A 57,671-nucleotide genomic window follows, 5' to 3' on the forward strand; every position below is an offset into this window, starting at 1 on the left:
ATTTATGATATTAGTCATACTAATAATTTTTTCTTTAAACTAAAGACGAGTAATAACAGAAAATTTTAGTATGCAAATGTACACAGAATTCGTTACAATATATACACAAATAGCAAAATATAATGCTTTTTTGTATATTTATTAAACTAAATATACATTATTTGTACTTTTAAAGTATATTAATTGTACTATAAGATTACAGAAAGATAAAAAGTAAATTACGACTGCAAATGAATATAATAAACAATTATTTGCTTTTATATATTATTTTTATACTACGAAATTTATGACATCTGGAGATTTACCATGCAATTTAATAAATTTGCTAAAACCGCGACCTTATTTCTATTCGGTAGCGTAGCTGCTGTTACTAGTGCGAATGCTGCTCCCAACCCTGCAACCAGTAGCTTTGACGTTAATATGGAGGTTGAGTCTATATGTACTATAAGTGCAGCACCTCTAGCTGTGAAGCTTAGTAATATTCAAGCAGGCCAAGCGACTGCAGCAGTAACGCAATCTACTGATTTAACTGTAAATTGCTCCAAAGGTGACTCTGCTACTATTAGCTTAATACCTTTATCAACTAATAGCGTCAATGGTACTGGTAACTTAGGGAATTCAGAATTTGCAGGAGAACTAATTGCTTATAAGTTGACTTCTGGATCATCTGAAGGCGCTGTTTGGGGAGGTACTGGTAATACACTTACCACTGCTACAGCAACTGACTACAAGACTGGTATTACTAACACTATATATCTAACAGTAACTGATGACGCTGACGTGATACCTGCTGTTTATAGTGACACTATTAACGTATCAGTAGCCTATTAATACCATGTTAGCTCTTCGGTTATGTCGTATAGTACGCCCAACTCTGTTTGCAGGAGCCATACTTTATTCTGGTATGGCAATGGCAGCTGGTCTTCAAGTCTCTCCTATCTCTTTAAGCTTACAAGCTCGAGAGAATGCTAGTGGTTTGACACTAAGTAACTCTAGTAATCATGTGATAAACGCACAAGTGCGGATACATCAATGGATGCAAGATGATACAGGTGATCAACTCGTTCCTTCGCGAGAGTTATTAGCAAGTCCACCTATGACAGAGCTAAAACCAGGTGAGCAGCAGTTGGTGCGTATTATCCGTGCTAAAGCACCGCCACAAGGTACAGATGCTGTAGAAGGTTCTTACCGGATTTTGATCAATGAGATACCAGTCAAATTACCAGAGCAAACGAGTGGCCTACAGTTCGCTTTAAGCTACTCACTACCAGTGTTTGTACAGCCCTTGGGAATTAACAAGACGAGTCCGCAGTTGCAATGGAGCATGCATCCGCAGCCGGATAACGAGCAGATTAAAATACGTGTTAGTAATCTTGGTAATGGGCATGCAAAACTGTCTGGTCTGAGTTTTGTTGATACAGCTGGCAATAGCCTTGATCTCCATCAAGGTTTGCTAGGGTATGTGTTACCCGGTGCAACTATGTATTGGACACTGAAAATATCACCCTCTGTTCTAACCTCAGAGGGTACATTCAAGGTTATACTGAATGGTAAAAAGACGACACCCGACGTCACATTGGATAATACTGCTCGCTAAAATCCTTTTTTTACAGAGTAATGCAGTTTCTACTATTCACGCTGCAATTCCAACTGAAGGTATCTCTACTAGCAGTGTTGTTAAAGACACTGCTTTTTCACCTAAACCTTCTATAGACACCCCAAATTTCAATACCAACGATTTACATAGTAACGATAATAAACTGGTACAGCCTGACTCGAAACACTATAACCCTGACGATAGTTCTGGATTGGATTTGTATTTGGACGTTACGCTAAATGGTGCAAGTAAAGGTCTGATTCACTTTGTCTACCATGACGATCGCCTTTGGGCAACTACTGCTATCCTACAACAACTTGGCTTTATCTTACCACAAGATGTTGACGATACTATTCCACTTAATAGTTTGCCTGACCTCAAGATTGATTATGACATGCGTCAGCAATCGCTTGAGCTTATCGCACCTCTTAATTTGCTTAATTTAGATACTACTATTCGTAGTACGCGGACTAACAAGCGTCCGATACCAACCGTATCACCTGGTCTTCTATTGAACTATAATATTCATGCCACTCAAAACCATCACAATGCCAAAAATCTAAGCGCTTATACTGAATTGCGCGCGTTTAATGCCCACGGTGTAGTTAGTTCTACTGCTTTAACTACTGGCAATCGTTCTGCTGATAGTGTCAGTCTTGACGGTGAATGGAAAGGTCAAACGGTAAGGTTGGATACGAGCTGGAGTCAGTCGTTCCCTGACAAGTTACTGACAGTTCGTGCAGGTGATATTCTCACAGGTGCACTGTCTTGGACGCGTTCTACACGTTTGGGAGGTCTGCAGATTGGTACCAACTTTGATCTACAACCCTATCGATCAACCACACCTTTGCCGTCATTTTTTGGGTCAGCTACCTTACCTTCCAAGGTGGAATTGTATGTCAATGGCCTTGAACACTATAGCGGCCAAGTACCCGCAGGTCCTTTTGAGCTAAAATCTGCACCTAGCATTAGTGGTGCCGGTACTGCTCAACTAGTGGTGACAGATGCACTAGGTCAGAGCACGACTCTTAATTATTCTTTATATGATACTCATCGTTTGCTACAACCAGAATTACTTGACTGGTCACTAGAGCTTGGAGCAGTTCGTGAAAGTTATGGGATTGACTCTTTTGATTATGATGACAATATTGCTGCCAGTGGTACATTGCGTTATGGAATAAACAATAATTTTACCGCAGAAGCCCATGCCGAGGTAGTTCATGGACTTAGTAATGCAGGTATTGGTGGGACTTGGCTACTAGGACGCGCAGGTGGTATTTTGTTTGCTTCGATAGCTGGTAGCGAGAGTCAGGGAGAGAACGGTATACAATATAGTACTAACTATTCCTGGAATAACAATAGATTTAGTATGGGTTTTAACGCATTGGGTACTCATGGTGTATACCGTGATGTGGGCTCACAGTATGGCGCTGCACCTGTAAGACGTAGTGAGCAAATCTCAACTGGCTATAGTTCACAATCCTTAGGAAGTTTTGGGCTAAGTTATAATCAGACTGCTCAAGCTGAGATGGAGTCTACAAAATTAGTTAGTGCCTATTGGTCTAAAGCCTTTGGTCAGAGCTTGAGCCTAAACATGAATTACAATCATGATCTTAATCATTCTGCTAATAGCAATATTTCCATTGGGGCCTCTTTATCTCTGGATCGCAATATGTCGATAAGTAGTAGTATGCAACACACAGACGAGCATAACGTCTTGATTGCTGATATTTCAAAATCAGTCGAAAGATCAGGCGGTATTGACTGGCGTGCGCAGGTAAGGCGTAGCGCAGCTACCAACTCTGCTACACTTTTAGATAAAAACATAGAAAATTATAATAGTGTTAGTGCATTGGCTGAGCTAAGTTATCTTGGACGATACGGACGAGTACAAGGTGGAATCAGCAGTATTGATAATCAGTATGCTACTTATGCCAGTGGTATAGGATCATTAGTAATGATGGGTGGCGGTATATTTCCTGCTCGCCAAATAGATAATGGTTTTGCCGTAGTATCTACAGGAGATATCGCTAATGTGCCCGTTCTGTTACAAAATAATCCCGTCGGTACTACCAATAAACAGGGACTCTTACTAGTAACGTCACTTAATGCCTATCAAAACAATAAAATTGGTATTGACCCTATGCAGTTGCCTGCTGATACGCGTATCAATAAAGTGAGTATTGAAGCAACGCCGATGGATCGCACAGGAGTGATGGTAGCCTTTGATATTGCACCGGTCCGCTCCGCAACTATCATCTTAACAGACAGCGCGTATCAGCCGATTGCGCTTGGTAGTCAAGTGAAAATACTGTCTAATGATGAGGCTCAGACGTCAGTGATAGGTTTTGATGGAGAAGTATATCTAGACACTTTAGATGAGGAAAATATATTGGAGATTACTACGCCTTCTAATGGTATTTGCACAGTAAAATTTCGTTATACCAAGCAAGGTGGCGAGATTCCGCTCATAGGTCCTCTTGTCTGCCATAAGGTACAGTAATGTTACGACTGCAATGGTATTACATACTTCTTATGGTATTGGTTATATTTTTCCTAGCTAAGCCTGCAACTACATTCGCTGATATTGGCTCTGGACCCGTTAGTTGTACCCAGTCAGGTAGTGTAAACAACATCAACAGTTTAAATTTTGGTGTCGTTGATCCTTTATCCAGTTCGGCTACGACTTCGACAACTCTTAATTATGAATGCAAAGGGAGTGAGGGACGTGATTCAACTGCTCGAATTTGCTACACTTTTGGACCTTTAAATTCCAACCGTCATTATGAACTGCTCGGACCAAGTAATTCATTATTAGCTTTCAGTTTATTCTCTGACCCAAACTTCACTAAGCCAATTACAGATGATGAACCGCTACAATTGATATTGACGAGCAGTAACAACACGACTATTACTGGTAGTATTACGGTATATGCTCAGGTTGTTGCTGGACAAACCAAGCTTATTGCAGGTAATTACGCGCTTCAGAACCAAGTGGTTATGACCGTCAATTCAATAGAGGGAAGGAGAGCTCCAGCCAATTGTATTGCCGTAGACAACTCAACTTCAACCTATGAGTTTCCGTATGACAGTAAGGCTTCTGTTAATGCATACTGTGCTGTTACTACAACGGGAGCTTTAAATCTTGGTAGAGTTGCTGCGACCACTACACCTATATCAGGAACAGCATCTAATCTTATCAATGTCAACTGCACTAATGAGACATCCTACAACATTGGTTTAGCGCCTGCTGCGTATAAGGGAGTAGTCAATAATAATGGTGTTGGAGCCATGAGGGGAACCAGAGGTGATATTGATGTGGTACATTATCAACTTCAATCGAATGAGAGTGGTACGGTATGGGGCAATAATGGTAACACTTATGCTACTTTAACCAATGGCGTCGCAGGTCAAGGCAATGGCACATCCCAAACACATACTGTATACGTGACTGTACCAAATACCGATGTAAAACCTGATGTTTATTCTGACATAGTAACCATTAACGTAAATTATTAACCATTACTTAAGGTTTAATGTACATGAACATATTATCAATATATCGTTATCTAGAAGCTTATAAGCAGTATAGGTAACATTCTATCATTTAAGAGCGGTTACTTGACCTACCTTTACATAGTAGAGGTCGCTATCTCGAATCTAGTTACGACTACCAGATTTTAAAGCCCCAATCTTAAAGATTGAGGCTTTTTTTGTCTGTAAAATATGGGTTGTAGCAAAAGTAGAAGCAAACATGACCGCAATACAGATTGATATTTTTATAGAAATAATATAAGATTCATTTTAAATGAACTTTTAAGAAATAGGCGAATTATACTTTGAGTAATCGTTCTAACAAGATTTAATTAATACTCAAAACTTTAGGCACTGTTACCGGTGTCAGTACCTCAACTTATCAATATAATGAAACACCAAGGAAAATATCATGGCGTCACCAAAAACGATAGAAATTGTAAAAGCAACCGTACCTGTGCTTGAAGAGCATGGCACTGCGATTACCACCGTGTTTTATCAAAATATGTTTGAAGAGCATCCTGAGCTGTTAGACATTTTTAACGAGACCAATCAAAAGCTAGGTCGCCAGCAGACTGCCCTTGCGACCACAGTTTTGGCCGCTGCCAAACACCTTGAAAACTTGGCTATTTTGCTACCGCAAGTAACCCAAATCAGTCATAAGCACCGCGCTTTACAGATCTTGCCAGAGCATTATCCGATCGTGGGTAAGCATCTACTTGGCGCGATAAAGGAAGTGTTAGGGGAGGCGGCCAATGACGACATCATCGACGCTTGGACTGAAGCTTATGATGAGATTGCTGGCGTCTTTATTCAGCTCGAAAAGAGCATGTATGAGCAAGAAATGTGGGAAGGTTTTGCGCCCTTTAAGGTCGTTGAAAAGGTGGCTGCAGCCACCGATATCGCCGCCTTTACCGTCGTTCCTGTCAATGATAATGCAGAGGACAGTCAAGACATTGACCTAAGTAAGCTCAACCTTACTGCTGGTCAATATATCACGGTAAAAACAGATCCAAAAGACAGTGATCATGTTGCACTACGTCATTACTCTTTATATTCTGCCAACACTGATACAGGCATTCAGTTTGCCGTCAGACGCGACAATCGCAATGAGCATTATGGTTTGGTCTCCAACCATTTACATGATGAGGTAGAGGTCGGCGATACCATTTTATTATCTGCCCCTGCTGGTGACTTTGAGCTCAACCAAGATATGGTGCAGCAAAACGATGTGCCATTAGTACTGATTAGTGCTGGCGTTGGTGTTACGCCCATCTTATCGATGTTAGAGGCGCAAGTAACTGCGAACTCACAGCGACCTATCATTTGGGTATATGCTTGCCAAAATAAACATCATCACGCCTTTGATATTGAGGTTGATAAGCTTTTAGAGTCAGCAGCAAACGTTGAAAAAAATATTTTCTATTTTGACGCGGGACAAATACTTGATGAACGTTATCTTGCTACTCTACCAAAGCCTGCTGATATTTATGTGTGCGGGTCGATGCCATTTATGGAAAATATGATTGATGGGCTGATGAAACTCGAGCATGGAGTAGACAATGTTCGTTATGAGCCATTCGGTCCTAAGATGAGCTTAGAGCTGGCTTAGTTTTGTAGATAAAATATAACTAATTACATTACTATATAAAATAATAGAGTGATATTTAAACGGTTTATTGGATGGTATTAAAGTCATCCACGTTTAGGTATGACTCTATTTTTTGTTTAACTCGCGTAATATTTGAGAAGCGTATTTTTCTCTGCTCATTTTAAATGTACGTCGTTATCTGCTATATAAATGACAAATGATAAAAACTTACCCTTCACATTACTAAAATATTTGTATAAAATACCGTCTGTATGGTTTCTTTAAAATGTATTGATACATTTTATTATTGGCCCTTTTACGCTCAATCGAGAGAATATGCTTGATTTAAAACAGGTAATTTAATTATGAGTCCTACCACTATTGCTTACGGTTATCTCGCGATTGCTATCATTTGTGAAGTGGTTGGCACGACGTTTTTAGTCAAGTCAGAGCAATTTACGCGTTTGGTGCCAACCCTGATTATGGGTGTGCTTTATGCCATCTCGTTTTATTTATTGACCCAAACCCTCAAGACCATTCCACTTGGCATCGCTTATGCGCTGTGGGGTGGACTGGGTATCGTGCTGACCTCGCTCGTTGGTATCGTATTTTTTAAGCAAAGCCTTGATACAGCAGCAGTGGTAGGCATTGCGATGATTGTTGGTGGTGTGGTGGTGATGAACTTACTGTCTAATTCTGTGGTGCACTGACAGGTAGGGGAAAATGAACATGGAAATAAAAATGGAAATACAGAACGCGCATAAACGTAAAAAACAGCCAGAACTCGTACGGCGGGCGCTGCTTGATGAGGCAGCACGTATCACGCTAGAGCAGGGTTTATCTAAAGTGACCTTTCAAGCGGTGGCGGATGCTGTCGGCGTGACCAAAGGCGGAGTGATGCATCATTTTGCTACCAAAGATGCGCTTATCTTGGAGGTGTTTTATGACGCGATGGCCAAGTTTGAGGCAGAAGTTAATCAAGCCATGGCAAAGGACCCTGTCCGCTATGGCTCTTTTACCCGCGCTTATATCGATGCCACGATTAGCTTGGGCGAAAAAGGCCAAGCCGAGTTTAATAGCCAAGCCACGCTGTATGTGCTGATGCTAGGAGATCGGATGCTGCGTGAACGTTGGGCTGAGTGGTCAAATGAGCAGCTAAAAAAGCACGCTGATACCGACAATACTGAAACGCTATGTATGGTGCGTCTGGTTGCCGATGGTATTTGGCTCTCGGACTTTTCAGGTATCGATATCTCGGACAAAATCTCATTGCGTAAGCGCCTGATAAATATGACGCAGCAAGACTTTGATAAACAGCCTTGATAACTGATTTTGACAAACAGCTTTGATCAATAACACGCACGCAGAAAATTTAACCTTTAACCCATGACGGCATGATTTACTTAACGCTTTTTTATAAAGCTTCAGTCGCCCTAAGGAAAACTTATGACAACTACTCAGACAAACGTAAATAATTTACAAGACATTATTGATTTAACACAAACGCAGACCGCTTATATTAACGGTCGTTATCTGGCTGTCGACGACTCGTTAACTACCTTTGACGATATTAATCCAGCGACTGGTGAGGTGCTGGCGACCATTCAGCAAACGACTGCTGAGCAGATTAATGAAGCGGTAAAAGCGGCGCAACAAGGCCAAAAACTATGGGCAGCGATGACAGCAGTTGAGCGCGGCCGTATTTTGTCAAAGGCAGTTGAGATATTGCGCGAGCGTAATGATGTTCTGGCGTTACTTGAGACCAAAGACACGGGTAAAGCTTACTCTGAGACCAAGTATGTCGATATCGTAACCGGTGCTGATGTCGTTGAATATTATGCAGGGCTTGCACCAATGATTGAAGGTCGTCAGATTCCGCTGCGTGATAGCAGCTTTGTTTATACGCGTCAGGAGCCACTCGGCGTCGTCGCCGGTATTGGTGCGTGGAACTATCCTATTCAAATCGCCATGTGGAAAGCTGCACCTGCATTGGCCGCAGGTAATGCGATGATTTTTAAACCATCAGAAGTCACGCCATTAACTGCTTTAAAACTAGCAGAAATATTTACCGAAGCGGGTTTGCCAGATGGCGTTTTTAACGTCGTGCAAGGTAATTACGAAGTGGGCGAAGCATTAACCCAGCATCCTGATATCGCCAAAGTATCGTTTACGGGCGGTGTGCCGACTGGTAAAAAAGTCATGTCGAGCGCAGCATCATCGTCGCTTAAAGACGTGACCTTAGAGCTTGGTGGTAAGTCACCATTAATCATATTTGAAGACGCTGACATCGATACCGCTGCTGACATCGCAATGATGGCGAACTTTTATAGCAGTGGTCAGGTCTGTACCAATGGCACGCGCGTGTTTATCCCTAAAGCGCTACAAGCCAAGTTTGAGCAAGCTATCTTAACGCGTGTTGAGCGTATTAAGCTCGGCGATCCAATGGACGAGAACATCAATATGGGTCCAATGGTCAGCTTTACGCACATGGAGAGAGTGCTTGGCTATATCGAGCAAGGTAAAGAGGGCGGCGCGCGTGTATTGACTGGCGGCGAACGTATCACCTCAGGCGAACTTGCCAATGGCGCGTTTGTCGCACCAACTGTGTTCACCGATTGCAGCGATGATATGACTATTGTACGCGAGGAAATCTTTGGCCCAGTGATGTCGATATTGACTTATGAGACCGAAGAAGAAGTCATTCGCCGTGCCAATGATACCGAGTACGGCTTGGCAGCAGGGGTCGTGACCGCTGATTTGACTCGCGCACATCGAGTAATCGGTCAGATTGAAGCGGGTATTTGCTGGCTAAATACGTGGGGTGAATCACCTGCGCAAATGCCAGTGGGTGGTTATAAGCATTCGGGTATTGGCCGTGAGAATGGTATTGAAGCCCTTGAGCACTATACACAGACCAAATCTATCCAAGTAGAGTTGGGTGCGTTTGAATCGGTATTTTAATAAACTGTATTGAGAAAATTCTTAATCAGTAAGATTGATTCATTTGGGCTAATTTGTCCTTTTGATTCAATTTTACTGATATTAAATGATTTATTTTTCAATATTATGGAGCATTTTATGACAACAACCACACCTGAATATGACTACATCATTGTCGGTGCAGGCTCAGCCGGAAATGTGCTGGCCACGCGCTTGACCGAAGATGCCAACATTAAGGTGTTGCTGTTAGAAGCGGGTCGTCCAGACCATCGCCTAGACTTTCGCACCCAGATGCCAGCAGCGCTCGCGATGCCGTTACAAGGCACCACTTATAACTGGGGATACAAAACCGATCCCGAGCCGAATATGAATAATCGCGTGATGGACTGCGGTCGCGGTAAAGGGCTTGGTGGCTCATCACTCATCAATGGCATGTGCTATATCCGTGGCAATGCGCTCGATTTTGACGATTGGGCGAAAATCAAAGGCTTAGAAGATTGGACTTATTCAGACTGTCTGCCTTACTTTAAAAAGCTAGAAAACTGCGACGCTGGCGAGAATGATTATCATGGCGTCGGTGGTCCGGTTGAGATGACCACTTCAAAGCCAGGAGTCAATCCGCTGTTTGAAGCGATGATTGAAGCGGGCGTGCAAGCTGGGTATCCAAGCACAGATGATCTAAACGGTTATCAGCAAGAAGGCTTTGGGCCAATGGATCGTTTTGTGACGCCCAATGGTCGCCGCGCATCAACGGCTCGCGGTTATCTTGACCGTGCCAAACCGCGTAGCAATATCACCATTTTAACTGGTGCATTGACCGATGTGATTTTGTTCGATGGCAAGCGTGCCGTAGGCGTTAAAGTAGAACACCAAGGTCAAACCAAAAACTTTTACGCATCTCGTGAAGTGATTGTCTCTTCTGGCGCGATTGCTTCACCGCAACTGTTGCAGCGTTCAGGTATTGGTCCTGGTCAATGGCTTAAAGATGTAGGCGTGACTGAGATTTTAGATTTACCGGGTGTCGGTAATAATTTACAAGACCATCTAGAGCTGTATATGCAGTACGAATGTAAGTTGCCGGTCTCGATCGCACCTGCCAATAAATGGTGGAATAAGCCAGCGATTGGTGCTGAATGGTTGTTTATGGGGACGGGACTTGGCGCCTCCAATCAGTTTGAAGGTGGCGGCTTTATCCGTACTGATGAGAAGTTTACCCATCCTAATATCCAGTATCATTTCTTGCCGTTAGCGGTGCGTTACGATGGCCGCAGTGCGGTGAACTCTCATAGTTTTCAAGCACACGTAGGTTCATTGCGCTCGCCAAGTCGTGGCCGCGTCAAGTTGACCTCAAAAGATCCAAGCGCTCATCCGAGTATCTTATTTAACTATATGTCTCATGAGCAAGACTGGCAGGAGTTCCGCGCTGCGATGCGTATCACTCGTGAGATTATGCATCAGCCAGCACTCGATCCTTATCGCGGACGTGCTATTGCGCCGACCGATGATTTGGTGACCGATGCGCAGTTGGATGAGTACGTTCGTAACCACAGTGAGACGGCGTATCACCCATCTTGTACTTGTCCGATGGGCGAAGGCAATGATTCGGTAGTCAATGGAGAAGGGCTGGTGCATGGTATTAGTGGCTTACGAGTCGTTGATGCTTCTATCATGCCAAATATAATTAGTGGTAACCTTAACGCGACCACCATTATGCTGGCAGAAAAAATCGTTGATAAGATGCGCGGCAAGCAATTACCGCGCTCGACGGCAGATTATTATGTCGCCAATGGCGCTCCGCTAAGAGCCGAGCCGATGCGTGATTACAGCTCTGTTATTTAAACGATTTTATAAGCTATTGAACACTATTAGATAATTTCAACAAGAAGGCCTTTCGAAGTAAAGGTCTTTTTTATCAGCGCTATAGTCGTTCCATTAGAAAAGTATTACTGCGTTAACCTCACTTGAAGTATTAAGTATACATCTACATTCGGTTGCCTTGTACTACTTTTAAATTGACTCGACTATTAGATGAAAAAAACGAATACCTTTATGGTTGAATTTTAAATCATTTACTCTGTTATTTAAGTAGTAAATTTTAAATAGCAGTTTTTGTTTATTGGTACTGCTTTGTGCGTCATGCGGTTATACGTATTTTATTTGACTATCAGTCATAAAGTTATGACGGACCAAGCAATATCAGACCCTGTTTCATTTACCTATTGAGGTCTTTTATGTACAGCTCGCCATCAGAAGATGCGACGAAATCCCTGACTCTAAATAAGACGGTTTTTTTAGGTTCAGCTATTATTTCTATTTTATTGATAATCTGGACGATCATGTTTCCAGATTATAGCGAGACATTATTGAGCGCTGGCATGGCATGGGTATCAGAGAGTTTTGGCTGGTACTACATGCTGGTGGTAGCCGCTTATAGTATTTTTGCTTTGTTTGTTGGCTTCTCTAAATATGGCGACATCAAGCTCGGTCAAGACCACGAAAAAGCCCAGTTCCCCTTTTTAGCATGGGCGGCAATGCTGTTCTCTGCCGGTATCGGAATTGATTTATTGTTCTTTGGTGCGTCTGAGCCGTTGATGCATTATTTGACGCCGCATACGGGGCTTGAGCCTGGCAGTGAGGCGGCCATGCGTGAAGCATTGTCGCAGACCTTTTTACATTGGGGTCTACATGGCTGGGGTATTTATGCCTTAATCGGTATGGCATTGGCATACTTTGCTTATCGTAAAAATATGCCATTGGCACTACGCTCACCACTGACACCTATCTTTGGCGAGCGCCTAATCAAGGGCTGGCTTGGTGATGGTATTGATACCTTTGGTGTCGTCTGTACGCTGATGGGTATTGCGACTAGCCTAGGCATTGGGGTATTGCAGGCCAATGCGGGTTTAACTCATGTTTTCGGTATCGAGTCTAGCAAAATGGTGCAGAGCCTGATTATCTTGGGCGTGGTCGCTGCTGCGGCTATCTCTGCGATGACAGGCGTAGAAAGAGGCGTACGCCGTCTATCTGAATTCAATATGCTGGCATCAATTTTGCTATTGATTGCCATATTGGTGCTGGGTAATACGATTTATTTGCTCAACACCTTTACCCAAAGTATCGGTCAGTATTTCCAAACCATCGTTTTCAAAACATTCGACGTTTATGCCTATGACGGTACTGCTGGTGCCGATTGGAAATCAGGCTGGACGATATTTTTCTGGGCATGGTGGGTTGCTTGGGCGCCATTTGTAGGCTTATTTATTGCGCGTATCAGCCGTGGTCGTACTTTGCGCGAGTTTGTATTTGGCGTGATGTTTATCCCGCTAGGTTTCATCTTTGCATGGTTCTCTATCTTTGGTAATTCAGCCATAGACCTAGTCGCCAATGGTGCAACTGAGCTTGGCGAAATTGCAGTCAATGATGCAGCGATGGGCATGTTTGCCTTGTTTGAGTACTTTCCTTACAGTGATATTTTATCATTTGCTGGCGTGGTCATTGGACTTATATTCTTTGTGACTTCAGCTGACTCAGGCGCTTTGGTACTCGCGAACCTAAGCTCGAGAGGCATGACCAATGATACTGACGCGCCTGTATGGCTGCGTTTGTTTTGGGCGGCGGCAACGGGTTTGATTACCCTAGGCTTACTGTTCGCAGGTGGCTTTGCATCATTACAGTCCGTTTCTGTGATTGCCGGTTTGCCGTTCTCGCTTATTTTAGTTCTTTACATGATGTCGATGTGGACCTCATTAAAAGAAGAAGGTAATAAACGTAAAGCCAGCACCCTTGGCACTGCAAACGTGCTAGATAGCGGTAAGAGCTGGAAAGCACGTCTGCAACGTATTGTCAGCTTCCCAGGGCACGCACAAGTTGAAAGATTTTTGCAAAATACTGTCATGCCAGCGATGACCGAGGTTGAAAAAGAGCTGAAAGCAGGCGGTCTTAACACTTCTCTAGATATTCGTAATCTTGATAATATCAGTGAAAGTATAGATGCTGGTAAGGGTCAAGATGAAGGTCAGATAGATGGCGTAAAACTGCGTGTCGGTCATGGCGATGAAGATGACTTTGTGTATGAAGTTAATCTCATCAAAGCTGAGCGTCCTAACTTTACGCTGAATACTTCGACCAAGCATGCAGAATTTTACTACCGTGCTGAAGTGTTCTTGAGTGATGGTTCGCAAGAGTATGACTTGGTTGGCTACACCAAGGAGCAAGTGCTGGTCGATATTCTACATCAGTACGAGTGCCATCTACAGTATCTACATTTAGAGCGTTAATTGGCTAGATGTTAACTGGCTATATGTAGTGACGAGATTGTCTTTTATATGACCCCATAAGTTGAATGCAGCTTATGGGGTTTATTTATGAACTGGCTATAGGTAAATAGGTGTTATAAAGTAAAATATATAGAGACAAGTTTTAAAGTATAGTCAGTGAGAAGTGATATCTATACATCATATACCAGCAGTACCGTAGCGTTTTCAAGGTATTTTCAAGGTGTTTTAACTAGGACATACCCTGTATCAGCAAAGGATAAATTTGTGACCACACTCAAATACATCGCTCATTATTCTGAGCATATCCAAAGCCAAGCGGCACTGCTCATCAGTGAGGGCAGGCTAGGAGAGTACCTAGAAAATAAATACCCTGATCAGCACCAAGTGCAAAGCGATAAGGCGCTGTATCAATATATAAACGACATAAAAAACCAATCTATGCGCAAAATTGGCCCATTATCGAATGTCAGTTATAGCAGTAAGTTAAAAGTTCTTAAGCATGCGCTGGGTATTCATACTACCCAGTCTCGCGTACAAGGCAGTAAGCTAAAATCGCATAACAGTATTACGGTAGCGAGCTTATTTAAAGAAGCGCCACCTGAGTTTTTACGCATGATAGTCGTTCATGAATTGGCGCATTTTAAAGAGCATGAGCACAACAAGGCTTTTTATCAATTATGCTGCCACATGGAGCCAGATTATCATCAGTTTGAGTTGGACACACGCTTGTGGTTGCACTGGCGTGAGTTGTGATTTGATTAATTGTACCGATTTAACTCATTGATATGACTTAGATTCAACCATAGTTTACTCTTCGCTATATTCCCAGTATTATCTTGACAAGCCTATACGAATGGCCTATAAGAGTTATAGAGTATAGGCTATTTCATAAGCGTTTTTTACGCATAGAATAATCAACGCCAAAACATACTAAAGGATATATCTAATATTTTGATGTTTGATCTGACGATTATTACTTTACAGTTTTGAGGCAATCAATGCCTATACTTTGACATTCATTAATGGCTGTTAAGCCAGTGTTGTCAACCTTACCTGCGCACGTGAACGATTTTGATCATTTTGCTTAAGTTCATTACCTGCCTATCAGGACGATTAGGTGACGATTCAGCGATATATGTCGCGCTGGGTTTATAAAAAGGGAATTGATGGAATGATGACATTATCCGATAGTTCTACAATACAACAAACCGCTACAGACTCAGGACACCACTTCGATGCCAACCGTCATTGGGCAGCATTTTTGACGTTGGGGTTTGGGGCTCATGCTGATGGTGATACCCATATCACTCGTATGAATATAGCGCGCCATTATGGTCCCTTACGTGTCCAAAGACCATTCTACCCTGAAGGTCGCGATGGTTGCTGTCATGTCTATCTGCTACATCCACCAGGTGGTATCGCTAGCGGTGATACGCTCAACATCGATGTCACTGTAGCGTCAAACGCGCATACTTTGCTAACGACAACTGCTGCCAATAAGCTTTATAAAGCTGATAGCAATGGCGTTGCTTGGAATCAGCATACCTATCTAAAAATTGCTAATGACGCTACTTTAGAATGGCTACCACAAGAAACGTTGGCTTTTGACGGTTCTCGCGGCGAGCAGACCATCATCATTGATTTAGAAGACAATGCTAAATGCTTGGGGTGGGAGATTCTCGGTCTTGGCCGTCCTGCCAGTAAGCTACCTTTCGTCAGTGGCCGTCTCGAACAGCGCTTTCATCTCACTCGTAATGGGCGTCCGTTATGGATAGAGCGCCAATGCATAGACCCCGATCATCCCAGATTCGCTGGCATGTGGGGTCAGGGCGGTGCCACCGTCCATGCGACGCTATGGGCAGTTGGACTGGACGATCCGCTAGAGGCCATCACTGCACTACGTGAGCATATACCCGCTGCCAATCATTGGGCAGTTACCTATCGTCGCGGCGTATTGCTGCTACGCTATTTAGGCGTTGAGCGTAACGAAGCTTGGGAGTTATTCCAGCAAGCACGAGAAGTGCTACGTCCGCGATTGACCGGACACAACGCTATCACACCACGAATTTGGTTGACTTAACGATTGGTGCCCAAGCATTTGCTTGGGGGCTGCCAAACGCTTTTATCTGTCTATTTATTAATAATTAATAACATAAGCCTTCTAATGACATAGGCTTTCCAAAAAACAATAACGATAACCATAATATAAGAAGGAGTCAGCGATGGAATTAACGCCAAGAGACAAAGATAAATTGCTATTGTTTACTGCAGGGCTACTTGCTGAGCGCCGCAAAGCTAAAGGCCTCAAACTGAATTATCCTGAAGCAATAGCGCTGATCAGTTGCGCCATTATGGAAGGTGCGCGTGAAGGCCGTACTGTGGCGGAAATGATGAGTGCCGGGCGCGAAATCCTTACTCGAGATGACGTTATGGATGGCATCGCTGAGATGATCGAAAGCCTGCAAGTTGAGGCAACTTTTCCCGACGGCACAAAGCTTGTGACCGTTCATAACCCTATTGTCTGAGGAGACTTGCTATGATTCCTGGTGAATATCAGCTAAAGAGCGATGACATTGAGTTATGTGTCGATCGTGAACCTATCACTATCAACGTCGCAAACACGGGTGACCGTCCTATCCAAGTCGGCTCTCACTATCACTTTGCCGAGACCAACGCAGCTCTAGATTTCGACCGTAAAAAAGCGTATGGACACCGCTTGGCAATTGCGGCAGGTATGGCGATACGTTTTGAGCCGGGTCAACACCGTGATGTACCCTTAATTCCTTTTTCAGGCTTACGCCATATTTATGGTTTCCGTGGTGAGGTAATGGGTCCCTTAGATCAGGATCAGGGTCAGAACCAAAACTCAGACTCAGGAGCGAACTTATGAAAATTACTCGCCAAGCTTATGCAGATATGTATGGTCCAACGACTGGCGATAGAATTCGTTTAGGCGATACTGAGCTGTGGATTGAGATCGAAAAAGACTACACGCATTATGGTGAAGAGGTTATGTTCGGTGGTGGCAAAGTGATTCGTGATGGTATGGGGCAAAGTCAGCGCTGCGACGATGCCGTGATGGATACCGTCATTACCAATGCTATCATTATCGACTGGTGGGGTATCGTGAAAGCCGATGTGGGTCTAAAAAATGGCCACATCGCTGCTATAGGAAAAGCCGGCAACCCTGATACCCAACCTGATGTCGATATCGTCATTGGCCCTGGTACCGAAATTATAGCCGGTGAAGGTCAGATTTTGACGGCAGGTGCTGTCGATACTCATGTGCATTATATTTGTCCGCAGCAGGTGGACGAAGCATTAATGAGTGGCCTAACGACTATGATTGGCGGCGGTACGGGACCAGCGACTGGCTCAATCGCGACCACTCATACCCCAGGTCCCTGGCATCTAGGCAAAATGATGCAAGCCGTGGATGACCTGCCCATTAATATTGGTTTTCTTGGTAAAGGTAGTGCTAGCACGCCAGAAGCGCTGGTGCAACAAGTAGAAGCGGGCGCAATGAGTCTAAAAATCCATGAAGATTGGGGCGCGACGCCAGCCTCTATTAGCAATGCCTTAGATGTGGCCGATCGCTATGATATACAGATTGCTATTCATGCCGATAGCTTAAATGAGTCAGGCTTTGTAGAAGATACAGTAGCGGCGTTTAAAGATCGCTGTATTCATACCTACCATTCTGAAGGTGCTGGTGGTGGTCATGCGCCCGATATTATCGTCGCTTGTAGCCTGCCCAACGTCTTACCATCATCTACCAATCCGACACGCCCTTATACGATTAATACCGTTGATGAGCATCTCGATATGTTGATGGAGTGCCATAATCTAGACCCAAGTATCCCAGAGGACGTCGCCTTTGCCGATTCGCGTATCCGCCGCGAGACTATTGCTGCCGAAGACATCCTCCATGATATGGGGGTGATTTCGATGATTTCATCTGACTCACAAGCGATGGGCCGTATTGGCGAAGTAGTGTGCCGCACTTGGCAAACTGCGCACAAAATGCGCCTACAACGTGGTCTGTTACCAGAAGATGAGGAACGCGGGACGGATAACTTCCGTGTGAAGCGCTACATTGCTAAATACACTATAAATCCAGCCATCACTCATGGCGTTGGTCATGAAGTTGGTTCTATCGAAGTGGATAAGCTGGCAGATTTGGTATTGTGGAAGCCGGGCTTTTTTGGCGTTAAGCCATCAATTATCCTCAAAGGCGGCATGATAGCGGGCGCTGCAATGGGTGATCCCAATGCGGCTATTTCTACGCCGCAACCAGTGCATTATCGCCGTATGTTTGGTGCACTTGGTCGTGCTGCCGCTGCCACTCGAATCACTTTTGTCAGTCAAGCGGCAATGAATACAGGCCTAGAAGAAAAGCTTGGTCTAAAGAGCAGGCTGGTTGCGTGTAAAAACGTCCGTCAAATGCGTAAGAGCGATATGAAGCTCAATGACGCCTGCCCAGAGCTGACAGTAGATCCACAAACTTATGAAGTTCGCGCAGATGGCGTGTTATTAACTTGTGAGCCACTGTCTGAATTACCATTAGCCCAACGTTATCATTTGTTTTAAAGCGCTTGTAAGGATATCAATATGCTTGAATTAATAAAAAGAATCGACGGCAACACTCAGGCCGATGTAAACGACACCCTGACGCTACCTTATGAGCTACGCATACGTGGCCGCTTAAAAGCGGTGACTGATAGCGGCCTCGATGTTGGTTTGTTCCTTGATCGAGGTCCGGTACTGCGTCATGGTGATTTACTACAAGCGAGCAGTGGCGAGATCGTCCAAGTGTTTGCCGCTGATGAACCAGTTACTACCGCTTATGTTGAGAGCGGTTTGGCATTGGGACGACTTGGCTATCACTTAGGTAATCGTCATGTATCGCTCGCCCTTGGTAGCGACGAAGATGGACGTTATTGGGTGCGGTTCCCACCAGATCATGTGTTAGAAGAATTGGCAGTTCTGCTGGGAGCTACCTTGAGCCATCACCAGGCGCCATTTGATCCAGAGTCTGGTGCTTATGCGCAAGCTGGCCGTGAACATTCTCATGCCCATGAACATGCACACGCCCATTCTCATTCACACGAACACACGGATGACCACTCTCACGAACACCATCATGCCCATGGACATTCCCATAATGACGACCATAACCATGCACACTGATGTACAGCCAGAAGCAACCAGCGATCTGGCGCTGCTGGGACTGATGCAACTGATTAGCCCTGCATTGCCAATCGGTGCATTCGCTTGGTCGCAGGGCCTAGAGAGTGCATTTGAGCTTGGCTGGGTATGTAATGAGACTGAGCTTGGCGAGTGGTTAGAGGGCGTACTTGACGATGGCTTGTCTCGCTGCGAATTACCAGTACTGGCACGCTTGCAAACCTGCTGGGAGAATGGTGACAGTGAAGGTCTGGCCTTTTGGAATGACTGGATACATGCCAACCGTGAGACCGCTGAGCTGAGCGACGAAGACATACGTTTGGGACAAGCACTGATGCGCTTGCTCAACAGTTTAGAGTTGCAGCCGCAGACAGCCTTAGGTCATGCGAAGTTACCAGAAGATCCCGGTTACGTGACCGTTTTTGCTTGGACTGCCCATCAGCGACAAGTACCGATACGCCAGAGTTTACTCGGCTTTGCTTGGGGCTGGCTGGAAAACCAACTGGCGGTTGCCTGTAAAGCGATGCCATTAGGTCATACTGCCGCACAGCGTTTAAACGAGCAACTACGCCCGCAACTGGTCGCTGCCGTTGATACCGCGCTGGCTTTAACCGATGAGCAGTTAGGTCCGATTTTACCGGGCTTAGCGCTCGGTAGTGCCCAGCACGAAACCCAATATTCAAGATTATTTAGAAGCTAATCGTTTTTTATTTACGATCGCTTTAATGCTATAACCTCTTCGATTTTATAACCGCTTTGACTCATACATTTTGACTAATATATAAGGAAAAATAGCCATGAAACATTGTTTAAGAGTAGGTGTCGGTGGACCAGTTGGTTCTGGCAAAACGGCCTTATTACGCCAGTTATGTAGCGCCTTAAAAGATCACTACGACATTGCCGTGGTTACCAACGATATCTACACCCGTGAAGATGCTGACTTTTTACTTAAGCACGACGCCTTGCCTGCTGATCGTATTCTTGGTGTGGAAACAGGCGGCTGTCCGCATACGGCCATCCGCGAAGACGCTTCTATGAATCTGGCCGCAATCGATGATTTGCAAACGCGTCATCCTAATCTAGAGCTAGTGTTAGTAGAGTCTGGCGGCGATAACTTAGCCGCGACCTTTAGCCCAGAGCTTTCTGATTTAACTCTATACGTCATCGATGTCGCTGCTGGTGACAAAATCCCTCGTAAAGGCGGCCCCGGTATTACCAAATCAGATTTGCTAATTATCAATAAAATTGATATCGCTGAATATGTACACGCCTCCCTAGATGTGATGGAACGTGACTCGAAAAAAATGCGCGGCGAGCGTCCATTTATATTCACCAACTTGTATGACGGTGTAGGCGTAGAAGAAATCATTAGCTTTATTTTAAAGCAGGGCATGTTACCTGAGCGTCGTCCTGGAAAGCTAAGCGCTGATGCTTAAGAATAAGTGCTTAATTATTAATACTTAACTGCCAGTGCTTAACTATCAGTGCTTAAACGCCTTTATAGTACAAGCAAGATATAAAAAGTAGTTATATACCAGTTAACAATAAACAAAAAGAACAGAGGGAGAATACCATGAATAAAATGACTAAGTTGCCAGTGGCGAAACTATTAATGACCATCGGGCTGATGCTGACGGCCACTTTAGCCGTTGCCCATCCTGGCCATGGCGAGCATGTGAGCAATGGTTTTCTTAGTGGTTTATTGCATCCATTAATGGGTCTTGACCACTTATTGGCCATGGGTGCGATTGGTTTTTGGAGTATTCGCCAAAACACTACGATGAAACGTGGCACGCCTTTATTTGTCGTCGGTGGCATGATAGCGGGCGCAGGCCTCGCATGGGCTGGTGTTAGTTTGGCTGGGATAGAGACAGGCATTGCCATGTCAGTCTTGCTAGTCGGTGTACTAATCGCGACGCTTGCAAAACTGCCGACTGCTGTTGGTGGCACTTTGGTTGCGCTGTTTATGGTCGCCCACGGTTATGCTCACGGAACTGAGATGACCCAAGGTTCAAGCTTACTGCTTTATATGGCTGGCTTCGTAGTCGCAACCTTAGCCATTACCTTTGTCGGTCGCGGTCTCGGCACCATGATGCTCAAAGCCGATAACCGTATTACTCGTGCATTAGGCGGCGTGGTTGCTATCATTGGTGGGGTATTGGCTGCTGGCTAATCGCTACTAGCTGATCTTCACTAGCTAGTCTCTACTAGTGCTGCAACCCAGTTATCATGATAAATCTAAAAAGCCGCACAGATTTCTTGCGGCTTTTTGAGTTTAATTTTCTCGTCTTGTTCCATAGCTAGCTTTTTATAGAAAACGATAAAACTGTATCAAACTGAGATTTATATAAAAACACATATCAAATAGGGAATACCGATATGAATGACACTACTAATCACGCTATTAATGACACTATCATAAAAGTATCAAGAAACACGGACATTGCTCCGCAAAATTTACTGTCTACGCAAACTGTTGCTTTTTCGCATTACAACTATATCTCAGCGCAATTACCTGTCAATATTACTACCGGTGATTTGGTTGCGAACGATATAAAAGTCCAAGCCGCGCAGTGCTTAAAAAATATCAAAACCATTGTAGCAAGCATCGATCATGACATGAATGATGTGATCAAAATTAATATATTTTTAAAAAACATCGAAGACATTAAATACATCGATACGATTTACCCCGCATTTTTTCAAGGCTATCTGCCGACACGGACGGTCATAGCAGTAGCAGCACTACCCATGGATGATGCTTTGGTACAAATGGACGCTGTTATCTCAAACGGTGAAGGTACGTATCCGCAAGCACCCGTTGAGCTGGTAAAAGTACCAAAAAACAATGAACAAGTACCAAAAGATTCAGTATCGCCGCATACGATCGCTTTTTCCCATTACAATAATATCTCAGCGCAACTGCCTGTCGATATTGAAACTGGTAAGCTGGTCGCTGGTGGTGTCAAAGAGCAGACGCAGCAATGCCTACAAAACATTGAAGCGATTTTAGAAAGTATCGACGTTCCTCTTCAAGAAATTGTCAAAGTAAATATCTTTTTAAAGAGTCTTGCCGATGTGGACGTGGTAAATGACGTTTATAAAGAATTCTTTCCAGAGTCAACCAGTGATGGAAGCGCGGCCTATTTACCGGCACTGACGATGGTGATAGCGTCAGATTTACAGCTAGATGCTTTGGTACAGATTGATGCTATCGTGTCTCATGGAAATGGCACACCGCCACAAGCCACTGAAGATAAACATAGCATCACTATTAAGGCTAACAATACCGATAAAGCGCCGAAGAACCCGTTATCGACACAAACGGTGGCGTTCTCTCATTACAACCATCTCTCAGGTCAATTACCTATAAATCCTGAAACAGGCAAACTAATCGATGGTGATATAAAAGCGCAGACCAAACAGTGCTTAGAAAATATCAAAGCCATTGTAGAAAGTATCGATCATGTTATGGACGATGTGGTAAAAATGACCATCCAACTTACAGACATCACGGATATCGATGCGGTAAATGATATTTATAAGACCTTCTTCAATAACGACTTGCCAGCCAGAACAGTGATTGGTGTTGCCGCTATTCCTATGGATGCTTTGATACAGATTGACACTGTCATATCTAATGCCGAAGGTACGCCACCAGCTTGAGAATAGTAATTGTTGATAACAGGACTTTTTAAGAAAAAAGTGCCAGTCATTTCAACGACGGGCACTTTTTTTAGATCTTCCTAGTAATATGAAGAGGGTTTATTTAGAAAAAATGTTATTTAAAAAGGCGAGCTGTTTGAAAAGAGAACGGTTTAAAAAATAATATGATGGCTTTTATAGTCGGCAAGTAACGCTGTATTTACGATCGTTTACTGAGCGGATACTCAGGACGCCAACATTGGCTTTAGTCTGCCATTCGTAGCTGGCTTTAGAGCTTGACTCCTTAACATAACGAGCACCAGAACCTGATACTGCTCGTTTAAGATTAACTCTTTTATTGCGTAAGCCAAGCTTAGGAAGGGTCAAGCTTAAGTTAGCGAATTTGCCATTCGCTGAATAAATAGCAGTCACCTTACTATTATCTTCACAGCTAAAAGCATAAGATTTTTGTATTTGAGGCTTATGCCCACTATGGCCATTATTTATTGGTGCATTAGTCGCACATGCTGCTAATAATAAAATAGTAGGGGTTACAACCAGTAATTTTTTCATGATATTTCTCGATAGCACTACGGGCTGATAAGGGTAGCAATGCGAGACGTATCTTACAATAAGTTGTGTCTATTTTATTGGCTTCTATTATCATTTGTTGTGCCGATATCTGCCACTGGCACGTCGTTAGTTCGGCGCGCCGCCATCCGATCATTGGCTTCTTGCACCGCTTTTTCGACCAGCGCATAGTCCGAATGGCGTACATCTTGTCCGCTGATATAGTTGATAACCAGCTCAGCGATGTTTTGCGCATGATCACCAATACGCTCAAGCGCGCGCAACACCCACACGATATTGATGACCTTGGAGACGTGGCGCGCGTCCTCCATGATATAAGTCATCAAGGCACGAATCGCTGACTGATATTCCTCATTGACCACATCATCATTGCGCATCACTTCAAATGCCTGCTCAGCATTCGACTGACTAAAGGCTTCTAGCGCATTATGTAGCATGATACGAACCTGATTGCTGAGATGTTGAACCTCAGCGTAACCGTATGATGATTTGCCTTGTGCTGCAAGTTTATTGGCCATTTTGGCGATTTTGACCGCTTCATCGCCGATGCGCTCCAGATCTACCACGCCTTTACTGATGGACATTACCAAGCGCAAATCACTGGCCGCTGGCTGACGCTTGGCGACCAATAACAAGATATGCTCATCAAGCTCGACCTCCTGCCGATTGATTTCAAAATCCATCTCGATGACTTCTTGCGCCAGTGTGTCATCCTTGTCGATAAGGGCGTGAATGGCTTTGGCAACTTGGCTAGCTGCATGGTCGCCCATCACTAAAAACAGACGAATCGCCTCATCCAAATCTTGATCAAAACTTTTGGAGATGTGCTTGTCACTTTGCATAAGAGGTATTTCCTAAATATCTGTATTTTAGTGTAGTCAGTTCAACCTAAAAGAAGGGCACTGTTAATGGCGTGCTGCTGGGATAAATTTTCCTCGCTTGCTGTGCGCAGGCCAGACAGATGCTTCGCAAAATTCACCCCAGCAGTACATATATCTTTTTAAAATGAAACGACTATAACGAGATATGTTTTTTAATTTGTGTAAATAGCTTTAGTCTGCTGTACTTTTAATTTGCACAGCGTTAACCATAACGACCAGTAATGTAGTCTTCCGTCGCTTTTTGCGTAGGCGTGGTAAATACTTGGTCCGTCTCGCCCATCTCAATCATATCGCCCAAATACATATAGACTGTATAGTCTGACACTCGCGCAGCCTGTTGCATGTTATGAGTAACGATGGCAATGGTGTAGTCGTTTTTTAGGTCTTCAATCAAATCCTCAATGGCGCCTGTCGAGAGTGGGTCAAGTGCAGAGGTTGGCTCATCAAGTAACAGCACTTCAGGCTTGGTAGCGACACTACGAGCGATACACAGTCGTTGCTGCTGTCCGCCTGATAAAGACAAGCCTGAAGCTTTGAGCTTGTCTTTTACTTCTGGCCATAATGCCGATTTTTTTAGTGCCCATTCCACGCGATTATCGAGCTCAGCTTTGCTTAATTTTTCATAGAGACGCACACCAAAGGCGACATTGTCATAGATGGACATCGGGAACGGGGTTGGCTTTTGAAACACCATGCCCACTTGCGCGCGTAGTAGGTTGACATCGACGTCTTTACCTAAGATGTTTTTGCCATCAAGATTGATATTGCCTTCTGCACGCATGCCGGGATATAAGTCATACATACGATTAAAAGTACGTAGCAGAGTCGATTTTCCGCAACCTGACGGGCCGATAAAGGCAGTGACCTTTTTATCAGGAATGTCGATATTGATGTTTTTTAGTGCCTGAAAATCACCATAATAAAAGCTTAAATCACGAATCTGCATTTTTGCTGCAGGCATGTTTTTGGGAATATCATGCAGTGTTTGCTTAGTTAGGTTTGCCGCATCTGGCTGCTGCATTTGCGCTGCCGTCGACATTGGCCTATTTAGTAGATTGCCTGTCGGCGTCTTGAAGTTATTCGTATTAGTTGTTGTACGGACTTTGCTTATGACGTCATTCATAATGTTATCCAACCTAGCTTAATGAATATAAATTTAAGTAAATGGTGTAGTTGATCTACTTTAAAAACGACCCAGTGTTGTTGGAATATATTTCGCGCGGCCTCTGTCGGCGTAGGCACAGCACGCAAGTGAAATTTATTCCAGCAACACATGTCAAAAACGCATCATTTTTATTTAGTAACTGCTTTTATTTGGTTTGTCTGCTATTTGCTGGAGCTGCGACCACCGATGAATCTTGCCAAGACATTTAGGACCAATACCGAAGCGGTAATGAGCAGTGCAGCGGCCCATGCAAGTGCATGCCAATTGTCATAAGGGCTCATCGCAAACTGATAAATGGTATTAGGCAAGTTAGCAATTGGCTGACTCATATCGGTACTAAAGTATTGGTTGTTTAATGCCGTAAATAGTAATGGCGCTGTCTCACCCGTGATTCTGGCAAAGGCCAACAGCACACCAGTGGTCAGCCCTGCTCGAGCCGCTTTAATAGTGACTTGCGTTACCATTTTCCATTTAGGCGTACCCAGTGCATAGGCCGCTTCACGAATACTGTTGGGCACTAAGTTAAGCATGTTCTCAGTCGTACGCACGACAACAGGAATGACAATGAGTGCCAATGCCAGTGCGCCGGCCCAACCAGAAAAGCTTTGGCCTTTTACCATCAACGCATAAATAAAGAGACCAATGACAATCGAAGGTGCAGAGAGCAAAATATCGTTTAAGAAGCGCGTCACCTTGCCAAGCATGCTGCCATGAGAGAACTCAGACAAATAAATCCCTGTCATCAAGCCAATAGGCGCGCCGATAAACAATCCCGAAAATGCCAACATCACGGAACCGACAATGGCGTTACGTAAACCACCTGCGCTCATTGGCGGCGGAGTGTCGGCGGTAAAGATAGGCATTTGCACCATGCCTTGAAAGCCTTCTACAAAAAGCGTTACCAATATCCAAAACAGCCAAATCAAGCCAAAAACCATCGCTGACATGGCAAAACCCAAACCGAGCTTGTTGGCCCAGCGCCGCTTGTTATAAAGGCGCTTGTTATAACGATCTTCAAAGCTTGTCTTAACAGGTAACGCTGAATTCATAGCATTAGTAGGCATAACACTCATTTCCCATATTCTTATCAGTACCAATAACCATTAAAATCTATCAAAAATCCAGCTACTATCGATTACCTGCTTTATGATCCATGCGCATCAGCATGAGCTTAGCCAAAGACAGCACAATGAAAGTGATGACAAATAGAATTAAGCCTAAATGTAATAACGACGCCAGATGTAGCTCACTAGAGGCTTCGGCGAATTCATTGGCAAGGGCAGAGGTAATGGTGACCCCAGAAGTAAATAGACTTGGACTGATATTAAAGGCGTTGCCGATGAGGAAGGTCACGGCCATCGTTTCACCCAATGCACGACCCAATCCCAAAATGACACCGCCTACGACGCCCGCTTTGGTATAGGGCAAGATAATCTTAAACATAACTTCCCAAGTCGTCGCACCCATGCCGTAAGCCGATTCTTTTAATAAATCCGGCACCACGGAAAAGACATCACGCATGGTGGCCGCGATAAAAGGAATAATCATAATGGCAAGTACCAGTGAAGCGGTAAACATACCGAGTCCCATTGGTGCACCCACAAATAGCTTACCGATGATAGGCAGTGGACCGACGTGTTCGATAAACCACGGCTGAATGTGATCGCCAAAAAATGGCGCAAATACAAACAATCCCCACATACCGTAAATGATAGAGGGAATACCTGCCAGTAGTTCAATGGCGATACCAAGTGGCTTTTTTAAGAAATTCGGGCACATCTCGGTCAGAAATATCGCAATACCAAAGCTGACTGGCACGGCGATTAAAATCGCGATAAACGAAGTGACAAGCGTGCCATAAATAGGCGCTAGCGCACCGTACTCATTGGCAACCGTATCCCAGTTATTACTGGTATAAAAGCCGAGACCAAATGCTTGAATACTTGGCCAAGCCCCGATGATTAATGAGACCAAAATGCCGCCCAAGGATAAGAGAACGAGGATGGCAAAAGCCTTAGTTGCATTAACGAATAGCGCGTCGTAACGTTTTTGTTTAGCCAGTTGGGACCTTAGGTCATTCATAAGTGTCTCAGCATCAAATAGGGTTAAATCAAAAGATTCAAAAGATTAATCAGGTCTTATCACAGCAAACTAAATTTTAATCAGTAGCGCTACTAACGGTAATTAATAACGCTACTTTTAAATTTGTTGTGATAAAACCTTTCAAACAACTACCGGAGAATAGCTGTTTGAAAGGGTGACTCGAGAATCATTACTGGTTTTTAAATACTATTGAGCTGGTTTGTAGACGGGTTGACCATCGCTGCCTTTGACTTCATTCCACTGCGCTTTAAAGAGCGCAACAGCGGTATCAGAAAACGGCACATAATCAAGGGCTAAGGCATCTTCATCGCCTTGAGCGTAAGCCCAGTCGAAGAAGTTTAAGACGCCAGCCACTTGCTGCGGATTTTCTGGCTGCTTATGTACCAAGATAAAGGTCGCCGCTGCGATTGGCCATGCTTGCTCAGTCTCAGAGTTGGTGATGACTTTATAAAAGCCTGCTTGCTGTGACCAGTCGATATCACCTGCCGCTGCAAAGGTCTCAGCAGATGGCTGCACGAAGTTGCCAGCCGCATTTTTTAGTGCAGTATGTGACATGTTATTTTGCTTGGCGTAAGCGTACTCGACGTAGCCGATAGAATTTTTCATACGATTGACGTAACTTGAAACCCCTTCGTTACCTTTACCACCTGCACCAGTCGCAGAGGTCGGCCATTTGACGGTTTTATCGACACCAACGCTGTCTTTCCAGTCAGTTGAAACCTTGGCCAGATAATCGGTAAAGTTAAAGGTCGTACCTGAACCATCTGAGCGGAATACGGTGGTAATAGCAGCATCAGGCAGGGTTAAGTCTGGGTTTAGGTTAGTAATAGCAGGGTCGTTCCAGTTGCTAATCTTACCCAAGTAGATGTCCGCTAACGTTGCGCCGTCCAATTTCAGCTGACCTGGCTCTATGCCATTGATGTTGACAATCGGTACGACGCCACCGATGACGGTCGGAAACTGAATAAGTCCTGCTGCGTCCAACTCTTCAGGGGTCATCGGTGCATCGGAAGCGCCAAAGTCTACAGTTTTTGCTTCGATTTGTTTGATACCACCAGAGGAGCCAATTGATTGGTAGTTCACCTGACCGCCAGTCGCGGCATTATAGTCATAAGACCATTTGGCATAGATAGGTTGCGGGAACGAAGCGCCTGCACCGGTGATGTTCATGGCGATGTTTTCAGCAGATTTAAAATCAGTTGCTGTAGTAGACGCTGTATTAGTGGTGGTTTCAGCCGCTGTTACAGCGCTACTGCTATCAGTAGCCGACTCTGTAGTATCAGTCGATTTATTACAAGCGGTGAGTAATAAGGTACAACTAACGGCGACTGCTAATAACGAATAACGCATGTAAGACTCCTAAAGTTTGACAACAAAGCAAATTTGATAAAAAGCAAAAATAACTGTTTGGAAGATGTGTCGTAGTTTGCCAAGCTTTCATGACAGTTTGATGACAATGGGAAATTTATCTTATTAGCAGTGAAATTTTAGATTGGTCGTTATAAATTAATGACTATATAAAATGGTTATATAAGAGGTTGAATTAAACCAGTTGTAAGTTGGAGTTTTAATTCTGTATGCGCAAATGAGAAATAGGCAGATTTGCCTGAGCGTTAACACTTTTTGCCTATCTACTACAAAAAAACAATATCGTAAGTTTCGCTGAGCATATTAATGTATAGATTGTTTCGATTGTATTTTTCTATATTAATGATGACATTAGCGCATATTAAAGGCATAAAAACGGTCTGTAGTAGCGTCAAAGCTAAATGTCCAATACGTCTTAATATTAAATAATCAATACTAAATAACTAGATGGATGGATAAAAAATCATCCGCAAATTCTTATCATCTGCCAGCGAGAAGCCAGCATGTCTACTTTGACGTTAACGATTAATAAGCAGGATTATCAGCTTGATAATCTCGATCCGCGCACGACATTGCTCGATGTCTGCCGCCAACATTTACAAATCACTGGACCCAAAAAAGGCTGTGACCACGGTCAATGCGGTGCTTGTACGATGCTCATCAATGGTGAGCGTATTAATTCCTGTTTGACCTTAGCCGTGATGCACGACGGTGATGAAATCACGACAATCGAAGGCATTGGTATGCCCGAATCGTTATCAGCCTTGCAACAAGCATTTAAAGATCACGATGCTTTTCAGTGTGGGTATTGTACCCCGGGGCAAATTTGTTCAGCGACTGCCTTAATAGAAGAGGTCAAGCAAAATTGGCCAAGCTATGTGACGACAGATCTCAAAAACCCTAATGGGCTATTAGTCCAAGAGATCGCTGAGCGCATGAGTGGCAATATTTGTCGCTGTTCTGCTTATCCCAACATCGTTGATGCCATCTCACAAGTGCTTGAAAGCGAAGTGTCAGGTAAGCGGGCTTCTTCTAGTGAAAAGACGAATACAAGTTCGCTGCAAGACTCGGCCGTAACAGGTATTTGGTCACCGCCGCCCAGTCAGTCCCAACTTGGTAACCAATCAGTAAACCATAATAAAACTGCCAGTAGCACAGCAGGAGGCCGCTCATGAAACGCTTTGAATATATCCGTGCCCTCGAACCGCAGCAAGCGGTAATGTTTGCTACTCCTAAAGAGGCCTCATTTATCGCAGGCGGTACCAATTTGCTCGATCTGATGAAGTTTGAGATTGAAACGCCAACCAAACTGGTTGATGTGACACGCTTAGAGCTTGAACAGATTGAAGACACTGCTGATGGCGGTCTACGTATTGGGACTTTAGTGAGCAATAGTGATTTGGCCGCGCATCCTAGTGTGATTGCCAATTATCCAGTATTGTCTCGCGCCATATTAGCTGGTGCAACTGGTCAGCTGCGCAATAAAGCGACGACTGGCGGTAACTTCCTGCAGCGTACGCGCTGCTACTACTTTTATCATACCGATAGCCCTTGTAATAAGCGTGAACCGGGCACTGGCTGTCCTGCAATTGATGGTGAGAACCGCTCTTTGGCTATTTTGGGTACCAGCGAATCTTGTATTGCTCAGCACCCATCCGATATGGCGGTCGCTATGCGTCTGCTTGATGCAACGATTGAGACTGCCAAAACCGATGGCTCGACTCGGCAGATTCCGGTAAAAGACTTTTATTGTCTGCCAAAAGATACCCCCCATATCGAAAACGTTTTAGAGTCCGGTGAGCTTATTACGCATGTTGTGCTGCCAGCACCTATTAAAGGTATGCACACTTATGACAAAGTGCGTGACCGCGCCTCTTACGCTTTTGCGCTTGTATCCTGTGCAGCTGTGATAGACGCTGATGATAATGGTAATTTGGCGACAGTACGCTTAGCATTTGGCGGAATTGGTACTCAGCCATGGCGCAATGAGGACGTGGAAGATCTATTGACGGATACGCAGGGCGACGATGACACTATCAATCAGGCAGCAGATCTGTTGTTAAAAGATGCCAAAGGTAGCGGTCAAAACGATTTTAAAATACCACTAACACGCCGTTTGCTAAAACAAGTCATTAAGCGTGCACTAGCGGGCGAGGGAGCATAATCATGTCATTATTAGATTCAGTATTACCGTCAGAGCCTACCAATAAAGAAAAAATGAATGAGCCTGTTGAAACGTTATTTGACAAAACAGCAAGTAATTTGGTGGGTAAACCGATTAACCGCGTCGAGGGCTCGTTAAAGGTTAGCGGTCAAGCTCATTATTCGGCAGAGATTCAACTAGACAATAAAGTGTATGGTGTCTTGGTGGGCTCAACCGTTGCTAAAGGAAAAGTCGAAAAGATCGATAACGACTCGATTGCACATATTCCAGGTATTATTAAAGTCGTTACTGATCCTAAGCGCTTCTTACGTAATGCACAGCAAGGCGGTGAGACCGAAGCACCGACTCAGGGCGTAAGCGAGGTTTTTTATCATGGTGAGCCCATCGCTGTTGTTGTCGCTGAAACTTTTGAAGCGGCGACCGAAGGCGCCAAGGCCCTTAAAGTCACTTATAAAGACGAAACCGATCAAGCGGCTTTGGATTTTACTAAAGAGCTACCTAACGCCCACGAGGTAAATGAGAAAAAAGGCTCGGATAAGAATGCCAAGCACGGAGATCCAGAGCAAGGCCTTGCGGATTCGGCGGTAACCCTCGATAGTATGTACCATACCCCAAGTCAAAATAGCGCTGCAATGGAACCGCACGTTACTTTGGCACATTGGGAAGATGACAAGCTTGTCTTATATACTTCAAACCAGATGATCGCCTCTTGTAAGCAGCAAGTAATGGACGCATTAGATTTGAATAAAGATCAAGTCGAGCTGATCTCCTATTATGTGGGCGGCGGTTTTGGCAGTAAGCTTGGTATTGCACCAGAATCTATTGCTGCCGCTATTGCTTCTAAAGAAGTCGGTCGTCCAGTACTGATTACTATGACGCGCCCGCAAGTGATGGAAGCGACGGTAAGACGCTCAAATACCCGTCAGCGTATCGCTATCGGTTGTAATGAAGAGGGTATTATTAATACCTTTATTCACGATACCACGACCAGCAATTTGCCAGGCGAGGCGTTCTTTGAACCAACAGCGTTATCCACTCACTTTTTGTATCGCGGAGAGAATCGCCGCGTCAGCTATCAGATGGTAGATATGAATCACGTATTATCAGGCTCTATGCGTGCTCCTGGTGAAGCGGTAGGTATGATCGCTGTTGAATGTGCGATGGATGAGCTGGCGAACAAGCTTGAGATCGACCCTATTGAGCTGCGCCGCCGTAACGAACCTGAAGAAGACCCTAGTGAAGAGATTCCGTTCTCCACGCGTCAGCTGGTCGCCTGTATGGAAAAAGGCGCTGAAGCATTTGGTTGGGACGAGCATAACCCCAAACCTGCCAGCCGACTAGAAGGCGACTGGTGGATAGGTACCGGTATGTCTGGCACTTCTCGTGGCAACACGTTACAACCTTCTGAAGCGCGGGCGATACTACAAGTCGATGACTCAAAAGAGCTTGGCGTCAAAGCCATTATCGAAACGGATATGACAGATATTGGGACAGGCTCTTACACCGTATTTACTCAAGTCGCAGCCGACTTATTAGGTCTGCCTATCGATCATATTGAGATGAAGCTTGGCGATAGCGCACTACCACCAGCGTCGGGTTCGGGTGGCAGCTTCGGTGCCGCTAGCGCCGGTAGTGGTGTCTATTTAGCTTGTGAGCAGCTACGCACCATGTTAGCCAAAAAGGTAGGTCTACATGCCGATACGATTCGTATAGATAACGGTCAAATCAAAAAATCAGGTGAGCACGAGCCTAGTAAAGTAGAAGTAGCCATTGATGCAGGTAAAGAAAAAGTCACAGAGCTGGTTGATGAAAAATTGGCTAATAAAGTCTCAGGCTTGATGGATAAAGCCGTAGATTTGATGGATATAGCGTCAGAGAAAACGGGTATACCGCTGCCAGAATCGGCATCAAATCTGAAAACAGCAACCGAGCAATATGATTTTGATGATAATCAGTCTTATGCACTAGCCGATATCATCGCTGAGTTTGACGAGCAAGAAATCAGCGCCAAAGGCCAGATCAAGCCGGGCAAAAATGGCAAAAATCTTCGCCAAGCCTCGTTTGGGGCCAACTTCGCTGAAGTCGCGGTACATAAAGTCACCGGTGAGATTCGCGTCAAGCGTATGACTGGCGTGTATGCAGCGGGCCGTATTCTCAACCATAAGCTTGCAACTTCACAGTGTTACGGCGGTATGATATTTGGCATTGGTTCCGCTTTGATGGAGGAGGTCATTCATGACAAGCACGATGGCCGCTTATGTAACCATGACCTTGCCGAGTACCATGTGCCGGTCAACGCGGACGTACCGCAGTTGGATGTGATTTTGTTAGAAGAAGATGACCCTTATACCAACCCTATGCATATTAAAGGGATTGGAGAAACCTCCATTTCAGGATCGGCGGCAGCTATTGCGAATGCTATCTATAATGCGGTCGGTGTGCGTGTTTATGATTTTCCAATTACGCTTGATAAGCTGCTTGCTGAAATGCCAGAGTAAGGGCTGTTGATAGATTTTTATCAAAACCTATCATTTTCACCTCAAGAACCCGCTTTAGATATTGGCTAAAGCGGGTTATTCTTTCTTCAAAATGATTATTTCTTTAATATAAGAAGCATATTATGAATCAAATTGCTGACATTCTTAGACTGGCAGACGAGGCTCAACAGCAAAAAATCGATGCCGTACTCGCAACGGTCGTCCGTACTGAAGGCTCAGCATATCGCCGGGCTGGCGCCATGATGCTCATCCTTGAAGATGGGCGTTCAGTGGGGATGATCAGTGGCGGCTGCCTTGAGCCGCATATTATCAAGCGCGGGTTTTGGCTCACTCGTCACGGCGCATGCGTGCAAGCTTACCAAACCGGCGACGATATTGGCTATACTGAGGATGGCAGGGCTAAACCTGACATTGAGCTGACGCAAAACGATGTGAGCGACGATCCACATGACGATTTATATCATGAGATGGACGAATTAAATTTTGGTCTAGGTTGTAATGGGCGCATACACATACTGTTTGAGCGACTAACGTCGGCTACGGCTTTATTAGATATCGTTCGGCAAGTGCGTGCAACTCAGCAGCCAAAAAAAATTGCAACCCTCATTCGTTTTGCTAATCATCAAGATTCAAGCTCTAAACTTAAAATCAGTATGCGTCTTGATTTGGATAATTATACCGAGTCGGGACAAATCACGACTATTGGCACTGATAACAGCGGTATCAATAGCGAGTCAAATCAAGCTGGCGCTAACACCTCAAATACGATTGCGGATACGGTTGAAAAATTAGCACAACATGCACTTATCGATAAAAATGCCGAGTATATTGTTGTAAAAGATGATGAACATGATAACAATGATGAAAATGACGACAACGCTAACTTAGTAACCGAGTGGCTCGTACAAAGTATACAGCCACAAATCCGCTTGCTGATTTGCGGGGCAGGTGACGATGTGTCAGCGCTGGTCACCATGGCAAAGCTGCAAGATTGGCACGTCACCGTTGTAGACAGTAGGTCAGGATATGCAACTCGCTCACGTTTTTTTCAGGCAGATAGGGTGATGCAGTTGCCGCTTGATGCGACGGACAAGCTACTGGCGCTCAGCGAAAATGCGGCAGTGGCGCTTATGTCACATAGTTTGTCGCAAGACCGTATTCGCCTTGCAACCTTACTAGAGCATGCTCATCATTATAAGTACCTTGGCCAATTGGGGCCACGCTATCGTACTGAGCGTTTGATTAATGAAATTAGCGTGACCAAAGCTGATCCTAGCGTTTTAAATGCAGGGATTAATAAACTGCATTATCCAATCGGCTATAAGCTAGGCGGCGATGGACCCGAAGCCTTAGCACTTAGTATCATGGCACAGATTAATGCAGTCATGCATGGACAAACGCCATCAGCTCAATGTGTAGATTTGGCCAATAGTGATGTAACTATGATGAGCCACGCATGATGACGCAAAATCATACCGTTATTGTTTTGGCAAGTGGTCTCAGTCAGCGCCTTGGTCAAGCAAAGCAGCTACTTCATAAAAATGGTGAGCCATTGATCGGCTACATGATTAAGCTAGCATTAGCGACTCAGCCACAAGCTATTGTCGTGGTTATTCCTAGTGATCATTCATTAATAGCAGATGTGGTGGCTAAGCTGGCAGCACAGTATGCCGCCATTCATACGGTTATGAATACAGCTCCCAAAACTGGTATGGCGCACAGTTTGTATTTGGGTATCGAGGCATTACGCAATGATATTGACTGCGATGATCTTTTAGTCAGTCGCGTATTAATCATGGGCATTGATCAAGTATTGCTTGATAAGTCGCATCTAATCGCGTTGATGACAGGCGCGCAGGATGTGGTTGCTAGTAGATATAGTAGTTTGAACAATTGGAGCGACGAGCAGGACTTGAGCGAGAAAACTGCGTTTCATGAGACAACCACCAATCAAATAACCACTAGTGATCCTCTTAGAAATGATATCGTTGGCCTGCCTCTAAAAATCGATTATGAGCTACTGACACAATGGCAAGCCTTGCTGACAGGGGATAAGGGACTACGGCACTTAATTAGAGGGCTGGCGTCTCACCAAATAAGTAGCGTAAATAATCATCAGCTCAGTTATGATATTGACACGCCAAGCCAACTTGCTCATGCTAGAGCACGAAGATGGATTGATGGTTGAGTTAAGAGGGTTCTTACGTCGCAATCCTTTCATCTTACAAATAACGTGAATAAAAAGAGTAGACCTTTATGATTACTATGGAAGAATTGCAGTCAGCGATAAAGCTGCGCGTAGACAATTACAATAATAACGACTTTACGCGTCAACAAAGAGTCATTGATACTTGCAAGCTACTAGATAGCCAAAATCAAATATTAGCGCAAGATATAAGCTCACCTTTTGATATACCAAGACAAGACCTGTCAGCGATGGATGGCTATGCAATTGCGCAAGGCAGTGCGCTATCAAAAGACAGTACTGTCAAAATAGTCGGCGAATCGCAAGCGGGCAGCGCTTATACAGGTCAGCTTGTAGCGGGACAGGGTGTACGCATTTTTACTGGGGCAGTCGTGCCAAGTGACTGTGATACGGTTATCATGCAAGAGAATACCAATTTTGCAGAAATAAAAGACACGCTTGATAAATCAAAGCCTTATGCTATTACGCTATCGCAAACTGCTGAGATCGATAGCAATATTCGCCGCCAGGGTGAAGAGATTGAGTCAGGTGAAGCGGTACTAAAAACAGGCAAACGCATTAATCCTGCTGATATTAGCTTGCTGGCAAACTTAGGGGTCGGTGAAGTAAGCGTCTTTGAGCCGCTTATCGTTGGGTTGCTGGCAACCGGCGACGAGCTTGTCGCTGTAGGTGATGAGCTGACAAGCCTTGCACAAATATATAATTCCAATACCCCAACCCTCAAAAGCTTGCTCGCAGACTTACCGATTACGATTCGCGACTACGGCATCATTGCTGATGATTTAGGCAAGACGACTGCGGCTGTCAACGAAGCCATGCAAGACTGTGATGTGCTGATCTCAACCGCTGGCGTGTCGGTGGGAGATTATGATTTTCTAACCACCGTCATTGAGCAGTTAGGGCAAATTAACCATTATAAGGTGGCGATGAAGCCTGGCAAGCCCTTTGTGTTTGGCGAATTAAATAAAGACCTTGATAAACCTGTATTATATTTTGGCTTGCCTGGCAATCCATTATCTACGGTTGTCGGAGCGCTGCAGTTTGTGATACCAGCACTATGGCAGATGTCAGGTGCTGGTTTGTCAGAGCAACCTATTCAACTGAACGTCAAAGCGATATTGATGAATGATGTGAAAAAATCAGTCGGTCGCAAAGACTTTCAGCGCGGTGTAGTGTCGCAAAATGCAGCAGGCAGCTATCAAGTTAAGTGCTTTTTAAGTCAGCAATCACACAGAATCAAACAGCTGAGCCATGCCAATTGCTTTATTGTATTAGATAAGGATAGCGGCGATGTGGCAGCGGACAGTACCGTGACCGTACAGCCTTTTCCTTGGCTACATAGTTGATTAAGCGCTTGCCAATTTACTATAAGATGACTACAAGAAAAACCAAAATAAACGCTACAATAGGTTGATAAATCCGAATAGAAAAGTAATGCTGATAACCAGCAATACTAATGGCAGTAAATTATGAATGATGACAATACTAAAATAGGTAATGCTCAGATAGGCAGTGCTCAGATGTATTCGCCTACCTCAGCACATACTACGTTTGATAATTATAGAGCGTCATCTGTAACTGCACCTGCTGCTAGTACGATTGATGCCCATCAGCCTTTAACTGACGGTTTCTCTCGTCGCCTGACCTATCTGCGTCTGTCTATTACTGACTTTTGTAATTTTCGCTGTGAATACTGCCTACCAAATGGTTATCAAGGCAAGCGTCCTGATGATGAATTGAGTGTGCCTGAGATTGCGACACTCATTCGCGGGTTTGCGCAAGTTGGCACCAAAAAGGTAAGAATCACAGGCGGCGAGCCCTCTATTCGCCGTGATGTAGTCGAGATTATTAACACCATTAAACAGACACCGGGCATTGAGACTGTCGCCATGACCAGTAATGGTTATAAGCTTGGTAAACACTTGGCCAATTGGCAAGCAGCTGGCCTAAATCAATTAAATATCAGCATGGACAGCTTTGATGCCGACACCTTTCATCAGATGACTGGCTTTAATACCTTACCGCAACTGCTTACTGATATGGATACCTTATTAGAAACTACCGATATCAAGCTTAAAATAAACAGTGTTTTGATGGCAGAGACTGCTTTTGAGAACTTGATGGACGCCATTGACTATGTCAAAGACAGACCCGTCACTTACCGATTTATTGAATTTATGCAAACCAGTGATAACAGTGATCTGTTCTTTGCTCAGCATGCCCATTCCGATACCATCATCGATTATCTGACTGAGCATGGCTGGCAGCCACACGTAAGAGGTAGTAGCGATGGCCCAGCAGTAGAGTATAGTCATCCAGACTATGTGGGTCGCATCGGTATGATTGCGCCTTATGCTGCGCATTTTTGTGATACCTGCAACCGCCTGAGAGTCAGTAGCCAAGGCAAGGTGCATCTGTGCTTGTTTGATCAAGGCAACTACGATATTCGTCAGCATCTGCAAACAGGGGATATACAAGGTTTGGTTGAGACTTTGCACAGCTTTATGCCGATCAAACCTGAACACCATCATTTGCATGAGTCTAATAGCGGCATTATGCACAACTTATCGATTATTGGTGGTTAGCATGACTGTACTCTAATCATAAAAACTATATTTAAATTATAAAAACTGTATTTTTGAGGAATCCCTATGAGCAAACCTGCTACCAAGTTTACCCCACTTAATATTGCCGTATTGACCGTTTCTGATAGTCGGACGCTGGCAGAAGATACGTCAGGCCAGTATTTAGCAGATAGCTTAACCGACGCAGGTCATCATTTGGCAGATCGCAAGCTGATTACCGATGATATCTATCAGATACGAGCGGTGATTAGTGGCTGGATTGCTGATCCAAACGTCCACGCGGTCATTACCACGGGCGGTACAGGGTTTTTTATTAGAGACAGTATGCCAGAGGCAGTAAATGTATTGTTTGATAAATCTATCGACGGCTTTGGCGAGATGTTTCGTCTGATCTCAAAAGATGAGATTGGCATGTCAACGGTACAGTCGCGCGCGGTTGCAGGCATGGCAAACGGCACGGGTATCTTTTGTTTGCCAGGCTCATCAGGCGCGTGCCGTACAGGCTGGGAGAACATCCTCAAAGAGCAGTTTGATAGCCGTACGCGACCGTGCAATTTTGTACCGCATTTTATGGCACAAAACCCAAGCCACGACTGAGGTGATAACAAGCAAAGTGTGGCTATGATAAATACTATAGATGGTTCAAATGGTTTTAACTGCTTAGACAGTTTGGCTGGTATTGTTATTTTAGCAGGCGGTGCCTCTAAACGGATGGGCACACCCAAAGCTGAACTCGTTCTGCCGACAGGTGAGCGTCTGCTTGATTACCATGTACGGCATGCGCTGGATTTAGCTCAAGCTCATACTGGCAATCATAAAAAGCTGCCTATTATGATTGCTGATAATGGGCGCGGCTTTAACATTGATTCAGTTTTAAGTGACAATGAGCCACAATCTCCAATTATTCATATTGCTGATTATGGTGCTATCAATAGTAAAAAGCAGAAGAGTGACGGTCAGATTGTTACAGGCGGGGCATTGGTCGCTATCGAGTCGGCTCTGCAAACTGTGATAAAGACTCAGCCATCAGATGCTTTAACGGAAAACCAGTCATCATGGCTGTTGGTAATTAGCTGTGATAGTCTGATACCTGCTACAGAGTTATGGCAAAAGTTGCAGTCTGTAGCGACTCAAATAAACAAAAATCAAGAAGCTGATAAAAAGGTGATTTGCTTAACCGATAATAGCCATTTGTATCCATTATTAGGGCTTTATCAGTTGAGTATTGAACCTGATTTAAAGGCTTATATTGATAATGGCGGACGGCGCGTGATGGCCTTTCTTCAGCCGATGGCGCAAGCGGTGCCTTTAGCAAGCAACTGGCAGCATTTGACCAACTTTAATACGCCAGCAGAGTTTGCTCGCGTCTGCGGCTCGTTAAGCAATCTATAAATATTAGAGAAACTAACAATGAATAACAACGCCCAAGCAGACAATCAAACTACTGCTACCCAATCCACTTTATCGCATTTAGACAGCGATGGTGATATTACTATGGTCGATGTCAGTGGTAAAACTGCCACAACACGAGAGGCCAATGCGGCGGGACAAGTGCGATTTCCGAGCGAGATTTATGAGCAGATCAAAGCCGCTGATGGTATGACCAAAAAAGGTAGCATCACTCAGACCGCGCATATTGCAGGCATCATGGCGGCCAAGCGCACCCACGATCTGATTCCGCTGTGTCATCCGCTGCCACTAGATAAGATTGGTTTAACCTTTGAGTACGATGATACCTGCAATAGCATAACCGTCAGCGGTACTGTTAAAGTCACGCATAAAACGGGTGTCGAGATGGAAGCCTTGACAGCGGTGAGTATTGCTTGTTTGACCATCTATGATATGACCAAAGCACTATCGCATGATATCGTTATCGATAACGTACATTTGCTAAAAAAAACGGGTGGCAAATCAGATTATAGTCATGCTTAGGGTTATAAGACTTCTTTTAAAACAGTTTTTTTAAGACAGTAAGGCATTGAACACAAAGCCAAGTAGCTTGTAAAGAATGGAGAGTGTGATGAACACTATCGAACCAAAAATCGTTGAGCCAGAAACTAAAACAGCAACCAACGTTGATACCGCTATGGATATCAATGTTTTATACTTTGCTAGCCTCGCCGATGAAGCTGGGCGCCAGCAAGAGACCGTCAGCGTGGTGCAGTCAACCTCATTGAGCGAGCTATACGATCAGCTGCGTCAAAAGCACGGATTTAGTCGTCCGCAAGCTGAGCTGCGGGTCGCCGTTAATGATTACTTCGCTAAGTGGACAGAACAAATCCATGATGGCGATAGCGTGGTGTTTATCACCCCAGTGGCTGGTGGTTAAATAAGTATTTGTTAGCGGCTATATAGCTAAAAACATTAAGTAGAGAGAAACGATGACAGACAACGTCCATAGCCATTCAATGACCATCAAACGCAGCGTTGATGAAGTATACACAATTGCTGAACGCGATGGCTTTGCCTTATTAGATATTGCCATAGATGAAGACCGGCTTAAAAGCACCCTTGATGATGACGGCTGCGGTGCATTTGTCTGCTTTGAAGGTCGCGTGCGCAATCATAATAATGCCACCAGTGTGGATCGTCTCACATATTATGGTTATGAAGATTTGGCAATCAATCAAGGCCGTGCCATTATCGAAGAGGCCAAACAGCGTTTTGAAATTACCCATGCTATTGCTATTCATCGTATCGGCGCATTAGAGATTGGTGATGTAGCAGTATGGGTTGGGGTGGTTTCTGCCCATCGTTATCCGGCGTTTGACGCTTGCCGCTGGATACTTGACACCATTAAGGCTGATATTCCTGTATGGAAGCAAGAGTATTATGAAGATGACTCTTCTAAATGGTTAAGTAATAATGGTTAAGTAATGATAGCTAACTGATAATGGTCAAGTAATGATGGTTAAGATAGCGGCTTTAGTTGGGGCAATATTGATGCTTAATGCCTGTACGCAAGAGAGTACGGTCAGTGAAGCATCTGCTGCTGACACTGAGCAAGCTCAAACGCTGCGTATCGCTGCTGCTGCCAATTTGTCTGACGTACTGCCTAAGATTATAGCAGGCTATAAAAAAGACAATAACCTACCCGTGCAAAATATCTATGACATAGATGTCACTTATGCGTCCTCTGGCAAGTTATACGCGCAGATTATAGCAGGCGCGCCTTATGATATATTTTTATCGGCCAATCAAGAATTTCCTGCCAAGCTTGCTGATACAAGCGCGCAAGGCGTAATGTTTCATGAACCTTTTACTTATGCGCAAGGCCAACTGGCATTATATAGCGTAACCAAACCTTTGGCTGAGCGCAGCCCTACAGCGCTGACCGAGCGCCTGATGAGTGATACTAAGGCCAAAATCGCCATTGCTAGTCCCAAGCTTGCCCCTTATGGCGCATCGGCAAAGTCTTATCTGCAATCGCAGAAATTGTATGACACTTTAGAGCAGCAAAAACGCTTAATACAAGCAGAGAATATCGGTCAGGCCTTTCAATACGCGCATACGGGCCATGTCGATTATGGCTTTGTGGCGCAATCACAACTCTCTGCTATCAACGCCAAACCTGAGCAATTTATTACTTTAGCACCAGCGTCTTATCCTGCTATTTTACAAGATGGTATCGTCATTGGTGACTCTGCTATGGCGACAGACTTTAGTGATTATCTGCTATCGACTGCGGGGCAACAGTATTTTTTACAAGCAGGATATTTAACCGCTCAATAACGATTGGTGGGATAGAATACACCTTTACTAATATGATGAGCAACGGCGTTATGATAGACCCATCCTTTATGTCCGACATGCTCAGTCCATTCTTAGTCAGTCTTAAGCTGGCTGCTATCACTACCTTGTGTTTATTACTCTTTGCCACACCTGTGGCATATTGGCTTGCCAAACCAAGTCGTGGACACTTCGTGGCACGTGTCAAAGTGGTAATGATGGGCGTTATTGCCATGCCGCTGGTACTGCCGCCGACCGTTATTGGTTTTTATTTATTATTACTACTTAGTCCCAGCACGGGTATCGGTCATTATCTTAATGAGCTTGGGGTTAGTCCTTTAATTTTTACCTTTGAAGGTCTGGTCGTCGGCTCCCTCATTTATTCCCTGCCATTTTATATCCAGCCTGTCTATGCTCAGTTTTTACGTATTCCCAAAAGCGTGATGGACATGGCAAGCTTGTTAGAGCCCAGCCGTCTTAAGCGCTTTATGAGAATGGCACTACCACAAGCCAAGGTCGGTATCATTTTGGGTAGTCTTATCAGCTTTGCCCATACCATTGGCGAGTTTGGTGTGGTACTGATGATCGGTGGCAGTATTTCAGGTGAGACCAAAGTGGTGTCGATTGCGATATATGAACAAGTCGAGGCACTCAACTATGAAGCGGCGCACATGATGTCAGGCGTTCTTATCATCATAGGGATGATTATGGTGGCGCTCATTGCGAGCGTGAACAAATTAAATCAGCGCTGATCTGTACAAGTCGTAAAAGTACATCTTGAAACGGTTATCCAATGTGAGAGGTGATATGCTAAATAGTATGATCATCGCCTAAGTTTTCAATTTTTAAGTTTTTAAGTTGCTGTATATCAACAATCGCAGGCGTAGATCGACAAGTCGAGCTGCACAAAAAGGTGGCAGCCATCGTTAAAAATTAAGGATGAATCATGAAAACAGAACAGCACATTTTAGCCTGTATTGATGGCTCAGCGGTTACTAAGTCGGTTTGTGATTATGCAGCATGGTATGCCAGTAGGTTAGGGTTGCCGGTTGGGCTGCTCCATGTCAGCGATGTTCCGGCGTCGACCAGACGCGACTTATCAGGAGCGATAGGAATCAATAGTCGCGAATTTTTGCTAGAAGAGTTAACAGAATTAGATGAAAAAAGAGCCAAGGTTGTCAATAGTTATACTAATGCATTGACACAGGATGCAAAAAGCTATTTGCAAAGTAGCTTTAAGGAAGTGGACGTCCATATTTATCAACGCCGCGGTAAACTGTTACCTGCCATTGAGCATTTTAAAGAAGAAAATCGTGCCATCGTTATGGGGCGTCGCGGTGAAGATCATAAGAACAGCCGCATCAACATCGGTAGCCAAATCGAAACCGTTGCACGAGCATCAAGTATACCTGTTTTAATTTGCTCAGAAGAATTTGAAGCGCCTAAGTCCTACATGGTCGCATTTGATGGTAGTAAAACGGCTATCAAAGCCACACAGATGGTAGCAAAGAGCGATCTGTTGCGAGGATTAAAAGGTTATATCGTGATGGTAGGTAATGACAAAGAAGCCACCAAAAAGAGCCTTACTGATGCTGTAGATCATCTAACGTCAGCGGGCTTTGAGGTAGAGGCGCATCATCTGCCTGAGCTTGATGCAGTTGATGGATTATTGTCGTTTCAGATAGATAATGGTGTCGATATTATTGTAGTCGGTGCTTACGGTCATTCTAAATTGCAGCGCTTGTTTCTTGGTAGCACTACTACAGAAATCATCGCCAGCACAGTGTCGCCAGTAATTTTAGTGCGCTAAAACAGCGAAATAACCTTTTATAAACGACATTTAATTTTGCTAGTAAACAAGGTGGATATAATGGATATTAAAGCAGCAGTCACTCAAAACCAAGGCGCGGCTTTTGAATTAGAGACTGTACAGCTTGCCACGCCTGAGATTGATGAGATACGAGTAAAAGTCATTGCGACAGGCGTTTGTCATACTGATGTGGTCGCGCGTGATATGGGCATCGCGCCATTTCCTATCGTACTGGGTCATGAAGGGTCTGGGATAGTGGATGCTGTCGGCGCAGGGGTAACTGATTTGCAAGTCGGTGATCCTGTAGTGCTATCGTTTGCGCACTGCGGTAATTGCGGGCATTGCCTGACGGGTCATCCAACCGTTTGCGACACTTTTAATGAGCTGAACTTTGGCGGTGCCATGGACGATGGCACCCGTAGGCTTGCGCAAAACGGAGAGACGCTGGCGACTTTTTTTGGACAATCTTCATTTGCCACTTATGCGATAGCCAAGTCTAGAAACGCCGTAAAAGTCGATCCAGAAGTCGATTTAGCGCTACTTGGACCGTTAGGATGTGGTATTCAGACTGGTGCAGGAACAGTGTTAAATCGCTTGATGCCAGAGTTTGGTTCTAGCATCGTGATTTATGGCGCTGGCGCCGTTGGCCTCAGTGCAGTGATGGCAGCTAAGATTGTTGGCTGTCAGCATATCATCGCCGTTGATGTGCACGATAGTCGTCTTGAGCTGGCAAAAAAGCTTGGCGCGACCCATACTCTAAATGGTGAAAACGTTGATGTCGTAACAGAAGTCAAAAAGATAACGGATGGTGGCAGTCACTATGCGGTAGAGACCACAGGCGTCCCTATAGTAGTCAAGCAATCATTAAATGCCTTGCGTCCTTTGGGGACAGTGGCAATCGTTGGTATTACACCAGAGATGAATATCGATGTCCATAATGATTTGATGGCTGAAGGTAAGAGCATGATCGGCGTCATTGAAGGTGACTCTATTCCGCGCGTATTTATCCCGCAGCTGATTGCTTACTTTAAAACGGGTCAATTCCCATTTGATAAGCTGGTTAAATTTTACGATTTTGAGGACATCACCCAAGCGTTTGAAGATTCGGCAAGTGGCATTACCATTAAGCCGATTCTGAGAGTAGGATCATAAGCAAAACGCAAAGTTAAATTGGTTTTTCATCATCCTAAAAGTAGTTTATTTTTTAAATTTCAAAGGTACATATTAATGGCGATATACGTGGATTTTATGCAAATAGAATTTAAAGGCTATAAATGGTGCCATATGCTGGCCGATACCCTACAAGAGCTGCATGAGTTTGCCGAATTGATTGAAGTAGATGCGCGCCTATTTCACCGTAATGCCAGCTATCCGCACTATGATGTAACAGTACAGATGCGAGAGACAGCGATTAAGTATGGTGCTATACCTGCTAATAGAAGAAAAATTATCGAGTGCGCTAAGAAATTAAAAGTAGAGTTACATGAGCAAATAGCACAATCTGAGAACTCCTAATAAGTTAATTTTCTAAAAACATAAAAAAGGTGGGTTATGCTTTTGCATCCCACCTTTTTGTTTGTTCAGATTTTCATTTATATTTTACTTTGCAATAGCGGCTTTACTAACGCCATCAAGGGCTTTTGCAATATTCGCTAATTGGGTATCACAACCTTTTATATTATGACGCTCTTTTAGGTATTCTGGATTGTTGTACGACAACCAGACCTTTTTATCAGCATCTTCACTGATGAGGATTTTTTGTGGCAAATCGATAGCGACGCTTTGCTCGCAATTCATCAACGGCGTACCCGCTTTTGGATTACCAAACATAATGACTTGCGTCGGTCTTAATGTTAAATCGACACCTTGCGCATTTTTCTGATGATCGACGCGCGCAAATACTTTCATACCTTTGCTTTCGATAATCGCCGCCAGCTTTTCAGCGGTATCTTGAACAGAATGATTACTTTGCATCGTCACCAAACCCTTATCAGCATTGATAGCAGTCATTGTTTCTGGCGTCGATTGCACCTTATCTGGCGCGTTTAAAATATTTTCAACACTGGCGCAAGAGGATACGGCCACAGTTAGGGCAGCGATAGAGATAATTTTAAGCATAAAAATTCCTTTTTTATTGTGGTTGTTTATTCAGTGAGTGATGGCTGACAACATCGAATATTCATTGTGAACCATAATACTGTGCTTCATAACATTGTGCTTCATAGTATTGTGCGTAATAAACTGCGCATAGTAAAGGGTCGCATGACAACACCTCTTAAAGAATGACTAAGCCAAAACCAATTACAAAGCCAAACGCTCTGCCAGATAATCTACGAGCAATCGAATCTTTGGCGATAAATGACGGTTGTGCGGATAGACGGCCCAGATACTTTCCTCGGGCTCTCTATAGTTATCTAATAAGCTGACAAGCTCACCTGATGCTAAGTATTGTTGCACATAATAATCAGGTAGCTGCACAATACCTAAACCTTTTAACGCAGCATCGACTAGACTGTGTCCACTGTTGTATTGCACAGTGCCAGACACGCGCAGGTTTTTTTCTTTATCAGCATCTTTTCCAGAATCTGTTTTTTTAAGATCTATAAAATGCCAATAGTCACGAGTGCCAAGCAGACAGTTATGTTGGCTTAGATCGGACAGCGTATTCGGTATGCCGTGTTTCTTGAGATAAGCGGGTGCGGCACAGACGAAGTTGGTACGACGGCTAAGTTTTTTTGCCATCATCGTCGAATCGCTTAATTTGCCAATACGAATCGCCAAATCATAACCGCCATCAACCAAGTCAATTTTTTGATTACTCAAAAATGCTGTCACTTCGATATCACTATATTGCACCATGAAGTCATTGACCAGTGGCAATAATTGTTGCTCGCCATAAGTGACAGGGGCGGTCAGTTTGATCCTGCCTTGCGGCTTTGATTGTAAGTTACTCACCGCTTGCTCAGCAGCATCCAAACCATCGAGCACGCTGCGGCAGTGCTGATAAAACACGCGACCTTCTTCTGTCAGTGATACCTTGCGCGTTGTGCGATACAGCAATTTAATACTGAGGCGCTTCTCTAAGGCGCTTATCTGCCGACTGACCTGCGCGGTTGAGATGCCCAACTCTTTTGCGGCGCGGGTAAAGCTCTCGTACTCCGCCACATAAACGAACTCGCTAATACCATCCCAACGCATGATTATTACCGTTATGTAAAAGATATTTGCAAATATAGCACATTGTTATCGTTCCAGAAAAGACTATAATGGTCAGTATAAAGTTTAACGCTTCACAGACTGGTACAACGGTAGCTTGCCTCTATTAAGTCAGCACTATAAGATGAGTAGGTCTGTGTTCAATAATCGATAAAACCAATTAAAAGAGAGAATACTATGTCAGATAAATTTATTAAATCGAAAGCCGCTGTTGCTTGGGCAGCAAATGAGCCACTGTCTATCGAAGAAGTAGATGTCATGCTGCCCAAAAAAGGCGAAGTATTGGTAAAAATCATCGCCAGTGGCGTGTGTCATACCGATGCGTTTACCTTATCTGGTGAAGATCCAGAAGGTGTATTCCCAGCTATCTTAGGTCATGAAGGTGGCGGTATCGTTGAGCAAATCGGTGAAGGCGTGACCAGCGTCCAAGTTGGCGATCATGTCATTCCTTTATATACTGCAGAGTGCGGTGAATGTAAATTCTGCTTATCAGGCAAAACCAACCTATGCTCTGCGGTACGTGAGACTCAAGGTAAAGGTTTAATGCCAGACGGAACCACGCGTTTTTATAAAGATGGTGAGCCGATTTACCATTACATGGGCTGCTCAACGTTCTCTGAGTATACCGTCCTACCAGAGATTTCATTGGCCAAAGTTGACGCTGATGCACCGCTTGAAAAGGTTTGTTTACTTGGCTGCGGCGTCACTACAGGTATGGGCGCAGTTATGAATACGGCTAAAGTCGAAGAGGGTTCTACCGTCGCTGTTTTCGGTCTTGGTGGTATTGGCCTTGCCGCCATTATTGGTGCAAAAATGGCCAAAGCCAGTCGTATTATCGGCGTTGATATTAACGAAGATAAGTTTGAGTTGGCTAAGAAGCTTGGCGCGACTGATTGCATCAATTCTAAAGACTACGACAAGCCTATCCAAGAGGTCATCGTTGAGATGACGGATGGCGGCGTAGACTACTCTTTTGAATGTATTGGTAATGTCGATGTGATGCGCTCAGCACTTGAGTGTTGCCATAAAGGTTGGGGCGAGTCGGTTATCATCGGTGTTGCTGGTGCAGGACAAGAGATCTCAACCCGTCCATTCCAGTTGGTGACCGGTCGAGTCTGGAAAGGTTCCGCATTTGGCGGTGTCAAAGGTCGCACCGAATTGCCCGGCTACGTTGATCGTTATATGCAAGGTGACATCCCATTAAATGACTTTATCACTCACACTATGCCATTAGAGGACATCAATGAAGCATTTGATCTGATGCATAAAGGTGAGAGTATTCGTACCGTTATTCATTTTTAGAAGTTAATCTGTAGATAGCAGTTTTAAAATGAGTCTCGTGTCATAGTATTTATAAAAATGCCGCCCTTATATAGGAGCGGCATTTTTTTAGCATTAAAAATATAGTCAGTGAAAAGTAATATCGATATATCAGCAACACCGTAGCGTTTTTAGGATATTTTGACTATAGAGTTATAAATAACGGTTAGCCTTGAGTGTCAAGAATAATCTGCTCTGCAAGCGTGACCAGATCTGAGGCCATAAAGTCTGGCGTCGGTACATTGGAGGCGGGCAACATGGCATTATAGGGCCGAGTGAGAAATGCCCCTTGGCAGCCAGCAGCTTGCGCGCCAATCGTATCCCAAAGATGACAAGCGACAAGGCACAAATCTGACATTTCAACAGCCAGCTCTTTAGCGACCATTTGATAAGTTTCAGGCGCAGGCTTGAACTTTGCAACCTGCTCAACGCTAAAAGACTGCTCAAAGAACTCACTCAATCCTGCTTTTTCAAGTGGCGTAGGAGAAGCACTACTGGCTGAATTGGTCAATGTCACCAGTCGAAACCCTGCGTCACGTAGTTTGGTCAAGGATAGTATTGCATCAGGATGAGCAGGCATTTTGCTCATGCGCTCTTTTAACTCATTAATATCGTCATCTGTCAGCGTGATTTCATGGATATCAGCTGTCATCTGTAACGCACCGACGCCAAGCTCACCAAAAGGCGTATAAAGTCCTGACAAAGTCATGGTCTGCGAATAAAGCACCAATTGGGCGAACCATTCTCTTAGCATGTGCTTGTCACCGAACAGGCGCGCAAATAATGGTTCAAGAGTAGTAATGTCGAGTAGTGTCTCATTGACATCGAAGACGATAATCGAGGGTGATAGATTGTTGGACATAAAAACTCCTTTTTAGTAGCTATGAGTACCGTCTAACTTTAACTAGACTTGAGAGGTTGTTCAAGATAAAATTGAGCAATCACTCAAATTAATATTGTTTTACAACTTTGCTGCATCTGATTGCAGCTTGGCACAGACTGAATATTGGAATTAGATATGTCTCGTACGACGCTTTATAACCGACAAGACTCTTTAGAGCGAGCTTTACAGCTTTTTTGGCAAAAGGGATTTCATGCGACGTCTTTAAAAGATTTAGAAAAAGCACTCGACATGCGACCGGGGAGTATTTATGCCGCTTTTGGTAGCAAGGATGGACTGTTCCAAGAAGTATTAGAGTACTATGCTCGTCTGTCATTGGCTGAGTTAGAGTATACTTTGAAGACCCATAGCTCGCCATTGATGGGGCTAGCTGCCTACTTGCGACAGCTTGGTGGAATTCTCGATAAGGGGCTGCCAAGTCGCGCTTGTATGCTGGTAAAAAGCTTGTTGGAGCTTGGCGCTCGTGAGCAATCAGCCTTACAAAAGGTTGAGGCAATGCTGGCTGGAATGGAAGCGCGATTTATTGACTGCTTTACAGAAGCTCAGCGCATAGGAGAGCTTGATAGTGAGCTTGACCCTGTGAGGCTGGCTCGGCGTTTGCAAGCGGAGATAATGGGGCTGCGCGCTTTTGCACAGCGCGATGTAGATAGTGCTGCCGTACATGAGCTTGCCGAAGATATGGCGCAATCAATAGAAGCCTTGCGTAATGATAGCGCCACAGAATCGATATAATTTAATCAGCCATGTCAGCCAGTTGCTTTAGAATTTGAGTATAGTTTTCAACCCCTTGAGCACCGCTAACCAGATGACGCTCATTAAAAATGATGGCTGGTACGCTTTGAATACCCTGCTGCTGCCAGTGCTGCTCAGTCTCTCGTACTTCTTTTGCAAAACGTTGATCTTCTAACACTGTCAGCGCCTCGCTACGGTCTAACCCAATCTCCGCTGCGATATCAGCAAGTACTTCTTTGTCAGAAATGTTGCGACCATTAGTAAAGTGCGCGGCGAACAAAGCTTGTTTTAAGTCGTGCATACGACCCTGTTGATCCGCCCAATGCAACAACTGATGCAAATCAAACGTATTGTGCATACGTGTGTCATCATCGAAATTGAAGGTAAAGCCCACCTCACTACCAGCTTCAGTCATTCTGATGCGGCTCGCATCTGACTCGGCTTTGCTTGAGCCATACTTCTCCATGATATGCTCACGCAAGTTTTGACCAGCGCTTGGCATATTAGGGTTCAGCTCAAACGGATGCCAATGTATCTCATAGTCGGTATCGGTTCGCTCAAGCGCTTGTGCCAGTTGGCGATAGCCGATGACACACCAAGGGCAAACCACGTCCGATACAATATCTATGCGCAACGGCTGATCTGATGATAACTGCTTTGAATGTTCCATATGACCTCTCGTTAGCTATTATTTATAATGTTAACTTCCAAAACTGCTGCGTGTTAGCTTAGGTAGTTAGTCAGCCTTTTGCCATTCAAACTTTTGGAACGGCTTATCAATTGGCGTGTTAGCGAGATGATTGGTGTAGTTACTCATCACTTTTTGCGCGGCTGCAAGGATGACTTCCAAAACTTGACGCTTAGTAAAACCTGCATTTAAGAATGCTTGTACAGCGTCATCGTTAACATTACCACGATCACGGACGACAGAGAGGGTAAAGTTACGTAGCGCTTCCAACTTATCAGTCGGTAGTGGCGTTTCATTACGTAATGCTTCGGTGATAGCGTCATCTACCTTCATACTTTTGGCAATGCCAGTATGTGCTGGCACGCAATAATGACAATCGTGCTCAACGTTGATCGTTTGCCATACAACGGTGGTCTCTTCATCATCGAAGCTGCTGTCTAAAAACAACTGATGCAAACGTTGATAGCCTTCTAACAGCCCTGGTGCTTCGGCCATGACAGCATGTAGATTTGGAATCATACCAAAGGCATCGATAGAGTTATTCAGCAACGCTTTGCTATCCTCTGGTGCGCTTTGTTTGTCATGTAGAGTAAAGTCAGTCATATAAGAATCCTTATTGTAGGTGCTAATGATTAGTTGTTGATGGTTTAGTAATGAATGCTTTTATATTAAATTGACTATATTTGAGTGATTGCTCAAATTAATAGATAATGCGTTTTCGAGTCATTCAACTACAATCACTATAAATCATTTTGAGTGAACGTTCAAGTTTGATTGAGCAATTGTTTGAAGCACAACATTTTCATTACAATATGCTGTTTTATGACAGATAAAATAGAACACATTCAAGACGTAAATATTAGCGTAAATAACAACTCAAATAATAAGGACGGCTCATGGCTAAGACTATTTTGATTACTGGCAGTACTGATGGCATTGGTAAACTGACCGCTTTAAAACTGGCAAAAGCGGGACATCAAGTGTACTTGCATGGTAGAAATGCGGACAAACTTGCCAGTGTCATTGCAGAGGTCAACGCTGTCGCGACAGGCGCAGCAGTAGACAACATTGATGGATTTGTGGCTGATTTTTCAGATTTAGATGCGGTACGTAAAATGGCAGCAGAAGTCAGCGAAAAGCTACCAAAGCTCGATGTACTCATCAACAACGCAGGGATTTATACCACCGCATCGGCAACAACCAAAGATGGGTTGGACATACGTTTTGTGGTCAATTACTTGGCGCCTTACGAGTTAACCAATGCTTTATTACCGCTACTCAAAGAGTCGGATGAATCCCGCATCATTAATTTAAGTTCGGCGGCGCAAGCGTCGATATCCTACAAAGCATTGGCAGGACAAGAGCGTCTCGCCGATAAAGACGCCTATGCTCAAAGCAAGCTGGCGCTCACGATGTGGAGTATGGATTTAGCTGCCACAGTCGCGGCAGATGATATCAATGTCATCGCTGTCAATCCAGGCTCGCTACTAAATACTAAAATGGTCGATAAGGCTTATGGTCAATATTGGTCACCGGCGGATAAAGGGGCAAATATCCTAACCGAGCTTGCCATCTCAGATGAGTTCGCTAATGATACTGGCAAGTACTTTGATAATGATATTAAGGATGGCTCACATGGTGATGCAAGAGGGGAGTTCGGACAACCGCATGCAGATGCTTTAAATAAAGAAGCCGTTGCAGAGCTTGAGCAACAAACTCAAGTAGTATTACAGACGCTTTTTCTATAAGTTATCGATTTTTGAATAATTTGTTAGCTCTATCTAATGATATAATCCGTCACTTTAGCTTTTATATCTTTATGACCTGTGTTTAAGTGACTTAAGTTTCACGACTTAAGCTTCATGATTTTTCATAAGCTAGGCACATTCATTAAGTGTTTAATGATAGCTAAAAATCGATAAGAGCGTAGCTAGTTTGAGTCCAACAGGAGATAACCCATTATGATTTGGCTAAAAATGCTTGTTGGCGCGTTGGTGGTATTATTGATTCAACTGTTCGCTCAAAGTCGTTTTTTTTATTTGGCTGCACTTGCGCCACTTTTTCCGACTTTTACTTTGATCAGTCATTTTTTAGTCAGTACTCAGCGTAGTGCTACAGATTTTAAGGTTGCACTGATATTTAGTATGCTAGGTGTGATACCGCATCTTATTTATACGCTGATTGTGTTTTTTAGTTTTAGCCACATTGGGCTGTATAAGGCGTTATTACTAGGTATTGCAGGCTGGTTAATCGCTGCTGCTATTTTGGTATTTGCATGGCAACATCTGCAAATATAACAAAGAATGAATCAGTACGTTAAGCGCTTCTTTTTTTATTCATGCAATCAAACCAAGCGTCGTCATAGGCAGCAGTAGCAGAATCAAAGTGCACGTATATTTTTTCATTATTTAGTGTCGCATACCAATGCTCATCGTTATACCCTGTAAGCACTTGAAAATACTTTTCATTCACAAAGTCGCCTACAACATAGGTATTACCTGTTGCAAAAAAGGTATTGCCAGCCGTACAGAGTAGTGTGTCGCCCGTATTTATCATAGCTTTCTACTTGTATATTTGTTTATATTCGGTAATGTTAATATATGATTTTAGCCGAATATAAGGTGAAATACCATAAGGTAGGGTACGATGAATACGTTTTGTAACGTAATTTTTTATGCTTCCATACAAAAAAGCAAGACAGTAGCTGCCTTGCTTTTTAGTTAACTTAGACCGTTCATTGAATCAACGAATTAATGTCCATACTTAGCACAAGAGGCTGGTAGCCAATAAAACTCAGTAGCGACGAATTCATCATCACGTAGACGACCTTCATAACTGTCGTCAAAGATGATCTTATATTGACACGTTTCGACTCTGTCATCAGTACTGTAAAATTTGAGGATATAATCCCATTCACGAGCGTTAAAGCCCTCACTAAAATGAGGGGTGCCAATTAGTTTATAGATTTCATCTTTAGTAGTACCCACCTTGATTTTGGCAACATCGTCCTGACTGACGATACTACCGCCTTTTTGCCACGCTTTGTTTGGATCTGGGAACACCAAGTCATCGGTATCAACAGAGCCGTGCTGAGCACCAGGGGTCAAATGCCACGTTGGCGTTATGTTTTTTTGGGTACAGCCAGTCATAGCAAATAGTAGAGCAGTAGTGGCTAACAAGCCGTAACGGTAAGCAGATTTTTTCATGATCCATTCCTTAATATATGTTGTGTGTCATTTGACAACGTTTATCTATTTATAAAAGCTATCTATAGACAAACGCTGCCATGAGGTAAGGTGCTTGTACTAGAAATGGAAGCCTGCACCAATGGCACCGCCAGCATTCCCTTGTGTATCCGCTGTACCATTCACTTTAATTACCCAGCGACCGTTATCAGACACTTTAGACACACCAACGGCCACTGCGCTTTCGCCATTGTACGAGGCGATACCGCCGCCGACCATCGACTTACCTGGGATATACGCTTGTGGCAATGAAGACATTGCCATCGCCGCTGAGATACCAGCATTGGCATCATCTTCGACTTCACCAATTCTGTAGCCTAGGGCGTTGACGCTATCGCCAAGCTTTTTATCAAGAGCATGTAGCTGACCACCGTTAACCGCATCAGTACTGTCCGCTGCAACTCTGCCAGCTTCAACTCCAGTGATGACAGTGTTGGCGGCATTAAAGCCTTCAGTTGTCATGCTAGGACCATCTTTGATCGTGACGCCATTGTCACTAACCACTGTGTTGCCAGTAGTGACGCTGTCGACTTCGATGTTGCCATCTAGGCCAATTTGAATATCACCGTTAGCAGTACTGGTGGTAATGTTATTGCCGCCTTCAAATTGAATGCTGCCATTGTTACCGCCGATGCTCTGACTGATATTGTCACCGTTATCCGCGCCAAAGCTGATACCTGCGTCAAGACGACCAGTATTGTCTGTGATCTGCTCGTTATTGGCTTGGATATCTTCGTTGGCCTGCGCGTTGCCTTGGTTAACAGCAGCGATGGCGTCACTAATGTTACCTTGACCAGTACCGCCGATGTTATTAGCAGTGAGGTTGCCATCAGCATCATAGCTAGCATCGCCGCCGATAATGCCGGCGACGCCGCTACCAAGATTATCTAACTGACCTTTATTAACAGCATCTGATGCTTGAACCCCATTGGCTACGTTAGTAATCGTGGTACCTTCAGCACCGCCACCTAACGTGATGCTGCCTTTATTGACCGTATCATCTGGGTTTTTGTCATACTGAACCGCTGCATTATTGAGTGATGCATTGCTATCACCAAGTGCGTCACTGACTGCTTTTAACTGTGAGACGTTGACCGCATCAGAGTCTGCCGTACCAGCGGCAACACCAGTGACTTGACGATATACGTCATTAGCCGCATCGCCTACAGCAATTGCGCCTGTAGTGCTGGTTGTGGCAGCAATAGCGGCATTACTAGCGGCGCCAAATCCTACAATACCAGCACCTGTTGTAGCTGCAGAGCCAAGACCTAGTACTACTGAGCCATTTTGGTTTGCTGTAATGCCGTTACCGATTACGAAAGTATCATCACTGTTAATCGTATTGTTATTACCCACTGAGTAACTGTTATTACCATTGATCGTACTTGGATCACCAAAGGCACCAGAGTTATCGCCATTGACGATGTTACCTGTACCGATACTAATGGACTGCGTGCCGTTGGCTTGAGCGTTATCACCGATGGCAACAGAGGAGGCGCCTGATACTTTTGAGCCTTTACCAATGACCACAGAGTCTTTAGCCGTCTCTGTCGCTTCGGTGTCGTGCCCTAGAGCAACCGTGCTATCAGCGCCTTCTTTGATAATGGCATTGACACCAATGGCTGTTGAATCAAAGCCGCCGGCACTTGAGTCGTTGGTAATGCCGACGCCACCTGCACCATTATCTCTAGCATTGGTGTGAGCAAATTTTACGCCTTCAGTGTTCATCTTTTGTACGGTTTGACCAATGGTTAGACGGTCTGTGACTTCTTGGCCTGTTTTATCGTAAGTTAAGAACAATGAATCTAAATTATCATTATCTACAGAAGTGTTAGCGACTTGCTCAGCGACATTAATGGTCACTTCGTCCCCGCTGCTATCAAAGACTTTAACTTTGGTAGCGCTGTCGAGCTGACCTTTATTGACTGCATCGGAAGCATTGACACCATTGGCAACGTTGGTAAGCGTCGTGCCACCACTGACGACGATATCGTTATCACTATCATCTTTGCCAATAACAGCCTGTGTACCGTCAAAGCTAACTCTATCGTAGTTTACTGTATTGTCATTATTACGATCATACTGAACGCCACTTGCACTTATGTTGCCAGTAATAGCGTCTAACTGACCTTTATTCACAGCGTCTGTGGCATTGGTGCCATCAGCCACACCTGTTAACTGACGAGCATCGCCACCTACATTGGTAAAGTTAACGCTTGTACCGCCCGTTTGAGCACCAACGGTGATCGCGCCTGTGCCTGTGTCTTGACGAACCAGACCAGTTTTACCTGAGGCCAGATCTGCGAGGCCAGAAGTGTTTGCCGTGGTGCGACCATCTAGGTTCTCAAGTGCCAATCCGACGTTGTTAACCGTGGTATCGGTGCCAGTATTAGCGCCATTGTCCAAGGTGTAGGTTGGGGCGCTAACTACACCTGTTGCAGCGTTATAGCTTGCACCGCCGCCAAGGTTGCTTGCTGTGCTGTTCCCTAGAGCATCTGTCTTAGTGTTACCTGCACTTGCTATCGCGTCTAGTTGACCTTTGTTAATGGCTTGGTCAGCTGCAGTTGCGTCAGTTACACCGCTGATCTGTCCTGTGTTGCCATCTAATACTAAGGTGTTGGATACAGGGTTTGCAGGGTCAGTGTTGTCAACACCGCTGACACTGATGTTACCTGCGCCTATTGTAGTGACGTTGTTGCCAGTGGTGATGGTATTGCCTGTCGCGGTGCTGACATTGGTGTTGCCTTGGTCATCACTTAAGCTTGAGCCGGCTGCTGTGTAGCCCGCATTGTTACCATCAGCATCGACCACGCTTGTGCCAGCGGTGGTGATGGTGGTTGCATTGCCTGCGCCATCATTAACTAAAAGCCCTGTATTGTTCATTAGGGTGTTGCCAGTCGTCACACTACCATCAGTACCAAGGTTAATGTTCTCAGCCAACTGGACGCTTAGACCATCTGTACCGTCTGCTACCACACCGATATTGCCAGTGGTTAAGTTACCAGTTGCGCTACCTGTAACCCTGAGTGTGTCGCCAAGGTTGCGATCGATCAATGTACCGTCGTCGCCTTGGAAGTTTAGACCAGCATTAGTCAAGCCTGTAACCGCTGCATTCACGTCACCAGCATTCACCGCAGTATTTGCATTGGCAGGTAAACTTATATCACCTGCACTTGCCACGCCTGTTAGTTGACGAGCATCGCCACTTACATTGGTAAAGTTAACGCTTGTACCGCCAGTCTGAGCGCCAACGGTGATAGCGCTTGTACCTGTGTCTTGACGAACCAGACCAGTTCTACCTGAGGCCAGATCTGCGAGACCAGAAGTGTTCGCAGTGGTACGACCATCTAGGTTGCCTAGTGCACTACCGACGTTATCAAAGTCGCTGGTGGTACCGATATTGCTACCATTATCTAGTGTATAAGTCGGCGCGGTATAGGTATCAGTTACAGCATTATAAGTTGCACCGCCGCCAAGGGCAGACAAGTTCCCTGTTGCAATATTATTGGTGTCTGTTAATTGACCGAAAGTTGCTGCGTCATTTGGTGCAATGCCATCAGCTAGGTTGGTAATTCTATTATTACCGTTATTGAGTCCAGATCCGCTAAGGGTAACAGTATTGTTAGGACCATCAACAATGGTAACACCAGCATTATTTAATGTACTGTTACCAGCAGTGATTCTATTAACATCAATAT

54 protein-coding genes and 1 pseudogene (1 of these 55 only partly in view) are annotated in these 57,671 nt (G+C 44.4%); 41 read left to right on the forward strand and 14 right to left on the reverse strand.

Annotated elements, in window-relative coordinates; genetic code table 11:
- Positions 1-306: 306 nt before the first annotated feature.
- The 20 genes from ACTXGH_RS01250 (at position 307) to ACTXGH_RS01345 (ending at position 22,792) form a co-directional block, all read left to right on the forward strand.
- A complete protein-coding gene (locus tag ACTXGH_RS01250; protein ID WP_439295688.1) occupies positions 307-831 on the forward strand; it encodes a spore coat protein U domain-containing protein in 525 nt (174 codons plus the stop codon).
- Between the two features lie 4 nt (positions 832-835).
- Positions 836-1,597: a fimbrial biogenesis chaperone gene (locus ACTXGH_RS01255; RefSeq protein ID WP_443561662.1), complete on the forward strand. Its 762-nt coding sequence runs from the start codon at positions 836-838 to the stop codon at positions 1,595-1,597.
- Entirely contained in the window at positions 1,548-4,100 is a 2,553-nt protein-coding gene (locus tag ACTXGH_RS01260) for a fimbria/pilus outer membrane usher protein (RefSeq protein ID WP_439295686.1), read from the forward strand. The genes ACTXGH_RS01255 and ACTXGH_RS01260 overlap by 50 nt, the downstream gene beginning before the upstream one ends.
- Complete coding sequence (locus ACTXGH_RS01265; RefSeq protein WP_439295685.1) at positions 4,100-5,116, forward strand: Csu type fimbrial protein; 1,017 nt, start codon at positions 4,100-4,102, stop codon at positions 5,114-5,116. The genes ACTXGH_RS01260 and ACTXGH_RS01265 overlap by 1 nt, the downstream gene beginning before the upstream one ends.
- A gap of 427 nt (positions 5,117-5,543) precedes the next feature.
- On the forward strand, positions 5,544-6,743 hold the full coding sequence (locus tag ACTXGH_RS01270) for a globin domain-containing protein (RefSeq protein WP_439295684.1): 1,200 nt from the start codon (positions 5,544-5,546) through the stop codon (positions 6,741-6,743).
- A gap of 344 nt (positions 6,744-7,087) precedes the next feature.
- Positions 7,088-7,432, forward strand: a complete 345-nt coding sequence (locus ACTXGH_RS01275; protein ID WP_439261757.1) for a DMT family transporter — start codon at positions 7,088-7,090, stop codon at positions 7,430-7,432.
- A 31-nt stretch (positions 7,433-7,463) separates the two neighbouring features.
- Positions 7,464-8,045: a TetR/AcrR family transcriptional regulator gene (locus tag ACTXGH_RS01280; RefSeq protein WP_439261756.1), complete on the forward strand. Its 582-nt coding sequence runs from the start codon at positions 7,464-7,466 to the stop codon at positions 8,043-8,045.
- Positions 8,046-8,168: 123 nt separating this feature from the next.
- Positions 8,169-9,683 (forward strand): betaine-aldehyde dehydrogenase, encoded by a 1,515-nt coding sequence (gene betB / locus ACTXGH_RS01285; protein ID WP_439261755.1) that lies wholly within the window; start codon positions 8,169-8,171, stop codon positions 9,681-9,683.
- Between the two features lie 117 nt (positions 9,684-9,800).
- Positions 9,801-11,501 (forward strand): choline dehydrogenase, encoded by a 1,701-nt coding sequence (gene betA / locus ACTXGH_RS01290; protein WP_439295683.1) that lies wholly within the window; start codon positions 9,801-9,803, stop codon positions 11,499-11,501.
- A 392-nt stretch (positions 11,502-11,893) separates the two neighbouring features.
- A complete protein-coding gene (betT, locus tag ACTXGH_RS01295; RefSeq protein WP_439295682.1) occupies positions 11,894-13,939 on the forward strand; it encodes a choline BCCT transporter BetT in 2,046 nt (681 codons plus the stop codon).
- Positions 13,940-14,203: 264 nt separating this feature from the next.
- Positions 14,204-14,692, forward strand: coding sequence for a M48 metallopeptidase family protein (locus ACTXGH_RS01300; RefSeq protein ID WP_439295681.1), 489 nt, complete (start codon positions 14,204-14,206; stop codon positions 14,690-14,692).
- A 418-nt stretch (positions 14,693-15,110) separates the two neighbouring features.
- Positions 15,111-16,019, forward strand: coding sequence for an urease accessory protein UreD (locus tag ACTXGH_RS01305; RefSeq protein WP_439295680.1), 909 nt, complete (start codon positions 15,111-15,113; stop codon positions 16,017-16,019).
- Between the two features lie 142 nt (positions 16,020-16,161).
- The gene (gene ureA / locus ACTXGH_RS01310; RefSeq protein WP_058369263.1) at positions 16,162-16,464 is read left to right on the forward strand and encodes an urease subunit gamma; all 303 of its coding nucleotides are present in this window, start codon (positions 16,162-16,164) and stop codon (positions 16,462-16,464) included.
- An 11-nt stretch (positions 16,465-16,475) separates the two neighbouring features.
- Complete coding sequence (locus ACTXGH_RS01315) at positions 16,476-16,829, forward strand: urease subunit beta (RefSeq protein WP_439261750.1); 354 nt, start codon at positions 16,476-16,478, stop codon at positions 16,827-16,829.
- Complete coding sequence (gene ureC / locus ACTXGH_RS01320) at positions 16,826-18,529, forward strand: urease subunit alpha (protein ID WP_439295679.1); 1,704 nt, start codon at positions 16,826-16,828, stop codon at positions 18,527-18,529. Before ACTXGH_RS01315 ends, ureC begins: the two co-directional genes overlap by 4 nt.
- A gap of 21 nt (positions 18,530-18,550) precedes the next feature.
- Positions 18,551-19,129, forward strand: coding sequence for an urease accessory protein UreE (gene ureE, locus ACTXGH_RS01325; protein ID WP_439295678.1), 579 nt, complete (start codon positions 18,551-18,553; stop codon positions 19,127-19,129).
- Complete coding sequence (locus ACTXGH_RS01330; protein WP_439261747.1) at positions 19,104-19,826, forward strand: urease accessory protein UreF; 723 nt, start codon at positions 19,104-19,106, stop codon at positions 19,824-19,826. Before ureE ends, ACTXGH_RS01330 begins: the two co-directional genes overlap by 26 nt.
- A 97-nt stretch (positions 19,827-19,923) precedes the next feature.
- Complete coding sequence (ureG, locus tag ACTXGH_RS01335; protein ID WP_058369267.1) at positions 19,924-20,562, forward strand: urease accessory protein UreG; 639 nt, start codon at positions 19,924-19,926, stop codon at positions 20,560-20,562.
- Positions 20,563-20,699: 137 nt separating this feature from the next.
- Positions 20,700-21,299: a HupE/UreJ family protein gene (locus ACTXGH_RS01340; RefSeq protein WP_439261746.1), complete on the forward strand. Its 600-nt coding sequence runs from the start codon at positions 20,700-20,702 to the stop codon at positions 21,297-21,299.
- Positions 21,300-21,505: 206 nt separating this feature from the next.
- Positions 21,506-22,792 (forward strand): RidA family protein, encoded by a 1,287-nt coding sequence (locus tag ACTXGH_RS01345; protein WP_439295677.1) that lies wholly within the window; start codon positions 21,506-21,508, stop codon positions 22,790-22,792.
- 174 nt (positions 22,793-22,966) lie between these two features.
- Here ACTXGH_RS01345 and ACTXGH_RS01350 read toward each other — a convergent pair whose 3' ends face one another.
- From ACTXGH_RS01350 to pstS, 6 genes are all read right to left on the reverse strand, one after another.
- Complete coding sequence (locus ACTXGH_RS01350) at positions 22,967-23,344, reverse strand: MliC family protein (RefSeq protein ID WP_439261744.1); 378 nt, start codon at positions 23,342-23,344, stop codon at positions 22,967-22,969.
- A gap of 74 nt (positions 23,345-23,418) precedes the next feature.
- Complete coding sequence (phoU, locus tag ACTXGH_RS01355; protein WP_439261743.1) at positions 23,419-24,204, reverse strand: phosphate signaling complex protein PhoU; 786 nt, start codon at positions 24,202-24,204, stop codon at positions 23,419-23,421.
- A 241-nt stretch (positions 24,205-24,445) separates the two neighbouring features.
- On the reverse strand, positions 24,446-25,366 hold the full coding sequence (pstB, locus tag ACTXGH_RS01360) for a phosphate ABC transporter ATP-binding protein PstB (RefSeq protein WP_439261742.1): 921 nt from the start codon (positions 25,364-25,366) through the stop codon (positions 24,446-24,448).
- 203 nt (positions 25,367-25,569) lie between these two features.
- Positions 25,570-26,472: a phosphate ABC transporter permease PstA gene (gene pstA / locus ACTXGH_RS01365; protein WP_439261741.1), complete on the reverse strand. Its 903-nt coding sequence runs from the start codon at positions 26,470-26,472 to the stop codon at positions 25,570-25,572.
- A 64-nt stretch (positions 26,473-26,536) separates the two neighbouring features.
- A complete protein-coding gene (gene pstC, locus ACTXGH_RS01370) occupies positions 26,537-27,490 on the reverse strand; it encodes a phosphate ABC transporter permease subunit PstC (protein ID WP_439295676.1) in 954 nt (317 codons plus the stop codon).
- A gap of 207 nt (positions 27,491-27,697) precedes the next feature.
- Positions 27,698-28,861 carry a phosphate ABC transporter substrate-binding protein PstS gene (gene pstS, locus ACTXGH_RS01375; protein WP_439295675.1) on the reverse strand — a complete coding sequence of 388 codons (1,164 nt, stop codon included), beginning with the start codon at positions 28,859-28,861 and terminating at the stop codon, positions 27,698-27,700.
- 521 nt (positions 28,862-29,382) lie between these two features.
- On the opposite strand from pstS, the gene ACTXGH_RS01380 reads away from it, so the two are divergent.
- The 17 genes from ACTXGH_RS01380 (at position 29,383) to ACTXGH_RS01460 (ending at position 45,386) form a co-directional block, all read left to right on the forward strand.
- A complete protein-coding gene (locus ACTXGH_RS01380) occupies positions 29,383-30,054 on the forward strand; it encodes a 2Fe-2S iron-sulfur cluster-binding protein (RefSeq protein WP_439261738.1) in 672 nt (223 codons plus the stop codon).
- A complete protein-coding gene (locus ACTXGH_RS01385) occupies positions 30,051-31,043 on the forward strand; it encodes an FAD binding domain-containing protein (protein ID WP_439295674.1) in 993 nt (330 codons plus the stop codon). Before ACTXGH_RS01380 ends, ACTXGH_RS01385 begins: the two co-directional genes overlap by 4 nt.
- A gap of 2 nt (positions 31,044-31,045) precedes the next feature.
- Positions 31,046-33,541, forward strand: a complete 2,496-nt coding sequence (locus ACTXGH_RS01390) for a molybdopterin cofactor-binding domain-containing protein (RefSeq protein ID WP_439295673.1) — start codon at positions 31,046-31,048, stop codon at positions 33,539-33,541.
- A gap of 122 nt (positions 33,542-33,663) precedes the next feature.
- Positions 33,664-35,001: an XdhC family protein gene (locus tag ACTXGH_RS01395; RefSeq protein WP_439261735.1), complete on the forward strand. Its 1,338-nt coding sequence runs from the start codon at positions 33,664-33,666 to the stop codon at positions 34,999-35,001.
- Complete coding sequence (locus ACTXGH_RS01400) at positions 34,998-35,729, forward strand: NTP transferase domain-containing protein (RefSeq protein ID WP_439261734.1); 732 nt, start codon at positions 34,998-35,000, stop codon at positions 35,727-35,729. The genes ACTXGH_RS01395 and ACTXGH_RS01400 overlap by 4 nt, the downstream gene beginning before the upstream one ends.
- Positions 35,730-35,797: 68 nt before the next feature.
- A complete protein-coding gene (locus ACTXGH_RS01405; RefSeq protein ID WP_439261733.1) occupies positions 35,798-37,093 on the forward strand; it encodes a molybdopterin molybdotransferase MoeA in 1,296 nt (431 codons plus the stop codon).
- A 123-nt stretch (positions 37,094-37,216) separates the two neighbouring features.
- The gene (moaA, locus tag ACTXGH_RS01410) at positions 37,217-38,332 is read left to right on the forward strand and encodes a GTP 3',8-cyclase MoaA (RefSeq protein WP_439295672.1); all 1,116 of its coding nucleotides are present in this window, start codon (positions 37,217-37,219) and stop codon (positions 38,330-38,332) included.
- A gap of 66 nt (positions 38,333-38,398) precedes the next feature.
- Positions 38,399-38,929 (forward strand): molybdenum cofactor biosynthesis protein B, encoded by a 531-nt coding sequence (gene moaB, locus ACTXGH_RS01415; protein WP_439261731.1) that lies wholly within the window; start codon positions 38,399-38,401, stop codon positions 38,927-38,929.
- A 24-nt stretch (positions 38,930-38,953) separates the two neighbouring features.
- Complete coding sequence (gene mobA / locus ACTXGH_RS01420; RefSeq protein WP_439295671.1) at positions 38,954-39,724, forward strand: molybdenum cofactor guanylyltransferase; 771 nt, start codon at positions 38,954-38,956, stop codon at positions 39,722-39,724.
- An 18-nt stretch (positions 39,725-39,742) separates the two neighbouring features.
- Positions 39,743-40,264, forward strand: coding sequence for a cyclic pyranopterin monophosphate synthase MoaC (gene moaC, locus ACTXGH_RS01425; RefSeq protein ID WP_439295670.1), 522 nt, complete (start codon positions 39,743-39,745; stop codon positions 40,262-40,264).
- Positions 40,265-40,352: 88 nt separating this feature from the next.
- Positions 40,353-40,661 (forward strand): MoaD/ThiS family protein, encoded by a 309-nt coding sequence (locus tag ACTXGH_RS01430; RefSeq protein ID WP_439295669.1) that lies wholly within the window; start codon positions 40,353-40,355, stop codon positions 40,659-40,661.
- Between the two features lie 52 nt (positions 40,662-40,713).
- On the forward strand, positions 40,714-41,205 hold the full coding sequence (locus tag ACTXGH_RS01435; protein WP_439261727.1) for a molybdenum cofactor biosynthesis protein MoaE: 492 nt from the start codon (positions 40,714-40,716) through the stop codon (positions 41,203-41,205).
- Between the two features lie 31 nt (positions 41,206-41,236).
- Positions 41,237-42,064, forward strand: a complete 828-nt coding sequence (gene modA / locus ACTXGH_RS01440) for a molybdate ABC transporter substrate-binding protein (protein ID WP_439295668.1) — start codon at positions 41,237-41,239, stop codon at positions 42,062-42,064.
- A 50-nt stretch (positions 42,065-42,114) separates the two neighbouring features.
- Positions 42,115-42,813: a molybdate ABC transporter permease subunit gene (gene modB / locus ACTXGH_RS01445; protein WP_439295667.1), complete on the forward strand. Its 699-nt coding sequence runs from the start codon at positions 42,115-42,117 to the stop codon at positions 42,811-42,813.
- Between the two features lie 194 nt (positions 42,814-43,007).
- Positions 43,008-43,871: a universal stress protein gene (locus ACTXGH_RS01450; protein WP_439261724.1), complete on the forward strand. Its 864-nt coding sequence runs from the start codon at positions 43,008-43,010 to the stop codon at positions 43,869-43,871.
- Positions 43,872-43,931: 60 nt separating this feature from the next.
- Complete coding sequence (locus tag ACTXGH_RS01455; RefSeq protein ID WP_439295666.1) at positions 43,932-45,023, forward strand: NAD(P)-dependent alcohol dehydrogenase; 1,092 nt, start codon at positions 43,932-43,934, stop codon at positions 45,021-45,023.
- 75 nt (positions 45,024-45,098) lie between these two features.
- A complete protein-coding gene (locus ACTXGH_RS01460; RefSeq protein ID WP_439295665.1) occupies positions 45,099-45,386 on the forward strand; it encodes a DUF4031 domain-containing protein in 288 nt (95 codons plus the stop codon).
- A gap of 84 nt (positions 45,387-45,470) precedes the next feature.
- On the opposite strand, the gene ACTXGH_RS01465 is transcribed toward ACTXGH_RS01460, so the two are convergent.
- Together ACTXGH_RS01465 and ACTXGH_RS01470 are read right to left on the reverse strand one after the other, a co-directional pair.
- Positions 45,471-45,989, reverse strand: a complete 519-nt coding sequence (locus ACTXGH_RS01465) for a DUF302 domain-containing protein (protein WP_439295664.1) — start codon at positions 45,987-45,989, stop codon at positions 45,471-45,473.
- A gap of 183 nt (positions 45,990-46,172) precedes the next feature.
- On the reverse strand, positions 46,173-47,069 hold the full coding sequence (locus ACTXGH_RS01470; protein ID WP_439261720.1) for a LysR family transcriptional regulator: 897 nt from the start codon (positions 47,067-47,069) through the stop codon (positions 46,173-46,175).
- Between the two features lie 210 nt (positions 47,070-47,279).
- Here ACTXGH_RS01470 and ACTXGH_RS01475 point away from each other — a divergent pair, with 210 nt between their 5' ends.
- The gene (locus ACTXGH_RS01475) at positions 47,280-48,389 is read left to right on the forward strand and encodes an S-(hydroxymethyl)glutathione dehydrogenase/class III alcohol dehydrogenase (RefSeq protein ID WP_439262132.1); all 1,110 of its coding nucleotides are present in this window, start codon (positions 47,280-47,282) and stop codon (positions 48,387-48,389) included.
- Positions 48,390-48,573: 184 nt separating this feature from the next.
- Here the strand turns inward: ACTXGH_RS01475 and ACTXGH_RS01480 are convergent, their stop codons facing one another.
- On the reverse strand, positions 48,574-49,269 hold the full coding sequence (locus ACTXGH_RS01480; RefSeq protein ID WP_439261719.1) for a haloacid dehalogenase type II: 696 nt from the start codon (positions 49,267-49,269) through the stop codon (positions 48,574-48,576).
- 156 nt (positions 49,270-49,425) lie between these two features.
- Between ACTXGH_RS01480 and ACTXGH_RS01485 the strand changes: the two genes are divergently transcribed.
- On the forward strand, positions 49,426-50,040 hold the full coding sequence (locus tag ACTXGH_RS01485; protein WP_439261718.1) for a TetR/AcrR family transcriptional regulator: 615 nt from the start codon (positions 49,426-49,428) through the stop codon (positions 50,038-50,040).
- A 1-nt stretch (position 50,041) separates the two neighbouring features.
- On the opposite strand, the gene ACTXGH_RS01490 is transcribed toward ACTXGH_RS01485, so the two are convergent.
- Together ACTXGH_RS01490 and ACTXGH_RS01495 are read right to left on the reverse strand one after the other, a co-directional pair.
- Positions 50,042-50,710, reverse strand: a complete 669-nt coding sequence (locus ACTXGH_RS01490; RefSeq protein ID WP_439261717.1) for a DsbA family oxidoreductase — start codon at positions 50,708-50,710, stop codon at positions 50,042-50,044.
- A 66-nt stretch (positions 50,711-50,776) separates the two neighbouring features.
- On the reverse strand, positions 50,777-51,331 hold the full coding sequence (locus ACTXGH_RS01495; protein WP_439295663.1) for a carboxymuconolactone decarboxylase family protein: 555 nt from the start codon (positions 51,329-51,331) through the stop codon (positions 50,777-50,779).
- Positions 51,332-51,624: 293 nt separating this feature from the next.
- On the opposite strand from ACTXGH_RS01495, the gene ACTXGH_RS01500 reads away from it, so the two are divergent.
- Both ACTXGH_RS01500 and ACTXGH_RS01505 read left to right on the forward strand, forming a co-directional pair.
- Positions 51,625-52,476: an SDR family NAD(P)-dependent oxidoreductase gene (locus ACTXGH_RS01500; RefSeq protein ID WP_439295662.1), complete on the forward strand. Its 852-nt coding sequence runs from the start codon at positions 51,625-51,627 to the stop codon at positions 52,474-52,476.
- Between the two features lie 213 nt (positions 52,477-52,689).
- Positions 52,690-53,025 (forward strand): GlpM family protein, encoded by a 336-nt coding sequence (locus ACTXGH_RS01505; protein WP_439261714.1) that lies wholly within the window; start codon positions 52,690-52,692, stop codon positions 53,023-53,025.
- 19 nt (positions 53,026-53,044) lie between these two features.
- On the opposite strand, the gene ACTXGH_RS01510 is transcribed toward ACTXGH_RS01505, so the two are convergent.
- The 3 genes and pseudogenes from ACTXGH_RS01510 to ACTXGH_RS01520 all read right to left on the reverse strand — a co-directional run.
- Positions 53,045-53,284, reverse strand: coding sequence for a hypothetical protein (locus ACTXGH_RS01510; RefSeq protein WP_439261713.1), 240 nt, complete (start codon positions 53,282-53,284; stop codon positions 53,045-53,047).
- A gap of 194 nt (positions 53,285-53,478) precedes the next feature.
- Entirely contained in the window at positions 53,479-53,934 is a 456-nt protein-coding gene (locus ACTXGH_RS01515; RefSeq protein WP_439261712.1) for an outer membrane protein assembly factor BamE, read from the reverse strand.
- Between the two features lie 114 nt (positions 53,935-54,048).
- Positions 54,049-57,671 (reverse strand): annotated as a pseudogene (locus ACTXGH_RS01520) (YadA-like family protein) (its annotated part continues 5,905 nt past the right edge of the window); the annotation flags it as partial.

The organism is Psychrobacter sp. 1Y10 (genome assembly GCF_052259005.1).
GTDB lineage: Bacteria > Pseudomonadota > Gammaproteobacteria > Pseudomonadales > Moraxellaceae > Psychrobacter > Psychrobacter saeujeotis.

Excerpts from the sequence above, each read along its gene's own strand:
- ACTXGH_RS01250 (WP_439295688.1), top strand. The coding sequence starts at position 307 with ATGCAATTTAATAAATTTGCTAAAACCGCGACCTTATTTCTATTCGGT.
- ACTXGH_RS01255 (WP_443561662.1), top strand. The coding sequence starts at position 836 with ATGTTAGCTCTTCGGTTATGTCGTATAGTACGCCCAACTCTGTTTGCA.
- ACTXGH_RS01260 (WP_439295686.1), top strand. The coding sequence starts at position 1,548 with ATGGTAAAAAGACGACACCCGACGTCACATTGGATAATACTGCTCGCT.
- ACTXGH_RS01265 (WP_439295685.1), top strand. The coding sequence starts at position 4,100 with ATGTTACGACTGCAATGGTATTACATACTTCTTATGGTATTGGTTATA.
- ACTXGH_RS01270 (WP_439295684.1), top strand. The coding sequence starts at position 5,544 with ATGGCGTCACCAAAAACGATAGAAATTGTAAAAGCAACCGTACCTGTG.
- ACTXGH_RS01275 (WP_439261757.1), top strand. The coding sequence starts at position 7,088 with ATGAGTCCTACCACTATTGCTTACGGTTATCTCGCGATTGCTATCATT.
- ACTXGH_RS01280 (WP_439261756.1), top strand. The coding sequence starts at position 7,464 with ATGGAAATACAGAACGCGCATAAACGTAAAAAACAGCCAGAACTCGTA.
- betB (WP_439261755.1), top strand. The coding sequence starts at position 8,169 with ATGACAACTACTCAGACAAACGTAAATAATTTACAAGACATTATTGAT.
- betA (WP_439295683.1), top strand. The coding sequence starts at position 9,801 with ATGACAACAACCACACCTGAATATGACTACATCATTGTCGGTGCAGGC.
- betT (WP_439295682.1), top strand. The coding sequence starts at position 11,894 with ATGTACAGCTCGCCATCAGAAGATGCGACGAAATCCCTGACTCTAAAT.
- ACTXGH_RS01305 (WP_439295680.1), top strand. The coding sequence starts at position 15,111 with ATGATGACATTATCCGATAGTTCTACAATACAACAAACCGCTACAGAC.
- ureA (WP_058369263.1), top strand. The coding sequence starts at position 16,162 with ATGGAATTAACGCCAAGAGACAAAGATAAATTGCTATTGTTTACTGCA.
- ACTXGH_RS01315 (WP_439261750.1), top strand. The coding sequence starts at position 16,476 with ATGATTCCTGGTGAATATCAGCTAAAGAGCGATGACATTGAGTTATGT.
- ureC (WP_439295679.1), top strand. The coding sequence starts at position 16,826 with ATGAAAATTACTCGCCAAGCTTATGCAGATATGTATGGTCCAACGACT.
- ureE (WP_439295678.1), top strand. The coding sequence starts at position 18,551 with ATGCTTGAATTAATAAAAAGAATCGACGGCAACACTCAGGCCGATGTA.
- ACTXGH_RS01330 (WP_439261747.1), top strand. The coding sequence starts at position 19,104 with ATGACGACCATAACCATGCACACTGATGTACAGCCAGAAGCAACCAGC.
- ureG (WP_058369267.1), top strand. The coding sequence starts at position 19,924 with ATGAAACATTGTTTAAGAGTAGGTGTCGGTGGACCAGTTGGTTCTGGC.
- ACTXGH_RS01340 (WP_439261746.1), top strand. The coding sequence starts at position 20,700 with ATGAATAAAATGACTAAGTTGCCAGTGGCGAAACTATTAATGACCATC.
- ACTXGH_RS01345 (WP_439295677.1), top strand. The coding sequence starts at position 21,506 with ATGAATGACACTACTAATCACGCTATTAATGACACTATCATAAAAGTA.
- ACTXGH_RS01350 (WP_439261744.1), bottom strand. The coding sequence starts at position 23,344 with ATGAAAAAATTACTGGTTGTAACCCCTACTATTTTATTATTAGCAGCA.
- phoU (WP_439261743.1), bottom strand. The coding sequence starts at position 24,204 with ATGCAAAGTGACAAGCACATCTCCAAAAGTTTTGATCAAGATTTGGAT.
- pstB (WP_439261742.1), bottom strand. The coding sequence starts at position 25,366 with ATGAATGACGTCATAAGCAAAGTCCGTACAACAACTAATACGAATAAC.
- pstA (WP_439261741.1), bottom strand. The coding sequence starts at position 26,472 with ATGCCTACTAATGCTATGAATTCAGCGTTACCTGTTAAGACAAGCTTT.
- pstC (WP_439295676.1), bottom strand. The coding sequence starts at position 27,490 with ATGAATGACCTAAGGTCCCAACTGGCTAAACAAAAACGTTACGACGCG.
- pstS (WP_439295675.1), bottom strand. The coding sequence starts at position 28,861 with ATGCGTTATTCGTTATTAGCAGTCGCCGTTAGTTGTACCTTATTACTC.
- ACTXGH_RS01380 (WP_439261738.1), top strand. The coding sequence starts at position 29,383 with ATGTCTACTTTGACGTTAACGATTAATAAGCAGGATTATCAGCTTGAT.
- ACTXGH_RS01385 (WP_439295674.1), top strand. The coding sequence starts at position 30,051 with ATGAAACGCTTTGAATATATCCGTGCCCTCGAACCGCAGCAAGCGGTA.
- ACTXGH_RS01390 (WP_439295673.1), top strand. The coding sequence starts at position 31,046 with ATGTCATTATTAGATTCAGTATTACCGTCAGAGCCTACCAATAAAGAA.
- ACTXGH_RS01395 (WP_439261735.1), top strand. The coding sequence starts at position 33,664 with ATGAATCAAATTGCTGACATTCTTAGACTGGCAGACGAGGCTCAACAG.
- ACTXGH_RS01400 (WP_439261734.1), top strand. The coding sequence starts at position 34,998 with ATGATGACGCAAAATCATACCGTTATTGTTTTGGCAAGTGGTCTCAGT.
- ACTXGH_RS01405 (WP_439261733.1), top strand. The coding sequence starts at position 35,798 with ATGATTACTATGGAAGAATTGCAGTCAGCGATAAAGCTGCGCGTAGAC.
- moaA (WP_439295672.1), top strand. The coding sequence starts at position 37,217 with ATGAATGATGACAATACTAAAATAGGTAATGCTCAGATAGGCAGTGCT.
- moaB (WP_439261731.1), top strand. The coding sequence starts at position 38,399 with ATGAGCAAACCTGCTACCAAGTTTACCCCACTTAATATTGCCGTATTG.
- mobA (WP_439295671.1), top strand. The coding sequence starts at position 38,954 with ATGATAAATACTATAGATGGTTCAAATGGTTTTAACTGCTTAGACAGT.
- moaC (WP_439295670.1), top strand. The coding sequence starts at position 39,743 with ATGAATAACAACGCCCAAGCAGACAATCAAACTACTGCTACCCAATCC.
- ACTXGH_RS01430 (WP_439295669.1), top strand. The coding sequence starts at position 40,353 with ATGAACACTATCGAACCAAAAATCGTTGAGCCAGAAACTAAAACAGCA.
- ACTXGH_RS01435 (WP_439261727.1), top strand. The coding sequence starts at position 40,714 with ATGACAGACAACGTCCATAGCCATTCAATGACCATCAAACGCAGCGTT.
- modA (WP_439295668.1), top strand. The coding sequence starts at position 41,237 with ATGATGGTTAAGATAGCGGCTTTAGTTGGGGCAATATTGATGCTTAAT.
- modB (WP_439295667.1), top strand. The coding sequence starts at position 42,115 with ATGATAGACCCATCCTTTATGTCCGACATGCTCAGTCCATTCTTAGTC.
- ACTXGH_RS01450 (WP_439261724.1), top strand. The coding sequence starts at position 43,008 with ATGAAAACAGAACAGCACATTTTAGCCTGTATTGATGGCTCAGCGGTT.
- ACTXGH_RS01455 (WP_439295666.1), top strand. The coding sequence starts at position 43,932 with ATGGATATTAAAGCAGCAGTCACTCAAAACCAAGGCGCGGCTTTTGAA.
- ACTXGH_RS01460 (WP_439295665.1), top strand. The coding sequence starts at position 45,099 with ATGGCGATATACGTGGATTTTATGCAAATAGAATTTAAAGGCTATAAA.
- ACTXGH_RS01465 (WP_439295664.1), bottom strand. The coding sequence starts at position 45,989 with ATGCTTAAAATTATCTCTATCGCTGCCCTAACTGTGGCCGTATCCTCT.
- ACTXGH_RS01470 (WP_439261720.1), bottom strand. The coding sequence starts at position 47,069 with ATGCGTTGGGATGGTATTAGCGAGTTCGTTTATGTGGCGGAGTACGAG.
- ACTXGH_RS01480 (WP_439261719.1), bottom strand. The coding sequence starts at position 49,269 with ATGTCCAACAATCTATCACCCTCGATTATCGTCTTCGATGTCAATGAG.
- ACTXGH_RS01485 (WP_439261718.1), top strand. The coding sequence starts at position 49,426 with ATGTCTCGTACGACGCTTTATAACCGACAAGACTCTTTAGAGCGAGCT.
- ACTXGH_RS01490 (WP_439261717.1), bottom strand. The coding sequence starts at position 50,710 with ATGGAACATTCAAAGCAGTTATCATCAGATCAGCCGTTGCGCATAGAT.
- ACTXGH_RS01495 (WP_439295663.1), bottom strand. The coding sequence starts at position 51,331 with ATGACTGACTTTACTCTACATGACAAACAAAGCGCACCAGAGGATAGC.
- ACTXGH_RS01500 (WP_439295662.1), top strand. The coding sequence starts at position 51,625 with ATGGCTAAGACTATTTTGATTACTGGCAGTACTGATGGCATTGGTAAA.
- ACTXGH_RS01505 (WP_439261714.1), top strand. The coding sequence starts at position 52,690 with ATGATTTGGCTAAAAATGCTTGTTGGCGCGTTGGTGGTATTATTGATT.
- ACTXGH_RS01510 (WP_439261713.1), bottom strand. The coding sequence starts at position 53,284 with ATGATAAATACGGGCGACACACTACTCTGTACGGCTGGCAATACCTTT.
- ACTXGH_RS01515 (WP_439261712.1), bottom strand. The coding sequence starts at position 53,934 with ATGAAAAAATCTGCTTACCGTTACGGCTTGTTAGCCACTACTGCTCTA.